At 62.0% G+C, this 56,440-nt stretch carries 52 protein-coding genes, 4 tRNA genes and 1 pseudogene (2 of these 57 running past the window's edge); 36 read left to right on the forward strand and 21 right to left on the reverse strand.

The window, feature by feature from the left end; translation table 11 throughout:
* The 9 genes from PspS04_RS08275 to PspS04_RS08315 form a co-directional block, all read left to right on the forward strand.
* A protein-coding gene (locus tag PspS04_RS08275) for a 3-hydroxyacyl-CoA dehydrogenase NAD-binding domain-containing protein (protein ID WP_095167707.1) crosses the window boundary here: on the forward strand, positions 1-1,912 show its 3' portion. Its footprint begins 233 nt before the window's first position; 1,912 of the gene's 2,145 nt are visible here — the last part of the coding sequence; its start codon lies off the left edge, out of view; it ends in the stop codon at positions 1,910-1,912.
* Between the two features lie 96 nt (positions 1,913-2,008).
* A complete protein-coding gene (locus tag PspS04_RS08280) occupies positions 2,009-2,737 on the forward strand; it encodes an amidotransferase (RefSeq protein ID WP_095167709.1) in 729 nt (242 codons plus the stop codon).
* Positions 2,738-3,226: 489 nt separating this feature from the next.
* Entirely contained in the window at positions 3,227-3,943 is a 717-nt protein-coding gene (locus tag PspS04_RS08285) for an MgtC/SapB family protein (RefSeq protein ID WP_095167711.1), read from the forward strand.
* Positions 3,944-4,025: 82 nt separating this feature from the next.
* Entirely contained in the window at positions 4,026-4,652 is a 627-nt protein-coding gene (locus tag PspS04_RS08290; protein WP_095167712.1) for a response regulator transcription factor, read from the forward strand.
* 9 nt (positions 4,653-4,661) lie between these two features.
* Complete coding sequence (locus PspS04_RS08295) at positions 4,662-8,288, forward strand: transporter substrate-binding domain-containing protein (RefSeq protein WP_159994535.1); 3,627 nt, start codon at positions 4,662-4,664, stop codon at positions 8,286-8,288.
* 141 nt (positions 8,289-8,429) lie between these two features.
* A complete protein-coding gene (locus tag PspS04_RS08300) occupies positions 8,430-9,632 on the forward strand; it encodes an EAL domain-containing response regulator (RefSeq protein WP_159994537.1) in 1,203 nt (400 codons plus the stop codon).
* A gap of 125 nt (positions 9,633-9,757) precedes the next feature.
* Positions 9,758-10,192: a response regulator gene (locus tag PspS04_RS08305; RefSeq protein WP_159994539.1), complete on the forward strand. Its 435-nt coding sequence runs from the start codon at positions 9,758-9,760 to the stop codon at positions 10,190-10,192.
* A gap of 135 nt (positions 10,193-10,327) precedes the next feature.
* Positions 10,328-10,975 (forward strand): response regulator transcription factor, encoded by a 648-nt coding sequence (locus tag PspS04_RS08310; RefSeq protein WP_159994541.1) that lies wholly within the window; start codon positions 10,328-10,330, stop codon positions 10,973-10,975.
* Between the two features lie 12 nt (positions 10,976-10,987).
* Positions 10,988-14,224 carry a transporter substrate-binding domain-containing protein gene (locus PspS04_RS08315; protein ID WP_159994543.1) on the forward strand — a complete coding sequence of 1,079 codons (3,237 nt, stop codon included), beginning with the start codon at positions 10,988-10,990 and terminating at the stop codon, positions 14,222-14,224.
* 52 nt (positions 14,225-14,276) lie between these two features.
* On the opposite strand, the gene PspS04_RS08320 is transcribed toward PspS04_RS08315, so the two are convergent.
* The gene (locus tag PspS04_RS08320; RefSeq protein WP_095167722.1) at positions 14,277-15,185 is read right to left on the reverse strand and encodes a LysR substrate-binding domain-containing protein; all 909 of its coding nucleotides are present in this window, start codon (positions 15,183-15,185) and stop codon (positions 14,277-14,279) included.
* A 104-nt stretch (positions 15,186-15,289) separates the two neighbouring features.
* On the opposite strand from PspS04_RS08320, the gene PspS04_RS08325 reads away from it, so the two are divergent.
* The 4 genes from PspS04_RS08325 (at position 15,290) to PspS04_RS08340 (ending at position 19,230) form a co-directional block, all read left to right on the forward strand.
* Complete coding sequence (locus PspS04_RS08325; protein WP_159994545.1) at positions 15,290-16,156, forward strand: pirin family protein; 867 nt, start codon at positions 15,290-15,292, stop codon at positions 16,154-16,156.
* A gap of 93 nt (positions 16,157-16,249) precedes the next feature.
* Positions 16,250-16,933: an isochorismatase family protein gene (locus PspS04_RS08330; protein ID WP_095078858.1), complete on the forward strand. Its 684-nt coding sequence runs from the start codon at positions 16,250-16,252 to the stop codon at positions 16,931-16,933.
* A 57-nt stretch (positions 16,934-16,990) separates the two neighbouring features.
* A complete protein-coding gene (ycaC, locus tag PspS04_RS08335) occupies positions 16,991-17,617 on the forward strand; it encodes an isochorismate family cysteine hydrolase YcaC (RefSeq protein WP_095167725.1) in 627 nt (208 codons plus the stop codon).
* 170 nt (positions 17,618-17,787) lie between these two features.
* Positions 17,788-19,230 carry a mechanosensitive ion channel domain-containing protein gene (locus PspS04_RS08340; RefSeq protein ID WP_159994547.1) on the forward strand — a complete coding sequence of 481 codons (1,443 nt, stop codon included), beginning with the start codon at positions 17,788-17,790 and terminating at the stop codon, positions 19,228-19,230.
* An 8-nt stretch (positions 19,231-19,238) separates the two neighbouring features.
* Here the strand turns inward: PspS04_RS08340 and PspS04_RS08345 are convergent, their stop codons facing one another.
* The 3 genes from PspS04_RS08345 to PspS04_RS08355 all read right to left on the reverse strand — a co-directional run bounded on the left by PspS04_RS08345 (position 19,239) and on the right by PspS04_RS08355 (position 20,954).
* The gene (locus PspS04_RS08345) at positions 19,239-19,634 is read right to left on the reverse strand and encodes a GFA family protein (RefSeq protein WP_095167729.1); all 396 of its coding nucleotides are present in this window, start codon (positions 19,632-19,634) and stop codon (positions 19,239-19,241) included.
* Between the two features lie 27 nt (positions 19,635-19,661).
* Complete coding sequence (locus tag PspS04_RS08350) at positions 19,662-20,051, reverse strand: VOC family protein (protein WP_159998756.1); 390 nt, start codon at positions 20,049-20,051, stop codon at positions 19,662-19,664.
* A gap of 138 nt (positions 20,052-20,189) precedes the next feature.
* On the reverse strand, positions 20,190-20,954 hold the full coding sequence (locus tag PspS04_RS08355) for an AraC family transcriptional regulator (protein WP_095167732.1): 765 nt from the start codon (positions 20,952-20,954) through the stop codon (positions 20,190-20,192).
* A gap of 98 nt (positions 20,955-21,052) precedes the next feature.
* Here PspS04_RS08355 and PspS04_RS08360 point away from each other — a divergent pair, with 98 nt between their 5' ends.
* From PspS04_RS08360 to PspS04_RS08380, 5 genes are all read left to right on the forward strand, one after another.
* Positions 21,053-22,198 (forward strand): MFS transporter, encoded by a 1,146-nt coding sequence (locus PspS04_RS08360; protein ID WP_159994549.1) that lies wholly within the window; start codon positions 21,053-21,055, stop codon positions 22,196-22,198.
* A 202-nt stretch (positions 22,199-22,400) separates the two neighbouring features.
* Entirely contained in the window at positions 22,401-22,781 is a 381-nt protein-coding gene (locus tag PspS04_RS08365; RefSeq protein WP_159994551.1) for a type 1 fimbrial protein, read from the forward strand.
* A gap of 115 nt (positions 22,782-22,896) precedes the next feature.
* Positions 22,897-23,397 (forward strand): sigma-70 family RNA polymerase sigma factor, encoded by a 501-nt coding sequence (locus PspS04_RS08370; protein ID WP_095167737.1) that lies wholly within the window; start codon positions 22,897-22,899, stop codon positions 23,395-23,397.
* A gap of 40 nt (positions 23,398-23,437) precedes the next feature.
* The gene (locus tag PspS04_RS08375; protein ID WP_159994553.1) at positions 23,438-24,412 is read left to right on the forward strand and encodes a FecR family protein; all 975 of its coding nucleotides are present in this window, start codon (positions 23,438-23,440) and stop codon (positions 24,410-24,412) included.
* 97 nt (positions 24,413-24,509) lie between these two features.
* Positions 24,510-26,960, forward strand: a complete 2,451-nt coding sequence (locus tag PspS04_RS08380; RefSeq protein WP_159994555.1) for a TonB-dependent siderophore receptor — start codon at positions 24,510-24,512, stop codon at positions 26,958-26,960.
* A gap of 63 nt (positions 26,961-27,023) precedes the next feature.
* Here PspS04_RS08380 and PspS04_RS08385 read toward each other — a convergent pair whose 3' ends face one another.
* Positions 27,024-28,175 carry an MFS transporter gene (locus PspS04_RS08385; RefSeq protein WP_159994557.1) on the reverse strand — a complete coding sequence of 384 codons (1,152 nt, stop codon included), beginning with the start codon at positions 28,173-28,175 and terminating at the stop codon, positions 27,024-27,026.
* A gap of 159 nt (positions 28,176-28,334) precedes the next feature.
* Between PspS04_RS08385 and PspS04_RS08390 the strand changes: the two genes are divergently transcribed.
* Positions 28,335-29,327 carry a diaminopimelate epimerase gene (locus tag PspS04_RS08390; RefSeq protein WP_159994559.1) on the forward strand — a complete coding sequence of 331 codons (993 nt, stop codon included), beginning with the start codon at positions 28,335-28,337 and terminating at the stop codon, positions 29,325-29,327.
* A 238-nt stretch (positions 29,328-29,565) separates the two neighbouring features.
* Here PspS04_RS08390 and codA read toward each other — a convergent pair whose 3' ends face one another.
* The 4 genes from codA to PspS04_RS08410 form a co-directional block, all read right to left on the reverse strand.
* On the reverse strand, positions 29,566-30,810 hold the full coding sequence (codA, locus tag PspS04_RS08395) for a cytosine deaminase (protein WP_159994561.1): 1,245 nt from the start codon (positions 30,808-30,810) through the stop codon (positions 29,566-29,568).
* Positions 30,811-30,823: 13 nt separating this feature from the next.
* Positions 30,824-32,095 carry a cytosine permease gene (codB, locus tag PspS04_RS08400; RefSeq protein ID WP_159994563.1) on the reverse strand — a complete coding sequence of 424 codons (1,272 nt, stop codon included), beginning with the start codon at positions 32,093-32,095 and terminating at the stop codon, positions 30,824-30,826.
* 233 nt (positions 32,096-32,328) lie between these two features.
* On the reverse strand, positions 32,329-32,685 hold the full coding sequence (queD, locus tag PspS04_RS08405; RefSeq protein ID WP_007955941.1) for a 6-carboxytetrahydropterin synthase QueD: 357 nt from the start codon (positions 32,683-32,685) through the stop codon (positions 32,329-32,331).
* Positions 32,686-32,779: 94 nt separating this feature from the next.
* Positions 32,780-33,859, reverse strand: a complete 1,080-nt coding sequence (locus PspS04_RS08410) for a patatin-like phospholipase family protein (protein WP_159994565.1) — start codon at positions 33,857-33,859, stop codon at positions 32,780-32,782.
* 166 nt (positions 33,860-34,025) lie between these two features.
* Here PspS04_RS08410 and PspS04_RS08415 point away from each other — a divergent pair, with 166 nt between their 5' ends.
* The 4 genes from PspS04_RS08415 to PspS04_RS08430 are packed head-to-tail and all read left to right on the forward strand — an operon-like array spanning position 34,026 to position 36,627.
* Positions 34,026-34,334, forward strand: a complete 309-nt coding sequence (locus tag PspS04_RS08415; RefSeq protein WP_095167752.1) for a PepSY domain-containing protein — start codon at positions 34,026-34,028, stop codon at positions 34,332-34,334.
* A complete protein-coding gene (locus tag PspS04_RS08420) occupies positions 34,334-34,645 on the forward strand; it encodes a PepSY domain-containing protein (RefSeq protein WP_095167754.1) in 312 nt (103 codons plus the stop codon). The genes PspS04_RS08415 and PspS04_RS08420 overlap by 1 nt, the downstream gene beginning before the upstream one ends.
* Before the next feature lie 3 nt (positions 34,646-34,648).
* The gene (locus PspS04_RS08425; protein WP_095167756.1) at positions 34,649-35,317 is read left to right on the forward strand and encodes a response regulator transcription factor; all 669 of its coding nucleotides are present in this window, start codon (positions 34,649-34,651) and stop codon (positions 35,315-35,317) included.
* Positions 35,314-36,627, forward strand: coding sequence for a sensor histidine kinase (locus tag PspS04_RS08430; RefSeq protein WP_095167758.1), 1,314 nt, complete (start codon positions 35,314-35,316; stop codon positions 36,625-36,627). Before PspS04_RS08425 ends, PspS04_RS08430 begins: the two co-directional genes overlap by 4 nt.
* 49 nt (positions 36,628-36,676) lie before the next feature.
* Here the strand turns inward: PspS04_RS08430 and PspS04_RS28060 are convergent, their stop codons facing one another.
* Both PspS04_RS28060 and PspS04_RS28065 read right to left on the reverse strand, forming a co-directional pair.
* Positions 36,677-37,432, reverse strand: coding sequence for a methyl-accepting chemotaxis protein (locus PspS04_RS28060; protein ID WP_371917584.1), 756 nt, complete (start codon positions 37,430-37,432; stop codon positions 36,677-36,679).
* 102 nt (positions 37,433-37,534) lie between these two features.
* Positions 37,535-39,010: pseudogene (locus PspS04_RS28065) on the reverse strand (HAMP domain-containing protein); the annotation flags it as partial.
* 47 nt (positions 39,011-39,057) lie between these two features.
* Between PspS04_RS28065 and PspS04_RS08440 the strand changes: the two are divergent.
* Complete coding sequence (locus PspS04_RS08440; RefSeq protein WP_162530224.1) at positions 39,058-40,374, forward strand: Na+/H+ antiporter family protein; 1,317 nt, start codon at positions 39,058-39,060, stop codon at positions 40,372-40,374.
* Between the two features lie 172 nt (positions 40,375-40,546).
* Here PspS04_RS08440 and trhP read toward each other — a convergent pair whose 3' ends face one another.
* Positions 40,547-41,872 carry a prephenate-dependent tRNA uridine(34) hydroxylase TrhP gene (gene trhP, locus PspS04_RS08445; protein WP_159994571.1) on the reverse strand — a complete coding sequence of 442 codons (1,326 nt, stop codon included), beginning with the start codon at positions 41,870-41,872 and terminating at the stop codon, positions 40,547-40,549.
* 156 nt (positions 41,873-42,028) lie between these two features.
* Here trhP and PspS04_RS08450 point away from each other — a divergent pair, with 156 nt between their 5' ends.
* Entirely contained in the window at positions 42,029-43,090 is a 1,062-nt protein-coding gene (locus tag PspS04_RS08450) for an AI-2E family transporter (RefSeq protein WP_159994573.1), read from the forward strand.
* Here the strand turns inward: PspS04_RS08450 and PspS04_RS08455 are convergent.
* The 3 genes from PspS04_RS08455 to PspS04_RS08465 form a co-directional block, all read right to left on the reverse strand.
* Positions 43,087-43,269, reverse strand: coding sequence for a hypothetical protein (locus tag PspS04_RS08455; protein WP_159994575.1), 183 nt, complete (start codon positions 43,267-43,269; stop codon positions 43,087-43,089). The two genes, PspS04_RS08450 and PspS04_RS08455, sit on opposite strands and share 4 nt — an antisense overlap.
* A 96-nt stretch (positions 43,270-43,365) precedes the next feature.
* Entirely contained in the window at positions 43,366-43,560 is a 195-nt protein-coding gene (locus PspS04_RS08460; RefSeq protein WP_095167768.1) for a hypothetical protein, read from the reverse strand.
* Between the two features lie 247 nt (positions 43,561-43,807).
* Positions 43,808-44,161: a hypothetical protein gene (locus PspS04_RS08465; protein ID WP_159994577.1), complete on the reverse strand. Its 354-nt coding sequence runs from the start codon at positions 44,159-44,161 to the stop codon at positions 43,808-43,810.
* 245 nt (positions 44,162-44,406) lie between these two features.
* Here PspS04_RS08465 and PspS04_RS08470 point away from each other — a divergent pair, with 245 nt between their 5' ends.
* Positions 44,407-45,225 carry a shikimate 5-dehydrogenase gene (locus tag PspS04_RS08470; protein WP_095167771.1) on the forward strand — a complete coding sequence of 273 codons (819 nt, stop codon included), beginning with the start codon at positions 44,407-44,409 and terminating at the stop codon, positions 45,223-45,225.
* A 36-nt stretch (positions 45,226-45,261) separates the two neighbouring features.
* On the opposite strand, the gene PspS04_RS08475 is transcribed toward PspS04_RS08470, so the two are convergent.
* Complete coding sequence (locus tag PspS04_RS08475; RefSeq protein ID WP_159994579.1) at positions 45,262-45,909, reverse strand: YceH family protein; 648 nt, start codon at positions 45,907-45,909, stop codon at positions 45,262-45,264.
* A 129-nt stretch (positions 45,910-46,038) separates the two neighbouring features.
* Here PspS04_RS08475 and PspS04_RS08480 point away from each other — a divergent pair, with 129 nt between their 5' ends.
* Positions 46,039-46,548: a DUF1993 domain-containing protein gene (locus PspS04_RS08480; protein ID WP_159994581.1), complete on the forward strand. Its 510-nt coding sequence runs from the start codon at positions 46,039-46,041 to the stop codon at positions 46,546-46,548.
* Between the two features lie 65 nt (positions 46,549-46,613).
* Here PspS04_RS08480 and sstT read toward each other — a convergent pair whose 3' ends face one another.
* Positions 46,614-47,846, reverse strand: a complete 1,233-nt coding sequence (gene sstT / locus PspS04_RS08485; protein ID WP_159994583.1) for a serine/threonine transporter SstT — start codon at positions 47,844-47,846, stop codon at positions 46,614-46,616.
* A gap of 301 nt (positions 47,847-48,147) precedes the next feature.
* Between sstT and PspS04_RS08490 the strand changes: the two genes are divergently transcribed.
* Positions 48,148-49,302: an MFS transporter gene (locus tag PspS04_RS08490; RefSeq protein ID WP_159994585.1), complete on the forward strand. Its 1,155-nt coding sequence runs from the start codon at positions 48,148-48,150 to the stop codon at positions 49,300-49,302.
* Between the two features lie 4 nt (positions 49,303-49,306).
* On the opposite strand, the gene nhaR is transcribed toward PspS04_RS08490, so the two are convergent.
* Positions 49,307-50,203 carry a transcriptional activator NhaR gene (gene nhaR / locus PspS04_RS08495; protein WP_095167780.1) on the reverse strand — a complete coding sequence of 299 codons (897 nt, stop codon included), beginning with the start codon at positions 50,201-50,203 and terminating at the stop codon, positions 49,307-49,309.
* Positions 50,204-50,336: 133 nt separating this feature from the next.
* On the opposite strand from nhaR, the gene PspS04_RS08500 reads away from it, so the two are divergent.
* The gene (locus tag PspS04_RS08500) at positions 50,337-50,588 is read left to right on the forward strand and encodes a hypothetical protein (protein ID WP_095167782.1); all 252 of its coding nucleotides are present in this window, start codon (positions 50,337-50,339) and stop codon (positions 50,586-50,588) included.
* Positions 50,589-50,617: 29 nt separating this feature from the next.
* Complete coding sequence (locus tag PspS04_RS08505; RefSeq protein WP_159994587.1) at positions 50,618-51,367, forward strand: TerC family protein; 750 nt, start codon at positions 50,618-50,620, stop codon at positions 51,365-51,367.
* Between the two features lie 74 nt (positions 51,368-51,441).
* Here PspS04_RS08505 and PspS04_RS08510 read toward each other — a convergent pair whose 3' ends face one another.
* Positions 51,442-51,645, reverse strand: a complete 204-nt coding sequence (locus PspS04_RS08510; RefSeq protein WP_095167786.1) for a hypothetical protein — start codon at positions 51,643-51,645, stop codon at positions 51,442-51,444.
* A gap of 175 nt (positions 51,646-51,820) precedes the next feature.
* On the opposite strand from PspS04_RS08510, the gene PspS04_RS08515 reads away from it, so the two are divergent.
* The gene (locus tag PspS04_RS08515) at positions 51,821-52,498 is read left to right on the forward strand and encodes a hypothetical protein (RefSeq protein ID WP_095167788.1); all 678 of its coding nucleotides are present in this window, start codon (positions 51,821-51,823) and stop codon (positions 52,496-52,498) included.
* A gap of 39 nt (positions 52,499-52,537) precedes the next feature.
* Here PspS04_RS08515 and pbpG read toward each other — a convergent pair whose 3' ends face one another.
* Positions 52,538-53,476 (reverse strand): D-alanyl-D-alanine endopeptidase, encoded by a 939-nt coding sequence (gene pbpG, locus PspS04_RS08520; protein WP_159994589.1) that lies wholly within the window; start codon positions 53,474-53,476, stop codon positions 52,538-52,540.
* 238 nt (positions 53,477-53,714) lie between these two features.
* Positions 53,715-54,569: a bifunctional methylenetetrahydrofolate dehydrogenase/methenyltetrahydrofolate cyclohydrolase FolD gene (gene folD / locus PspS04_RS08525; RefSeq protein ID WP_095167791.1), complete on the reverse strand. Its 855-nt coding sequence runs from the start codon at positions 54,567-54,569 to the stop codon at positions 53,715-53,717.
* Between the two features lie 276 nt (positions 54,570-54,845).
* On the opposite strand from folD, the gene PspS04_RS08530 reads away from it, so the two are divergent.
* The 5 genes from PspS04_RS08530 to tig all read left to right on the forward strand — a co-directional run.
* Positions 54,846-54,922: transfer RNA gene (locus PspS04_RS08530), tRNA-Arg, on the forward strand.
* A gap of 32 nt (positions 54,923-54,954) precedes the next feature.
* Positions 54,955-55,030, forward strand: a tRNA-His gene (locus PspS04_RS08535).
* Between the two features lie 57 nt (positions 55,031-55,087).
* A tRNA-Leu gene (locus PspS04_RS08540) sits at positions 55,088-55,172 on the forward strand.
* A 78-nt stretch (positions 55,173-55,250) separates the two neighbouring features.
* A tRNA-His gene (locus tag PspS04_RS08545) sits at positions 55,251-55,326 on the forward strand.
* Between the two features lie 404 nt (positions 55,327-55,730).
* Positions 55,731-56,440 carry the 5' portion of a trigger factor gene (tig, locus tag PspS04_RS08550; protein ID WP_095167793.1) on the forward strand. 601 nt of this gene lie beyond the right edge of the window, so 710 of the gene's 1,311 nt are visible here — the first part of the coding sequence; the start codon lies at positions 55,731-55,733; its stop codon lies beyond the right edge, outside the window.

Here is a 56,440-nt window from a genome sequence, read left to right on the forward strand (position 1 = left end):
CGAGGCCAAGGCGTTCTACGCCATGGTCCTGGAACTCAAAAGCCAGCTGCGCAGCCTGGAGACCCTGGGTAAACCAGTGGTCGCGGCGATCAATGGCGCGGCGCTGGGCGGTGGCTGGGAAATCTGCCTGGCCTGCCATTACCGGGTCGCCTTGGACCACAGTGCGGTGCAGATCGGCCTGCCAGAAGTCACCCTCGGCCTGTTGCCGGGCGGTGGCGGAGTGGTGCGCATGGTGCGCCTGCTGGGCCTGGAGAAAGCCCTGCCATACCTGCTCGAAGGCAAGAAAGTCCGCGCCCAGCAAGCATTGCAGGCCGGGCTGATCGATGAGTTGGCGCTGGATCACGCTGACATGCTGGCCAAGGCCCGCGCCTGGATCCTGGCCAATCCGGCGGCGGTGCAGCGCTGGGACGTCAAGGGTTACCAGATCCCCGGTGGCACGCCGGCCCATCCCAAGGTCGCGCAGATGCTGGCCATCGCCCCGTCGATTCTGCGCAGCAAGACCCAGGGTTGCCTGCCGGCACCGGAGAAAATCCTCTGCGCGGCCGTCGAGGGCGCCCAGGTGGATTTCGCTACGGCACAGTTGATCGAAACCCGTTACTTCACCGAGCTCACCACCGGCCAGGTGGCGAAGAACATGATTGGTACCTTCTGGTTCCAGCTCAATCAGATCAATGCCGGCGGTTCGCGGCCGGCGGGTTTTGCGCCGTACCAGACACGCAAGGTCGGGGTGCTCGGTGCGGGCATGATGGGCGCCGGCATTGCCTACGTAAGCGCGGTGGCGGGCATCGAGGTGGTGCTCAAGGACATCAACCTGGCGGCAGCCGAGAAGGGCAAGGCTCATTCGGCGACATTGCTCGAGCAGAAAGTCGCCCGCGGCCAGTTGAGCGCCGAGCAGCGCGACGCCACGCTGGCGCGGATCACGCCCACCGAGCAGGATGCCGACCTGGCCGGTTGCGACCTGGTAATCGAAGCGGTGTTCGAAGACCGCGAACTCAAGGCCCGAGTTTCGGCGGCCGCCCAGGCAGTGGTCGGTGCCGACGCGGTGATCGCCTCCAACACCTCGACCCTGCCCATCGGCGGCCTGGCCCGGGCAGTGCCGGACCAGGGCAAATTCATTGGCCTGCACTTCTTCAGCCCGGTGGAAAAAATGCCCCTGGTGGAAATCATCAAGGGTGCTCACACCAGCGATGAAACCCTGGCCCGGGGCTTCGATTTTGTCCTGCAAATCAACAAGACCCCGATTGTGGTCAACGACAGTCGGGGGTTCTTCACTTCGCGGGTATTTGGCACCTTCACCAACGAAGGCATTGCCATGCTCGGCGAGGGTATCGCCGCGCCCATGATCGAAACCGAGGCCCGCAAGGCCGGGATGCCGATTGGCCCCCTGGCGATCTCCGACGAGGTCTCCCTGAGCCTGATGAGCCACATCCGCCAGCAGACCGCCAAGGACCTGCAAGCCGAAGGCAAGCCATTACCAGAGCATCCGGCGTTTGCCGTGATCGATCTGCTGCTCAATGAGTACAAACGGGCGGGCAAGGCTGCTGGCGGTGGTTTCTACGACTACCCGGCCGGAGCGCCAAAACATCTGTGGGCGCAATTGAAAACCCGCTTCGAGCAGACGGATGGGCAGATTTCGCCACAGGATGTGCGCGATCGCCTGTTGTTCGTGCAGGCCATCGAGACCGTGCGCTGTGTGGAAGAGGGCGTGCTGATGTCGACGGCCGACGCCAACATCGGTTCGATCTTCGGTATCGGCTTTGCCCCGTGGACGGGCGGGGCACTGCAGTTCATCAACCAGTATGGGCTCAAGGATTTTGTCGCCCGTGCCCGCTACCTGGCCGAGCAGTACGGTGAGCGCTTTGCGCCGCCGGCGCTGTTGCTGGAAAAAGCAGCCAAGGGCGAGCTGTTCTGAGGCGGTGAGGGCGCATCTCGGGGCTTGCCTTGCCAGGGTGTTTCAAGGCAGGCTCTGGGGTGTCAATTATTCCCATCATCGTGTCAGGTATTTTTTATGTCGCTACGCATCTGCATTCTGGAAACCGACATCCTGCGTCCAGAACTGGTCGATCAATACCAGGGTTACGGGCAGATGTTCCAGCGCCTGTTTTCCCAGCAACCGATCGCCGCCGAGTTCACCGTGTACAACGTAATGCAGGGCGAGTATCCGAGCGATGACCTGACATTCGACGCCTACCTTGTCACCGGCAGCAAGGCCGATTCGTTCGGCACCGACCCCTGGATCGAAACCCTCAGGACTTACCTGCTGGCGCGCTATGAGCGCGGCGACAAGCTGCTGGGCGTGTGCTTCGGCCATCAACTGCTGGCACTGTTGCTGGGTGGCAAGAGCGAGCGTGCGAGCCAGGGTTGGGGCGTGGGTATCCATAACTACAAAATGGCGGCCAAGGCCCCCTGGATGAGCCCGGTGCGCGAGGAGCTGACGCTGCTGATCAGCCACCAGGACCAGGTCACCGCGCTGCCGGAGAACGCCACGGTGATTGCTTCCAGCGATTTCTGCCCCTTTGCGGCGTATCACATCAACGATCAGGTGTTGTGTTTCCAGGGGCATCCCGAGTTCATCCACGACTACTCGCGGGCGTTGCTGGACATTCGCCAGCAGTTTCTCGGCGAACAGATCTACCAGCAAGGCGTGGCCAGCCTCGACCAGGACCACCATGGCAGCACCGTAGCCGAGTGGATGATGCGGTTTGTCGCGCACAAGCCTGACGCCCAGGCGTCCTGAGTACGACGTTAGTGCGGGGGTGGTTTAGTCCCACCCTCAGCCTGAATCGGTACTGAACGGCTGGGGAATCGCCCCGCATAATCGGCCATCAAGGTTTACCCTGCGCAACGCGAGGCGTAAGCTGCGCGCGTTTTCAACCTTTACGGAGACCCACAGTGGGTACTTGTTCGAGCGACAGTCGTCGGCCGGTTACGATAACCGGCACCTTCTCGGCAAGATAACGCGCAACCCGCTTGTGCCGTTGTCTCGCCGATAAACAGCGAGCAGCGGTTTCCTCCGGTCAAGGCCAGTCCTGGCCGACGTGTGACACCCCTCTCATCGACACTGAACAGCCTGTGTTGGCCACCTTGGGTGGACCAGACCCGCTGTCGACACGCCAGTCTTTTGCCCGGCGCGTCACCCCTGTCCCGGTTGGTTTGCGGGGCAGCGCTCGGTCGTACCGGCTTGAGGGTCTTCCTGCACTTGGCAACCCAGTCAGGAAATCTACCTATGCAAGCACTCAACAACATCAATCTCGACTCACTGGTCGACACCTTGGTCAGCCTCAGCGCCGCCTTCATCCTGGGTGGACTGATCGGCTTCGAGCGCCAGTACCGCCAACGTACGGCGGGCCTGCGCACCAACGTACTGGTGGCCGTTGGCGCGGCGATATTTGTCGACATGGCCAACCGCCTGGCCGGCGCCGAGGGGGCCGTGCGGGTGGTGGCCTATGTGGTCTCCGGGATCGGCTTTCTCGGCGCCGGGGTGATCATGCGCGAGGAGGGCAATGTCCGCGGCTTGAACACCGCCGCTACCCTCTGGGCCTCGGCGGCAGTCGGCGCCTGTGCCGGCGCTGACCTGGTGCTCGAGGCGCTGCTGGGCACCTTGTTCGTGTTGGCGGCGAACACGTTGCTTCGGCCGATCGTCAATAACATCAACCGCCAGCCGCTGGATGTGGTCTCGGCCGAAGTGACCAATATCGTCTATGTCATCGCCCAACGCTCTCGGCAAAAAGCCGTGTTGGCCCTGCTCGAAGCTGAGCTGGAACGCAGCAACTACCCGGCCAGCGACGTCGACGTGCACGCCTTTGGCAGCGATGAAGTGGAGATCGAAGCGACCCTGGCCACCACCTCGGTGGACGGCGACGAACTGGACGCCCTGGTGGCGCGCTTGAGCCTGTCGCCGCTGGTGCAACAAGCCTTCTGGAGCCCGAGCACCACCGAGTGAAGGCGCCACCGCGCGCACAGGGCAGGGAATGTTGCGGCCAGACGGGATATCATGGCGTTTTGCTTGGTCTGCAGGGGTCCCCATGTACAAGGCACTGATCGTGGACGATCACCCGTTCATTCGGTCTTCAGTGAGGGTGCTGCTGGAGCAGGAACAATTTGCCGTGGTGGCCGAGGCGGGCAACGGTGCCGATGCCGTGCAACTGGCGCGCGAGCACGTGCCCGACCTGGTGTTGCTGGACATCGCCATGCCCAAGCTGGACGGCCTGGAGGTCATCAGCCGGATCAGCGCCCTGCGCCTGCCGATCAGAATTCTGGTGCTGACCTCCCAGGCCCCGCAGTTCTATGCCATGCGCTGCATGAAGGCCGGTGCTGCCGGCTACCTGTGCAAGACCGATGACGTCGGCGAACTGCGCAAGGCCATCGCCGCGGTGATGCACGGCTACACGTTTTTCCCCAACCTGGCCGACAGCTCGGTACGCCGCAGCGACGGCCAGACCAGCGAACTGGAGCTGATCCAGAGCCTGACCGACCGGGAACTGAGCATCCTCCAGCAACTGTCCAACGGCTTGAGCAACAAGCAGATCGCCGAGGCAATGCTGCTGAGCAGCAAGACCGTGAGCACCTACAAGACCCGCCTGATCGAGAAGCTCAACGTCAAGTCGGTGGTGTACCTGGCGGACTTCGCCAAACGTAACAACCTGCTGTAGATGAGGTCCATGGGAAGGTACCTGGGCGCGCTCGGCGTCGTGCTCCTGTCGCTCGCGAGCAGTCTGCTGGCGGCCGAGCCCTTGACCTACAAACTGCTGGGGCGCTCCACGGTCGAGGGTTACCAGGTCGAACTCGACGACAGCGACCGGCAGTGGTTGCACAAGCAGGGCACGCTGGTGCTCGGGGCATCGGAGCCTGAGTACCCACCGTTCGGAATCACCAGCAATGGCCGCGATTATGAAGGCATCACCGCCGACTATGCGCACCTGCTCGGGCAATTGCTGGGAGTCGAGGTCAAGGTCCGCAGCTACGGCTCGCGGGGCGAAGTGATCGCGGCACTCAAGGCGCGCCAGATCGATTTTCTTGGCACCTCCAACGGCTTCGAGGTCGCCGACCCGCAGGTGGTGCTGTCCAACGCCTATGCCGATGACCAGCCGACCCTGGTCAGCCGGATCGATGCTCCCCGGGAAGTCACCCCGGACCTGGCGGGCAAGCGCCTGGCCATGGTCTATTACTACCTGCCTCCCGACCAGGTGCAGGCCTTCTACCCCAAGGCGCAGTTGCAACTGTACCCCTCGACCCTGAGTGCGATAGGTGCGGTCGCGTTTGGCCAGGCGGATGTCTACATCGGCGACGCCATCGGCGCCAACTACCTGATTCTGAAAAACTACCTGAACAACGTTCAGTTGGTCGATTTCTCGCGCATGGAGGTCAACGATTTTTCCTTCGCCCTGGCCCGGAACAACCCGCGTTTGCTACGCCTGATCAATGCCGCATTGGCCGCTATACCCGCGGAAGAACGGCAGACCATCCTGCGGCGTTGGAATGCCGGCAGCGCCAGTCTCTCGGGGAAAAATCGCGTGCAATTCACGGCCAGCGAACAGCGCTGGATGGACGCTCACCCCCGGGTGCGGGTGGCCGTCGACAGCAGCTTTGTACCGCTGTCGTTCTACAGCAGCGAGGGTGAGTTTCGTGGGGTAACGGCTGATCTGCTGGCCAAGATCAGCCTGCGCAGCGGCTTGAAATTCGACATTCAACGAGGCTTTGCCGTGCCTGAGCTGGTCCAGCGGATCGAGTCGGGCCAGGCCGATCTGCTGGTGTCCCTGACCGCGAGTGCCGAGCGAGAAGGCAAGCTGCGCTTCACCCGTCCTTATCTCAATACCCCCTACGTGCTGGTCAGCCGCGCGACCGACAACGCGGCGGCGACCCTGGATGAACTGGATGGTCGGCGCTTGGTCCTGACCCAGGGCAGCGCCGTCAAGGACATGATTGCCGCGCGTTATCCGGGCATTCAGCTGCTCGAGGCAGACAACGCCCTGAAGGCCATGGCGATGGTGGCCAGCGGCGAAGTGGATGCTGCGGTCAGTGCGTTGATTACCGCGCGCTACATGATTTCCTGGCAGTACCGCGACCAATTGCAGATCACCAGTACCGTCGGCACGTCTGCGGCTTATATGGCCTTTGCCACCGGGCGCGAGGCGCGGGAGCTGCATTCGATCCTGGACAAGACCATGTTCAGCATCCCCCCGGAAGAAATGGACGAACTGACCAATCGCTGGCGCAGCGAGGTGGTGGTCGATGACAGTTACTGGCTGCGCTACCGTTCGACGATCATCCAGGGTTTTGCCATTGCCGGCCTGCTGTTGGTGGTGGCGCTGGTATGGATCGGCTACCTGCGCCGCCTGATTCACAAACGCGAGCAGGCCGAACAGGCGCTCGGCGATCAACTGGAGTTTATGCGCGTGTTGATCGACGGTACGCCGCACCCGATCTATGTGCGCGATCGCCAGGGTTGCCTGATGGTCTGTAACAACGCCTATTTGCAGGTGTTCGGGGTTGAGCGCGAGTCGGTCGTCGGCAAGACCGTGATCACCGGCAAGCTCAAGAGCGTGGTCGAAGCCAGGGTTTTCCACGAAGAGTATCTGCAGGTGATGGCGCAGGGGTTGCCGCGGGTGCTCGATCGGCAGTTGACCCTGTCGGCCACGGATGTGCGCACCATCTATCACTGGATGCTGCCCTACCGGGGCAGCGCCGGCCAGGTCAAAGGCATTATCGGTGGCTGGATCGACGTCAGCGAGCGCCAGCAATTGCTGGAACAGTTGCGCGAAGCCAAGGACGAGGCCGACGCGGCCAATCGGGCCAAGACCACCTTCCTCGCGACCATGAGCCACGAGATCCGCACCCCGATGAACGCGGTGATCGGCATGCTCGAGCTGGCGATGAAAAAGGCCGAGCAAGGGATCATGGACCGCTTTGCCGTCGAGGTGGCCTCAGGCGCGGCGCGAGGCCTGCTGGAGTTGATCGGCGACATCCTCGACATCTCGCGTATCGAGTCCGGGCACCTGTCGCTGGCGCCCGAGCGCGCCAATCTGCGCGCCCTGGTGGAGTCGGGTGCACGGATTTTCGAAGGACTGGCCCGTCAGAAGCAGTTGCACCTGCACCTGGAGGTGGATGCCGCCGCCAACCAGGATGTGCTGGTCGACCCGCTGCGCTTCAAGCAAATCATTTCCAACCTGCTGAGCAATGCCATCAAGTTCACTGAAAAGGGCCAGGTGCGCCTGCGGGTGCAGGTCACGCCGGGTGGTGACGGCCAGGGGCTGACGGTGCTCGTACGGGTGGAAGATTCCGGCAGCGGGATTTGCCTGGCAGACCAGCAACGCCTGTTCAGTCCCTTCAGCCAGGCCAGCAACAACCTGCAGTCGGCGCGCAGCGGCTCCGGCCTGGGCTTGATGATCAGTCGCACGCTGTGCGAGATGATGGGCGGCACGCTGCAACTGTCCAGTGTACTGGGCCAAGGCACGCAGATTGAGGTGGGCCTGCACTTGCCAGTTCTCGAACCCCTGGCTACCGCCCTTGAGGACAAGGAAGCGCCCGCGGCGCAGGGCCAGGAGCTGAATATCCTGGTGATTGATGACTACCCGGCCAATCGCCTGTTGTTGTCCCAGCAACTGACTTACCTGGGGCATCGGGTCAAGGAAGCGCAGGACGGCGCCCACGGCTTGTGTGTCTGGCGCAGTCAGCATTTCGATGTGGTCATCACCGACTGCAACATGCCACTGATGAACGGCTATGAACTGACCCAGGCGATTCGTGCCGAAGAGCGCGCCAGGGGCATTGAGCCCGGTCTGATCCTGGGCTTCACGGCCAACGCGCAGCCGGAGGAAAAAGTCCGTTGCCGCGAGGCCGGGATGGATGGCTGCCTGTTCAAGCCCATCAGCCTGCGGGACTTGAGTGCGTGCCTGGCGTCCGTGGCCCCGGATACCTTGCCCGTCCCGACCCTCGAGGAGCGTCGCGAGCCCACCGATGCCATCGACCTGGACAACCTCGAACAACTGACCCGCGGTGACCGCACGGTTATCCGCAACCTGCTCGGGGACCTGGCCAGCAGCAACGAAGAGGACATGTCGCGGCTACTGAAGTTGTTCAGCCGTCATGATGTCAACGGTTTGGCAGACCTGGCGCACCGGGTAAAGGGCGGGGCGCGGATCATCAAGGCGCAAGGGCTGATTCACTGTTGTGAGCGTCTGGAGGCGGCCTGCGAGGAGTTCGATGAGGCGCAACTGACGGCTGCGGTAGATGCATTGCAGCAGGCCATGGAGCGCCTGGGCGAAACCCTGGAACAACAGGTGGGCTGAGCGGCAAGGGGGGGCAGCGCGATTGCGAGGGCAAATGGGTAACTCTGGGAAAATTCCTACAAGTTTTAGGACGTTTCCTAATTAAGTTCAGGAAGCGGGCGGTGATAATCAGGAATCTTTTTTACGCAACGGGCCGCCCAAATGATACTGCCGATCAGGGTTCTGGTACTTGAGGATCACCCCTTTGTCCGCGCTGTAGCGGTCAAGATACTCACGCAATTGGGCTGCGAGGCGGTATTCCAGGCCAGTGATGGCGAGCAGGCGCTGGCGGTCCTGGATGAAGTAGGTGCCGTGGACATTGCCCTGTGCGACCTGTGCATGGAGGGCATGGATGGTCTGGAGTTCTTCCGTCAGGTCGGACAGTGCGGGTTGGTCGGCTCGATCATCATCAGCAGCTCGCTGTCGGCGGACCTGCGCCGCGCGGTGCGGCAGATCGTGGCGTTGTCGGGGCTCAGGCTGCTGGGGGATGTCGGTAAACCCTTGCATCCGCAGGCGCTGGGCCAGTTGCTGGAAAAACACCTGATCAGTCCCCGCGAAGAGCGAGTGCCACAGCCAGCACCGCCGCCAGTCTGTGCCAACGAAGTGCGCCACGCCCTGCACGATGGTCAGTTCCAACCCTACTACCAGCCTAAAGTCGACCTGTTGAGCGGCGCGGTCTGTGGCGTGGAAGTGCTGGTGCGCTGGAATCACCCGTTTCGTGGGCTGCTGTCGCCCGTAGCGTTCCTGCCGGAGCTTGAGCGTGCCGGCTTGCTGGATTCGCTGTTGTTCACCCAGATCGACCAGGCCCTGACCCTGCAACGCCAGGCGCGTGAGCAGGGCTTTGCGGTCAACGTTGCGTTCAACCTGCACGCCCAGCAATTGGCCAATCCACAACTGGTCCCCACCATCCGCGGCATTCTTGCGCTGCAGGGCACGCCAGGCTCGAGCCTGACCTTCGAACTGACCGAAAGCGGCCTGCTGGAAGCCCCGGCTACCAGCCTTGAGAGCCTGGTGCGCTTGCGCATGATGGGCTGCCAGCTGTCGATCGATGACTTCGGTGCCGGCTTTTCCTCGTTGCAGCGCCTGTGCCAACTGCCGTTCAACGAGATCAAGCTGGACGCCGAGTTCGTCCGCACCTTTGAGGATCAGCCGCGTTGCCGGGCAGTGATCAGCAGCACCCTGGCCCTGGGGGAGGCCTTGGGCATGTCGGTGGTGATCGAAGGGGTCGAGACCGAGCAGCAGCGCCAGCAGTTGCTTGATTTGGGCTGTACCCAGGCCCAGGGCTATCTGTTTGCCCGCCCCATGAACGGCCCCGATCTGTTGCGCTGGCTGCAGGCGTCTGCGCTCGGGCAACAAAAAACCTGATCGAGAATGGAACTGTTTCTTTAGGAATAGTCCTACAGAAACGTCGCGATGTTGCGCTTAGTCTTGCAGCCTCTTGAAAGGGCTGGTTAAAGACCGGTCGCATTGTCTTTGCAGAGTTAGTCACCATGCCAAATAAAGCCTTACGCATCCTGATCGCCGATGAGCAGCATTTTCATCGCATGAAAATCGAACGTGGCCTGAACCAGCTCGGTTACTACCGGATTGCTCCCGTGCACTCGCTCGAAGAACTGCTGATTGTGGTGGAGTACGGCTGCGAGCCCTTTGACCTGGTCATCCTCAATGCCAACCTGGCCACCGAAGGCGGGCTGGACCCGTTGGGTTTGTGCCAGGACAACCTGCAGATCCGTCATGCCTTGATCTACGATGCCGAGCAGGCCGGGCTGCCCGCCCTGTATGCCGTTGCACAGCGCAAGGTGCGGCTCCACCAGGCCCGTCTACCCGACCAGGAAACCCTGGAGAGCCTGATGCGGCGGGTCGATACACCTATTCCACTGTCCGAGCGTGGACATGGCTGGCCGCGTGACAGTTTGCGCGCCTGAATAGCCTTGAACTGGACTACCGTTCGTCGGAACTGTCAGATCTGACAGGTAGTCCGGGCGTCATCCCCCGTGCAATAGTCTTGGCGCAGCCGTAGCGCCTGCGTTGGCGCACGCCGTGTACATCAGGAACTATCCATGAGCTCACTGTTGATCATCGATGATCATCCGGTAATTCGTGCCGCTCTGAAAATGATGCTTGGAGCCCTCAAGGACGCCCGCGACCGGCCGGTCTTCACGACCATCCTGGAGGCTTCCAGCGGGATTGAGGCCCTGCAGATGATTCATCAGCACGCGCCCTCGCTGCTGGTGCTCGACCTCAATATGCCAGGGCTCAGCGGGCTGGACTTTCTCAGTCGCCTGCAGCGTGAACAGATCCCTACGCGGGCGGTGGTGTTCACCGCCAACGAACCGCGGTTTTACATGGAGCGCTGCACCCGGGTCGGTGCCATGGGCTTCGTCGAAAAAACCAACGACCTGCAGGAGCTGCGCAAAGCTGTTCAAGCGCTGCTCAGTGGCTACACCTATTTCCCCCGGCTGGATACCAGCACGGTCAATCTCAGCAGCGTGCAACTCGACGAGCAGAAGATGATCGACACGCTCTCGGACCGCGAGCTGAGCATTTTCCAGGCGCTCGCCCGTGGTGTTAGCAACAAGGAAATCGCCGAGCGCCTGCACCTGAGCCACAAGACAGTCAGCACCTACAAGACCCGCCTGATCGATAAACTCAACGTGAAATCCCTGGTCCACTTGAGGGATTTTGCCCAGCGCAATCATCTGATCTGAAGGGCCATCGACATGCGCGCCTGGCTGCTGCTGTTGACGTTGCTCAACCTGTGGTGGTCGGCGAACAGCCCTGCCGCCGGACCGCAACCCTTGCAGTTGTTGGGGCGCTCGAGTGTCGAAGGTTATCGGGTCGAGCTCGCGGCAACCGACCGGCGCTGGCTGAGGACCCAGGGCCGTTTGCGGTTGGGCGCTTCGGCGCCGGATTACCCACCTTTCGAAAACACGATCAATGGGGATAATTTCGAGGGTATCACCGCCGATTTTGCCGGGTTGATCGGCCAGTTGCTGCATATCCGGGTGGAAGTCCAACGCTACGATTCGCGTCAGGCGGTGATTGCCGCGCTCAAACGGGGCGAGGTCGATCTGCTGGGGGCGGCCAATGGTTTTGAAGCGGCCGACCCGCAGTTGGTGATGTCCCGCGCCTATGCCGAGGATGCGCCCATCCTGGTGACCCGCCGGGGCGACAATGCGCGCCTGGCCCCCGATCTGGCGAACCTGCGGGTGGCGATGCTCGACCATTACCTGCCGCCGCAGACTATCCGGGCCGCTTATCCCAAGGCGCACCTGGAGTTGTATCACTCGACCTTGAACGCAGTCGGCGCGGTGGCGTTTGGCGGAGCGGATGTGTACCTGGGAGACTCCATCAGCGCCAGCTACCTGATCAACAACCACTACCTGAGCAACGTGCAACTGGCTCAATTCGCGCGGCTGGAAGTCAACCCGTTCGGCTTTGCCCTGAGTGTCGACAACCCGCGGTTGCGGCGCATCATCGACGCCGCGCTGGCGGCGATTCCCGAGCAGGAGCGCACCAGCATCCTGCGCCGCTGGAGCGCCGGCAGCAGTTTTGGCGACAACCAACAGGTGCAGTTGAGCGCGAGCGAGCAGCGATGGCTGGAGCAACACCCCCAGGTCAAGGTTGGCTTCCTGCGCAACTTCGCACCGCTGTCGTATGAGGACGAAAATGCACAATTTGCCGGGCTCGGCGCCCAGGTCCTGGACCGTATCAGCCTGCGTACCGGGCTGAAATTCCAGGCGCTGGCGGGTGACTCCCTCGGTGGCCAGATCGCCCGGCTCCAGGCCGGCGAGCTGGACGTACTGGCCGGAATCACCCCGACCCTCGAACGCCAGGCCTTGCTGCGGTTCACTCGACCTTATCTGATCAACCCTTATGTATTGGTCTGCGCGATCGGCAACCAGCCCCCGGTCACGCTCAAGGATCTGGCGGGCAAGCGGGTGGCGGTGGTCAGCCGCAACCCGCAACGCGAGCTGATCCGCAGCCAGGCCGCCAACGTGCGCTTCATCGAGGTCGACAGTCCCGCCCAGGCGATGGCGCTGGTGGCCAGCGGCGGGGCGGAGGCGGCGTTGAATACCTTGATCAGCGCGCGCTACATCATTGCCCGGCAATACCGTGACCAGCTCCAGGTGGCCAGTACCGTGGGCGCCGAACCGGTGCACATCAGCTTTGCCACGCAGCGTGGGGCGGTTGAGTTGCAGTCGATCCTGAACAAGGCGTTGCTCAGTATTGCGCCGGAAGAAATGGACGAGTTGGCCAACCGCTGGCGCACTGGACAGCCGGTCAACGACAGCTATTGGGCGCGCTATCGCACCCCGATCATCCAAGGTTTTGTGGCCGCCAGCCTGTTGTTGCTGCTGGCGCTGGGCTGGATCACTTATCAGCGGCAGTTGATCCGCAAGCGGCAACTGTTGCTGGATCAAGTGCAGCAGGCCCGGGCCGACGCCGACGACGCCAACCGCGCCAAGAGCACCTTCCTGGCAACCATGAGCCATGAAATCCGCACGCCGATGAACGCGCTGATCGGCATGTTGGAGCTGGCGAGCAAAAGTGCCGAACAGGGGGTGACCGACCGCGTCGCGATCGAGGTCGCATCGAATGCCGCGCAGCACCTGCTGGAGCTGATTGGCGACATTCTCGACATCTCGCGGATCGAGTCCGGGCATTTGACCCTGGTGCCGGAGCGGACCAACCTGCGACTGCTGGTGACATCGTTGAGTGCAGTTTTCGAAGGCCTGGCGCGGCAGAAAAACCTGGAGTGGCAGGTGGAACTGGACGTGCACTGCCAGCGTGATGTGTTGATCGACCCGATGCGTTTCAAACAGGTTCTGTCCAATCTGTTGAGCAACGCTATCAAGTTTACCCACGCCGGCTACATTCGCCTGAGGTTGCGGGTGGTATCAGGCAACATTGCCGGGCATGTGGTGGTCAAGGTGCTGATCGAGGACAGCGGAATCGGCATCAGCACCAATGACCAACAACGCCTGTTCAGCCCCTTCGTGCAGGCAGCCCAGGGCTCGCAGCACGGGCGCAGTGGCTCGGGCCTGGGCCTGGTGATCAGCCGCTCCTTGTGCGAAATGATGGCGGGGCAACTGCACCTGAGCAGTGTGCTGGGCAGTGGTACCCGGGTCGAAGTCACCCTCGACCTACCGACGCTGCCATCCTTGAGCGAGTTGCCGCCCGGCAGCGATGTGCCGACAGCGGAACCAGGGCGTTCGTTGAATGTGCTGGTGGTGGATGACTATCCGGCCAATCGCCAGTTGCTCGCCCAACAACTGAGCCACCTGGGGCATCAGGTACAGGTCGCCAACGATGGCGCGCAAGGGCTGCAAGCCTGGCGTGACCAGGCGTTCGACGTGGTCATCAGCGACTGCCACATGCCCGCGCTCAACGGTTATGAATTGGCGGCCGCGATCCGCGACGAAGAGCGTCGCCTGGGCTTGCCTTGCTGCCTGATCCTGGGCTTTACCGCCAACGCCCAACCCGAGGAAAAGATCCGTTGCCTGGAGGCCGGGATGGATGATTGCCTGTTCAAGCCCATTGGCCTGCGCGACCTCAGTGCCGCCCTTGCGCGGGGCGCACTCAACAGCGACGGGCCGTTGTCGCCTGTGTCAGTCGGTGATGCCGCGGCTGGTATCGACCTCAGTGGGCTGCGGCTGATGAGCGGGGATGATCCAGCGATGATCGACGCTCTGCTGGTGCAATTGGCGGCCAGCAATGCCGAGGACATGGCGCGCCTGCAGGAACTGCATGCACGAGGCGATGTGCCAGGCTTGCTGGAGCTGGCTCACCGCATCAAGGGCGGGGCAAACATGGTCAGGGCTTGGCAACTGATTCACGGTTGCGAGCTGCTCGAGTCCGCCTGCCAGGAATCCGCCGGCAGTGCGGCCCTGGAGCAGGCGGTGCAAGATCTAGGGTCCGCTATGCGGCGTCTGGACCAGTCCCTCAAAGGCTGAGCCGCGCGAGTTAATCCCAGTCCGGAGCAATGCCTTTGGGCCAGCCTTGCTCCTACGCGATGTCGCTGTGGCTGAATTCTTCTCCCAGGAAGTCGATCAGGGCGCGCACCGATGGCAACAAACCGCGACGCGACGGGAAGATCGCATGGACAATCCCGCACTTGGGCGCCCAGCCCGGCACCAGTTCGATCAGGCGCCCGGCGGCCAGGTCGTCGCGCACCACCACGGCCGGCAGATGAGCAATTCCCAGGCCTTGCAGGACGGCCGTGCGCAGGGCGATCAAGTCGTCGGTTACCAGGCGCGGATGATGGCGGATCAGCGCAGTGGCGCCTTCCGGGCCGAACAGCTCCCACTGGTATTCCCGTTGCGCCGCGCCCCAGTGCAGGCTGGGCAGTCCGCTCAGGTCGGCGGGCAGGGCGGGCGCCGACAAGCGCTGGGCAAACGCCGGGCTGCCCACCAGCACCTGGGTGCTGTTGCCTAGCACTTTCATCACCAGGTCGGTGTTTTCCAAGGGCGGAAAACGCACGCGCAGGGCGATATCAAAGCCCTCGTGGATCAAGTCGACGCGGCGGTTGGTGCTCTCGATGAACAACTCCACCAACGGGTACTTGAGCATGTAGCGCGTCAGCATCGGCCCGACCCAGGAGTTGAGCAGCGCGGTCGGGCAACTGATGCGCACCAGGCCCTGGGGTTCGGAGCGATTGCGCTCGATCAGTTCGGCGGCGCTTTCCGCTTCCACGCGCATCGCCAGGCAGCGCTGGTAATAGGCCTGGCCGATTTCGGTGAGCGAGCAATGCCGGCTGGAGCGGTGGATCAGGCGCACGCCCAGGCGCTCTTCGAGCTGGGCGATACGCCGGCTGAGCTTGGATTTCGGCATGTCCAAGGCACGCCCGGCCGCGGCAAATCCGCCGTGTTCAACCACCTCGGTGAAGTAATACAGGGTGTTCAGGTCTTCCACTATCGTTCCTCAAATAGAACGCTAAGAGCGATTTTTGCAGTCTATCCCATCAAAGGTGGCGGATTTAAGCTTTGTCCATGTTCTGACTCAACCCATTCGGAGGCACCATGAAAAACATCATCGGTATCTACACCAGCCCAAAAACGCACTGGGTGGGCGATGGTTTCCCGGTTCGCACACTGTTTTCCTACGACAACCTGGGCAAGCACATCAGCCCATTCCTGCTGCTCGATCATGCCGGTCCTGCGCAATTTACCCCCACCAATGCCCGGCGCGGCGTTGGCCAGCACCCGCACCGCGGTTTTGAAACCGTGACCATCGTCTACGACGGCGAAGTGGAGCACCGCGACTCCACCGGCAGCGGCGGCAAGATCGGACCTAGCGACGTGCAATGGATGACCGCGGCCTCCGGGATCCTGCACGAGGAGTACCACTCCGAGGCGTTCGCCAAGAAGGGCGGCACCCTGGAGATGGTCCAGCTGTGGGTCAACTTGCCCGCCAAGGACAAAATGGCCGAGGCCGGCTACCAGACGATCCTCGATGCAGACATCCCGAGCATCGCCCTGAAGAACAAGGCCGGCAGTCTGCGTCTGATTGCCGGTGAGTTCGACGGTCACAAGGGGCCGGCGCGCACGTTCACCCCGATCGACGTCTGGGACATCCGCCTGAATGCCGGCAAGGTGCTCAACCTGGACCTGCACGAAGGTCGCAACACCGCCCTGGTGGTGCTGCGCGGCACGGTTCAGGTCAACGGCCAGGAACTGGTGCGTCAAGGGCAGTTGGCGCTGTTCGAACGCAATGGCGACCAACTTAGCCTGGAAGCCAACGGCGATGCCGTGGTGCTGCTGCTCAGCGGTGAGCCGATCGACGAGCCGATCGTCGGTCACGGTCCGTTCGTAATGAACAGCGAGCAGGAGATTCACCAGGCGTTCGCCGACTTCCAGTCCGGACGCTTCGGCCAGATGCAGGGTTAAGCAGTACCGGTTCAACCACCCGCTCTACACAGGATGCGTAGGCCGGTTCCTGGGCCAGGGATGGCTGTTGCCCAAACGAAAGAGGAAACGCACATGAGCACCCACAACGCGGCCAACTTCAACGGCCTGAAACCGACCATCGACCCCAACGACAGCGCGCTGCTGTTGATCGACCACCAAAGTGGCCTGTTCCAGATCGTCAAGGACATGGACGTGCCGCAACTGCGTGCCAACGCCATTGCCCTGGCCAAGGCGGCGACCTTGTTGAAGATGCCGGTGATCACCACTGCCTCGGTACCTCAGGGGCCGAACGGGCCGCTGATTCCGGAAATTCATCAAGAGGCACCGCACGCCCGGTACGTGGCGCGCAAAGGTGAAATCAACGCCTGGGACAATCCTGAATTTCGCGCGGCGGTCGAAGCTACCGGCAAGAAAACCCTGGTCATCGCGGGCACCTTGACCAGCGTCTGCCTGGCGTTCCCGTCGATCGCGGCGGTGCATGAAGGCTACAAGGTGTTTGCGGTGGTCGACGCTTCCGGTAACCACTCGAAACTGGCCACTGATCTGACCATTGCTCGCTTGGCGCAAGCAGGGGTGGTGCCGATCGACATCATGGCTACGCTATCTGAGCTGCAAGGCTCGTGGAACCGTCCAGATGCCGAGCAGTGGGCGGCTGTCTACGCCCAGGCCATGCCGCATTATCAATTGCTGATCGAGAGCTACATCAAGGCTCAACAAGTGGCGAACGAACACGAAGTGCTGGACTCCCAGCGCTAACCGGGTACCCCCACGCCGACATTCACTCGGCATCGATAACACGCGAGGACTACTGCAATGACTACTTCTTACAAGCGTCTGGACAAGGATAACGCCGCCGTTCTGTTGGTGGATCACCAGGCAGGCCTGCTGTCGCTGGTGCGCGACATCGACCCCGATCGTTTCAAGAACAACGTGCTGGCCCTGGCCGACCTGGCCAAGTACTTCAAGCTGCCGACCATCCTGACCACCAGCTTTGAAACCGGCCCCAACGGTCCGCTGGTGCCCGAGCTCAAGGCACTGTTCCCGGATGCGCCGTACATTGCCCGTCCTGGCCAGATCAACGCCTGGGACAACGAAGACTTCGTCAAGGCAATCAAGGCCACTGGCAAGAAGCAACTGATCATCGCCGGTGTGGTGACTGAAGTCTGTGTGGCGTTCCCGGCTCTCTCGGCCCTGGCCGAAGGTTTTGAGGTGTTCGTGGTGACGGACGCATCCGGCACCTTCAACGAATTGACCCGGCAATCGGCCTGGGATCGCATGTCGTCCTCAGGCGCCCAACTGATGACCTGGTTCGGCCTGGCGTGCGAGCTGCATCGCGACTGGCGCAACGATGTGGAAGGGCTGGGCACCTTGTTCTCCAACCACATCCCGGACTACCGCAACCTGATGACCAGCTACAACACCCTGACCAACAGCAAGTAACCTTGCCCGGGTGGCGTACCCCGATTCCGTACGCCATCCCTCACCCCCTGTAGGAGCACGCTTGCTCCTACAGGTTTTTCTGCGGTCGCTTCTTTGCCTGCCCTCAATAGCTCCTACACTGTGCCCAATCCGTGCAGTCGTCACGGCATTGGCTTGGCTGGAGTGGTTCGATGCTGTCCTTTTTTACTGATCATCCGCTGATCTGCGCCTTGGCCCTGATTCTTCTCGACATGCTGTTGTGGCGGTTGCTCAGCGCCAGTAGCAGCTATTGGAAGCTGTTGGTGCGGGTGCTGATTTTCTCGCTGTTCAGCATGGTGCTGTTCAACGAAGGCCTGAACCCGCTGCAGACCGCGCCCTGGCCGGACAATGTGCCGTTGCACCTGGCGGCGACCGGCCTGCAGATCGGCTGGTGGCTGTTCGCTGCGAGAACCCTGACGGTGCTGATCGGCGCGCTGATGATGCAGCGCGTCGGGCATACCGGGCGATTGTTGCAGGACCTGCTGGGCGCGGTGATTTTCCTGATTGCGGTGATTGCCGCCCTGGCCTATGTCCTCGACCTGCCGGTCAAGGGCGTGCTGGCCACCTCCGGGGCGGTGGCGATCATTGTCGGCCTGGCGCTGCAAAGTACCCTCAGTGATGTGTTCTCGGGGATCGTGCTCAACACCACCAAACCCTATCAACTCGATGACTGGATCTCCATCGACGGCATGGAAGGCCGGGTCATCGACATCGATTGGCGTGCCACGCGCCTGCAGACCTCCCAGGGCAGCATGGCGGTGATTCCCAACTCACTGGCGGCCAAGGCCAAGATCATCAACTTCAGTCGGCCGAGCGACATTTTCGGCATTGCGGTCAGCGTGCAGGTCAGCCCCCATGCCCGCCCGCAAACAGTGATCGAAGCATTGGAGCGGGCGATGCAGGGTTGCCGGCAGTTACTCGCGAAACCTGCCCCCAGCGTGGCCTTGAAAAGTGTCAGCAGCAGCGGCGTGGAGTACGAGATCAGCGCTTTTGTCAGCTCCATGCTGCACAAGCGTGAAGCGCGCAATGCGCTGTTCGACCTGGCCTTCCGGCACTTGCAGGCTTCGGGTGTGAGTCTTTTGTCCAGCGCGGAAAACCAGGCACCAGAAGGCTACTCGAGGCCGCGGGCACTGCTGGAAAGCTCGAGCATATTCTCCACCCTGCGCCCGGACGAAAAAGACACCTTCAGCCAGAACATGCAGCTCGTAACCTTGCGTGCCGGCGAGATGATCCTGCCCGCGGGCGAGGTCAGCGATCATTTGTTCATCATCGAATCGGGCGTGGTCTCGGTGAGCCTCACTCGCGACGGCAGCCCGTTCGAAGCCGGGCGCATGGGGCCGGGGGAAGTGATTGGCGAAGCCGGCATCCTCTCCGATGCCTCGCTGCCGGCGGACTTTTCGGCCAAGACCTTCTGCACCCTGTACCGCATCGAGAAGGCCTACCTCAAACCCTGCCTCGACGCCCGCCATGACATCAGCGAAGCAATCCAAGCTTTGCTCGACTACCGCCTGCACAGCGCCCAGGCCCTGAGCCAGGAAGTGCCCAAGGTACTGGCGAAGAAAGGTTTTCTACAGTGGTTGCGTCGTCGCGGGTAGCCACCTTGTCAGTGGCCTTGAGTCGGGTCGTTGATCTTCCACCAGGCAGGGCAGCCATCGGTAAATGAGTGAGCCGTAGGGGCAAGCGCTGGCTGATCGGCCTGATCAAAACCGCCGAGTAACAGGGCGACAGTCGGGGCGTCGTCGAGCGCGCCGATGGAGCTGCCGCAGCGGGCGCAGAATGCCCGGCTGGAATAGTCCGATGAGCGGAAAGTGGCGGGCAGGCCACCGGGACCCGTCCAGGTGACATTGGCGCGGGGGAACTCGACCCAGGTCGCGGTCAGCGCTCCGCTGTGCTGCTGGCAGTTCCTGCACGAACAAGTGTGGGGATTGTCCGCAGGACCCATGGCCGTGTAGCGAATCCAGCCACACAGGCACCCGCCTTGATAACTGATGTTGGGCATGCGCACGCTCCGAGGTGAGGGTAGGCGTCAGGCAATCGGCGAGCAGAGTTCCACCAGCGTGCCGTCCGGGCAGCGCACGTAGGACACGGTTTGTCCCCAGGGTTTGTGCACCGGCACGGCGATTTCCCGGGCGCCGGCCTGCAATGCACGAGCATGGGCCGCCAGCACGTCGTCGGTGACCAGGGCGACTTCCATGCCCAGTGGTTTGGCGCTGGCGTGGGCCGAGACGTGGCCAGCGCTGAAATTCATCCCGGCCAGTTCATCGGCGGCGAAGGCCAGGGCGGTCTCGCCGGTTTCCAGCTCGCCGTAGGTGCCCGACTCATGGATGAATCGTGTGGCCAGGCCGAAGGCCGAGGAGAAGAACTCGAGGGACGCGCGAACGTCGGGGACGTAGATGATCAGGTAGCCGAACTTCATCGGTGAACACTCCTTGTTGTCGTGCCGGTTGAAGCGCGAATCTAGCATGTTGCTCTGCGGGCCTGCGAGGTTCTTGCTGACGCCGTAGCGCTGCGGCAGGTCGCTGCCGGTATTTGCCGTTCTAGTGTGCAACTCCCGTTATCGGAAGTAGACGCCGGGTGTCGTGCCGGTCATGGCTTTGAAAAATGCGATGAACGCGCTGTCGCTGGCAAACCCCAACTCGAAGGCGCTGTAGCTGATGTTGCGACCGGTGGCGAGCAATTCGATGGCGCGCATCAGACGCCACTGTTGGCGCCATTGCTGATAGCCCATGCCCGTTTCCCGCTGGAATATCCGTCCAATGGTTTTGCTACTGGCACCCACTCTTGTGGCCAATACGTCTAACTGTGGCGGCAGGTCCTCGAGCGTGGTCAGCAAGGGCGCCAAACGATGATCCCAAGGCAGGGGCAATAGCATCGGCTGGAGGCTGGCCTCACGGATTTCACCCAGACACAATTGCAGCAGATGCATGAACTTGCCCTGTTGCCAGTCGGTATCGAACGGGGCCATGGCAATCGGTTCCAGCACCGCCTGCAGCAACGGGCTGACCTCGATCACGCAGACCTTGCGGGGTAACGATGCAGACAGCTGCGCAGTCAGGTAAACGGATCGGTAATCGACGCTGTGTTGCATGACTGCGCGATGGCTGACCCTTGGCGGGATCCATGCCGCGCGCGATGGGGGCAACAGGCACAGCTGTCCGGCCAGGGTGATCCGGGTGCAGCCCTGGCGGGTGAACAACAACTGCCCGCGTTCGTGCTCATGCAGGCCTGAGTCATGGTTGCCCAGGCAGGCTGCAATGCCAATGACCTCGGCGGGATATACGTCCGGGTCGAAAGATGCCTGGGCTTCAAGCCATGCCATACATTGTCCGATCTTAGTGGTTTTTTGTCCTGATCAAGATAATACGTCAACAACGCTACTTTAAAATCACCACCATTCCTTTAGGTGAGTGAGCCGTCATGGACACCAGTAATTTGCTACGCCTGGCCATTGCCCTGTTGATGTTTGGGCAGGTCGCACAAACCCTCTACAGTCCGGCGTTAACCGATATCGGACAAGTATTTCGGGTGACGCCTGCCGTCGCCGCCCAACTTCTATCAGTGTACTTTCTGGCATTCGCCGCCGGCGTGGTGGTGTGGGGGCGAGCCTGTGACCAGATCGGGCGACGACCCACGATGCTCGCGGGCCTGGCAGTGTATGCCGTCGCCTCGGTCATGGCCCTGGTGGCCAGCACCTTCAGTGTTCTGCTGGCGGTGCAAGCACTGGCAGCCTTCGGTGCTGCGGTCGGTTCGGTGGGGACACAAACAGTGTTGCGGGACCTTTTCGAGGGGGCGGCGTTGGCGCGCGTGTTCTCCCTGGTCGGCATGGCCCTGGCAATCAGTCCGGCGCTGGGTCTCTTTGCCGGTATGACGCTGGTTAGCGAATTTGGCTATCGAGGTGTGCAGGTTTGTCTTTTGGTGTTGGCATTGGCCCTGGTCGCCTGGTGTGCCTGGACTTTGCCCGAGACGCGACCTGAGCGCCGTTGCGCACCCCCCCTGTTCGCAACCTTGTGGCTGATGCTCAAGGACATCGCGATCTGGCGTTCAGCATTGTTGGTGGCGGTATTCAACATTGCGCTTTTGAGCTACTACAGCCTCGCGCCCTTCGAGTTTCAACGCCTGGGACTGAGTCCGGAACTGTTTGGCTATAGCGGAGTGATTCTTGCCCTTGGATCGGGACTGGGGGCGGTGTTGAACACGCAGTTGCTCAAACGCTCAGTTAAGGGACCACGCCTGATCGCGATGGCTGGGATGGTGGCGTTGCTGGGGGCTATAGGGGTACAAGGACTGCACGCCAGTGTCTGGTTCCTAGCGCCGATGTTGTTGGTGGTTATGGCGTTTGGCATGGCGATCCCCAATATCCTGGGTTCAGCACTGGCGGCTTATCGCGATCGCTTGGGGACTGCCGGCGCCTTGTTTGGCTTGATGTATTACATGTTGATAGGCAGTGGCCTGATGCTCGCGGGTTGGAGTCAGAACCTGGGCGGCACGCTGCTGGCCTGCGCTGGGGTGGCGGTACTGTTGAGCTGGCAGGCCCAGCCGCTTGACCTGATCTACGACCGATAGCAGCTGTTTTTACTGGTTCGTGGGGGGATAGAAGCTGGAAGCGCGCGAATGATCGTGATTGTCATATTTGCCGTGGACCTGGCTGACAAGCACCGTGAAATCCTCCTCCCGACCCTCCACAAAAAACCGCTGTGGCTTTAAAAACTCAAGATTCCAGCCAGACTTGCCGATGCAGTCCTTAACCCCCTAAGGAGTGTTGACCATGAACGGCAAGCAGCTATTGCTCGGAATCAGTTTGTACGCTGTATTCAATGGCTCGTGTGTGGCGGCCAGCGCGCCTTTGCAGGGCGTTATCCACTTTCAGGGTGCGATTGTCGAACCCGCCTGCACCTCGAGCACGGGCGCGGGTGCCGTAGTGGCGTTGACGGGGTGCCCGGCGCAGAGCCGGGGTGCGACTATCGAGGCACGACGGGTGATGCCAGTGAGTCATGTCACGGCGCGTGACGCTTCGGCGGTCAAGGCCAAGTTGCTGTCCGATACTGGGCGGGACAGTCGGTATTTCGATCAGCAGTATCAGTTAGTGGACGAAACCGGCAAGCCGCTACGCTCGGGTAATTACCTGATCACCCTGATCATGCCTTGAGAGCGGGTACAACGAATGCAGGCAAGGGTTGAGAGGATGAGTGGTCTGGGCGGTGCATTGCCGGCATTAATAGGAAGCATTACTATTCACGCCCTCGCCACCACAGCGCACCGTGATGACCCCCAAGCTGCCCCGCAGACCCGGATTTTTCGAGCACTACGAAGAGTTGGTCGGAACCTGGACGCGCCGGTTGAGAAATCGCCAGCAAGCCGAGGACCTGGCCCACGACACCTTCGTGCGGGTGCTGGAATCCGACTCGAGCCAGGTGCAGCAGCCGCGGGCCTATTTGCACCAGACTGCGCGCAACATCGCGGTGGATGGTTATCGGCGTGAGGACCGGCGGGGCGCCATGGAGTCCGAGGCGCTGGATCCTCGTGGGTCGTCGAGCGATGACCCGGAGCACTACATGCACGCGATCCAGCTGGCAGACTGCATCGAGCGGGCGCTGTCCGAGTTGCCCGCCAACTGTCGCAAGGTGTTCATCTGGCAGAAGCTCGAAGGGCTGACCCAGGCGGAAATCGCCGAACGCCTGGGACTGTCTAAAAACATGGTGGAAAAGTATATGATCCGCACCCTGCGGCATCTACGTGAGCGCCTCGACGGGGCTGCGCCATGAACAGCCAGCCATTTCCAGCCACCGCCCGACAGGACCTTGCATGATGGATAACCATGATTGCGCGTGCGGACAGACCACGGTTCGCGACGAGGCGGCGCTGTGGTTTTCCCGTGTGCAGGATGCACCGCTGAACCCAGGCGACCAGCAACGGTTCAACGCCTGGCTGGCGCAACACCCACAGCACCGCGACGAATATCAACTGCTGCAAGGCCTGTGGCGTGCCACCGAGCTGGTGCCCAAGGCGCGCTTGCAAGCCCTGTGCGCAACCCCACCCACGCAGCTCAAGCGCCGACCACTGCTGCAGTATGCGGTGGCAGCCAGTGTGCTGGTGGTGGCGGTGGGTTTCGGCCTGTTCAATGGCCTGGGTGGTCCGGCCAGTTACCGTGCAGAGTTTTCCACCGTCTTGGGCGAGCGACGCCAGGTGAGCTTGCCGGACGGCTCGCTGATCGAGCTGAACAGTCGCAGCCAGGTCCGGGTGAATTTCCAGGGCGACCAGCGGCGCATCGAACTGACCCAGGGCGAGGCCATGTTCAACGTCGCGCACGACAGCAGCCGGCCCTTTGTGGTGGCGGCGGGCACGGGCAAGGTGACGGTCACGGGCACTCGCTTCGATGTACGCCGCGACGCTCAGGAAACGCGGGTGGTGGTGGAGCAGGGCAGGGTCAAGGTGCAGGGGCACGACAGTGAATTCGTCAGCCTCTCGGCGGGACTGGCAACCCGGGTTGACGCTCAGGGTCGGGTCGCCCCGGCCCGGGCGGTCGATGCCCAGGCGCTGACCGCCTGGCGCAGCGGCAAGCTGGTGTTCAACGATGCCAGCCTCAGTGAAGTGGCAGCAGAAGTCTCGCGCTATCGGCAGCGGCCGTTGACCGTGGGCAGCGCAGCGGTGGGCAATCTACGCCTGAGCAGCGTGTTCAAGACTGACAACACCGAGGCCTTGCTCAAGGCCTTGCCGAGCATCCTGCCGGTGGCGATCCGGACCCGCGATGACGGCAGCCAGGAAATAATTGCGCGATAGATTCAGGTTTTTTTCGAGTTCTTCGTCTTCTTGTCCAACTGCAACTGGTTTGCATTAACAGCCGCACCTATTTGCGATCAACAGGACAAGGTTCGACGTGAAAAACCCCCGCGCGAAAAACAACAAACCCGCCACGCTTTCTTCCCGTTGGCTGCCCCTGGCGCTGGCACTGGCCGTCAATGCGGGCCTGCCGCTGGCGTATGCCGAGGCGGCTGGCGGCAATATCCAGATTCAAGCGCAACCCTTGGGGACGGCCCTCAGCCAACTGGGTCAGCAGACCTCCCTGCAGGTGTTTTTCGATCCGCAACTGGTGGCCGGCAAGCAGGCGCCGGCGGTGGACGGCAACTTGTCGCCGGAGCAAGCCTTGCGCCAGTTGCTGCAGGGCAGCGGCCTGGAGTATTCGATCGACCAGGGTTCGGTGACCCTGAGCCCGGCCGCCACTTCGACATCCGCAGCGGGTCCGCTGGAACTGGGGGTGACCGACATCACGGTGGTCGGCGACTGGCTGGCTGACGCCAATGCGGCGGTGGTGCAGAACCACCCTGGTGCACGCACGGTGATCCGTCGTGAGGCCATGGTCGAGCAGGGTGCGATGACCGTCGGCGACGTGCTCAAGCGCGTACCCGGGGTGCAGGTCCAGGACGCCAACGGCACGGGCGGCAGTGACATCTCCCTGAACGTCGGCGTGCGCGGTCTGACCTCGCGCCTGTCACCGCGCTCCACGGTGTTGATCGACGGTGTCCCGGCCGCCTTCGCCCCTTACGGCCAGCCGCAATTGTCGATGGCGCCGATCTCTTCCGGCAACCTCGACAGCATCGACGTGGTACGGGGCGCAGGGTCGGTTCGTTATGGCCCGCAGAACGTCGGCGGGGTGATCAACTTCGTCACCCGGGCCATCCCGGAGAAAGCCACCGGGGAAATCGGCAGCACCCTGGAAACCTCCCAGCGCGGTGGCTGGAAGCACATCGACACGGCGTTTCTCGGCGGCACCGCGGACAACGGCATGGGCGTGGCACTGTTGTACTCCGGGGTCAACGGCAACGGCTATCGGCAGAGCAATAACGACAACGACATCGACGACGTGATCCTCAAGACTCACTGGGCGCCCACCGATGTCGACGATTTTTCGCTGAACTTCCACTACTACGACGCCAAGGCTGACATGCCCGGCGGGCTGACCCAGCAACAGTACGACGAAGATCCCTACCAGTCGGTGCGCGACCACGACAACTTCGCCGGTCGGCGCAAGGACGTGTCCTTCAAGTGGGCGCGGCTGATCGGCGATCGTACCCAGGCCGAAGTGCTGACCTACTACTCCGACAGTTTTCGCGGCAGCACCATCGCCGCCCGCGACCAGAAAACCCTGAGTTCCTACCCGCGCACCTACTACACCTTCGGCATCGAGCCACGGGTGTCCCATGTGTTCGATGTCGGTCCGACTTCCCAGGAAGTCAGCGTCGGTTATCGCTACCTCAAGGAGGGCATGCACGAACAGGCCAGCCGCCTGGCGCTGGTGAACAACCAGCCGGTGCAGACCCCGACCTCCGACGGCCACGTGTACCAGGACCGCACCGGCGGCACCGAAGCCAACGCGTTCTACGTCGACAACAAAATTGATGTCGGCAACTGGACCGTGACCCCGGGCATTCGTTTTGAAGACATCCGCACCGAGTGGCACGACCGCCCGGTGCTCGATACGTCGGGCAAACCGGTGCAGGAGAAACGCCGCAGCATCGACAGCCATGAACCGCTGCCGGCCTTGAGCGTGATGTATCACCTGTCCGATGCCTGGAAGCTGTTCGCCAACTACGAAACCTCGTTCGGCTCCTTGCAGTATTTCCAGCTGGGCCAGGGCGGTTCGGGTGACGAGACCGCCAGCGGCCTGAATCCGGAGAAAGCCAAGACCTACGAAATCGGTACGCGCTACAACGATGATGTGTGGGGCGCTGAAGTGACGCTGTTCTACATCGACTTCGACGAAGAGCTGCAATACATCAGCAACGATGCCGGCTGGACCAACCTGGGCGCCACCACCCACCAGGGCATTGAAGCCTCGGTGCACTACGACATGGCCGCGCTCGACCCACGGCTCGATGGCCTGACCGCCAATGCCGGGGTCACCTACACCCGCGCCGTGTATGAAGGCGAGATCCCCGGCTTCAAGGGCCGTGACCTGCCGTTCTACTCCCGGCAGGTAGCCACCGTCGGCCTGCGTTACGACGTCAACCGCTGGACCTACAACGTCGATGCGTTCGCCCAGTCCAAGCAGCACTCACCGGGCACTGCGGTGAATGCCGATGGCAGTTTCAGCGGCGACTACATCACCGAAGGCACTGCCGACGGACAGTACGGCGACATCCCGGGTTATGTGACCTGGAACGTGCGTGGCGGCTATGACTTTGGCGCGCAACTGTCGAACCTGAAGCTCGGCGCCGGGGTGAAAAACCTCTTCGACAAGCAGTACTTCACCCGCTCCAGCGACAACAATGCGGGGATGTACGTGGGTGCGCCAAGGACCTTCTTCGTCCAGGCCAGCGTTGGTTTCTGATAGGCCGCAGTGCTTTCATCGCGAGCAGGCTCGCTCCCACAAACGAGCCAGCTCGCGATGCTGTCACACCTTCAACACTTTCCCGCCAATGGCCACTGCCACCAGCAACAGCGCCATCAAGCCAAAGGCAAAACTCAGGCTGCTGGCGTGGGCGACAAAACCGATCACTGCGGGCCCGGCGAGGATGCCGGCATAACCCAGGGTGGTGATAGCCGGCACGGCAATGCTTTCGGGCATCACCGTCTGTTTGCCGACCGCGGTGTACAGCACCGGCACGATGTTCGAACAGCCCACGCCCAGTAGCGCATAGCCCACCAGGGCCGCTTCCCAGCTCGGGGCAAAGGTCGCCAGGAACAAGCCCGCGGCGGCGGTCAGGCCACCGAACACGATCACCCGGGTAGCGCCCAGTCGGCGGACAATCCGGTCGCCGGTCAGGCGTCCGATGGTCATGGTCAGGGCGAACGCCGCATACCCCAATCCCGCATACGCCGTGTCGATCCCACGCTCCTGGGCGAGGAATACCGCGCTCCAGTCCAGTGCCGCGCCTTCAGCCAGGAACACGATGAAGCACATGCCACCGATGAACAGCACGATCCCGTGGGGCACCGCAAACGCCGGCCCGGTGCTTTCGCTGCCGTAGGTCAGCAGATGGGGCGCGGCCTTGAACAGGGCCGCCAGCAGCATCAGGATCACCACGGCCATCGCCCCCAGCGGAGAAATGCCCAGGCCCAGCAGGGCGCTGACCCCCGCCGCGCCGACAATCCCACCGAGGCTGAACATGCCATGAAAACCCGACATCATGGTCTTGCCGCTGGCGCGCTCGACAATCACCGCCTGCAGGTTGGTCGTCGAGTCCACCGTACCCAGACCGGCACCGAACAGGAACAGCGCGCCAATCAGCAGGGGCACCGTGGACACCGTCGCCAGCAACGGCAGCGCCAGGCAGATCAGCAGCGTGCCACCGGTCAGTACGCGCCGACAGCCAAAGCGCGTCGCCAGCACGCCGGCCAGCGGCATCGCCAGGATCGAGCCGACCCCCAGGCTCAGTAGCAGCAGGCCGAGGGTGCCTTCATCCAACCCGGCCCGTGCCTTGGCGTAGGGCACCAGCGGCGCCCACGCGGCAATGCCAAAGCCGGCGATGAAGAATGCGATGCGGGTCGACATCTGCTCGAGGCGCCCAGGGATTACCTGGGCGGGTGACGTGATGGCGGTCATGGAAAATCCTTGGTCTTTCAATGGAAGCGACAAACAGGGGCACATCCTTGCACATCAGTGACCGTCAGACGACCTCGGGGTTCGTCACCAGGTGGTTCGTTGATCCGAGGAAATCGCCTACAGTGGGCAATCACTCCAGACTCAACCCAGGATCTGTTCATGACCTCGTTGTTTGATGCACGCGGGAACATCTATGCGGTGGTCAGCCCCCAGCAATTGCGCGAACTGGGGATCGACCTGCCTGACACCGCCGCCGAGGCGGCGCAACAACGAATGGCCTGGACTTCACGGGCGATCCTGGCCTGCTGCAGTTGGGCGCCGGGCACGCGGCCAGACGGGGCCAAGGCGCATCGCAGCGATGGTTTGCTGGTCGGCCCATTTCAACAGGCCGCGCCCTTTGACCTGTTGATCGTCAACACCGACGGGACCCTGGCCGAGCGCAGTGGTAATGGCTTGACCATCTTCGCCCAGGCGCTGACCGAGCAGGGCTTGATGCTGGCCGAGGGCTGCAGTCTGCTCAAGGTCCATCATGACCAGGGCAACGCCCGGTCGCCCGTGCAAACCTCGGTACACGCGGCCGAAGTCGAGGCTGTGCAAGGGTTTTGGCTGGACCTGGGCAAACCTCAGTTCGGCCCGCCGGCGGTGGCGGCTCAGGGAGTGTCAGCGGCGCAGTTGAATCAGCGACCATTGAGCCATGTGCCACAGCTGGCCCGGGTCAATCCTCAGTGGCAACACAGTCAATTCGTGCGCATCGGCAACCCCCATTGCGTGACGTTGGTGACCCAGGCGGACGGGCTGCCGAGCAACCTGCAGATGGCCGCTCCCGGCCTGGCGGACGACCTGACTCGCATTGCATTCGCCCCACCCAGCGGCGGGGGGCAGCCCTGTGCCGCCGGGGTCAATCTGCAATGGGCAATGCGCGAATCGGCCAACCGCCTCAGTGCCCGGGTGTTCGAACGTGGCGAAGGCCCGACCGCGTCCTCGGGCACCAGCGCCAGCGCGGTAGCCTGTGCCGCGTGGAGTGTCGGCTGGGTGACCGCGGGCACGGTGGCGGTGGTGATGCCCGGCGGCACGGCCCCAGTGTTGCTCGAAGAGCAGGACGGTGAGTTGAACCGGGTCAGCTTGTTCGGGACGGCGCGCTTGATCCGGTGAATTCAGATCCGCCATCGCGAGCAAGCTCGCACAAGGGTTAAGGCTGCCCACAAATCCCGCATACACCCAGCAAACCTTTGTAGGAGCGAGCCTGCTCGCGAAGAACCTGAGGGCGACGCGTTGTTTCAGGCAGCACGCGTTATCGTTGACGACCATCGCGAGCAGGCTCGCACAGGGTGATTTTTGCCATGCCTGGCCCCTTGTGGGAGCGAGCTTGCTCGCGATGAGGCCGATCGGATCAAGCCGAGCCAAACATCTCGACCACTGGCATCTGGCGTTTCATCAACACCTTGCCGCCGCGGATCGAGTACAGCGGCAGTCCCTGGCTGCGGATCACTTCGTAGTCACTGTCGGCCGAGAGGATCAGCAGGTTGGCTGGCCGCCCCGGTTCCAGCCCGTAGCGGTCGCCCAGGGCCATGGCCTTGGCGCTGTTGTCGGTCACCAGGTCCAGCGAGCTTTGCAGGTTGCGGTAGCCGAGCATGTGGCAGATGTGCAGGCCGGCTTCCAGGACCCGCAAGATGTTGCCATTGCCCAGTGGGTACCACGGGTCGACGATCGAGTCCTGGCCAAAACACACGTTCATGCCGGCTTCGAGCAACTCGTTGACCCGGGTCACGCCCCGGCGTTTCGGGAAATTGTCGAAGCGCCCTTGCAAGTGAATGCTCTCGGTCGGGCAGGAGACAAAACTGATCCCCGAGTGCCCCAGCAGGCGAAACAGCTTGGCGCAGTAAGCGTTGTCGTAGGAGCCCATGGCTGTGGTGTGGCTGGCGGTCACCCGCGCACCCATGTCGCGGCTGCGAGCTTCTTCGGCCAGCACTTCGAGAAAGCGCGAGTGCGGGTCGTCGGTTTCGTCGCAATGCACGTCTACCAGGCAGCCGGTGCGCTCGGCCAGGTCCATCAGGAATTTCACCGAGCTGACACCCTGGTCGCGGGTGTATTCAAAATGCGGAATGCCCCCCACCACGTCGGCGCCCAGGCGAATCGCTTCCTCCATCAGCTCGCGGCCATTGCGGTAGGACTCGATGCCTTCCTGGGGGAAGGCGACGATCTGCAGGTCGATCAGGTGCCGGCTCTCTTCGCGCACTTCGAGCATGGCCTTGAGCGCGGTCAGTTGCGGGTCGGTGACATCGACGTGGGTGCGCACATGCTGGATGCCATGGGCGGCGAGGGTGTCGATGGTCTTTTTCGCCCGGGTCTTGGTGTCTTCCTGGGTAATGGTCGCTTTACGCTCGCCCCAGCATTCGATGCCTTCGAACAGCGTGCCGCTCATGTTCCAGCGCGGCTCACCGGCGGTCAGCGTGGCGTCGAGGTGAATGTGCGGCTCGACGAAAGGCGGCACCACCAGGTTGCCACCCGCGTCGAGGTCGTCGGGGCCCAGGGTCGGTGCCTCGGTCTGGCGGGCGATCCCGCTGATCAGGCCGTTTTCCAGGTGCAGCTCATGCAGGCCTTCACGGTTGCGCAGGCGGGCGTTGATGATGTGCATCAGGCGAATCCCTTTATAGATCTGGTAGTGCTGCGCTGGAGTTACGGGTCCCCAGGACGCAGGTCAATGCCACATACGTTAGCGCGGCAGCGCCGATCCCTACCAGCGGCGCGACCCACGGCGAGCCGAACGCGGCGACGGTGCCGACTGCATAGGCGCCGAGTCCGGCCCAGTTGAAGGCTGGCAGCCGGGCATCGGCCAGGCGCGGATAGTGGCCACGATAACGGTAGAAGAAGTCCGCCATGATCACTCCACCAATCGGCGGAATCACCGTGCCCAACAGGATCAGGTACGGGACCAGCATGTCGTACATGCCCAGCAGCGCCAGCAGAGTGCCGATCACGGCGCCGGCCAGGGTCACGGTTTTGCGCCGCCGGGTGCGCAGCAGGTTGCAGCCGGCCACGGCGAAGTTGTAGATGGTGTTGTCCTGGGTGCTCCAGATGTTGAGCAGCAGCATGGCCATCGCAGCGATGGCGAACCCTTGCAACAGCAGGACCTCGACCACATCCGGTTGCTGATAGACGATGGCCCCATAGGCACCGATCAGGACCATCAGGCCGTTGCCAAGGAAAAACCCGATCAGGCTCGCCAGCACCGCGACCCGGGCGGAACGGGAAAAGCGGGTCCAGTTGGTGGCCTGGGTCGCACCGCTGACAAAGGTGCCGAACACCAGGGTGATGGCGGTCGACCAGTCCATGTGGCTGCTCGGCACCACTGCCAGCAGCGCGTCGAGGCCACCGATCTGCAGCGTGGAAACCCACATCGACAGCATCAGCAGCAGCATCATCGCCGGCACCGCGATGTAGGAGAGGATTTCCAGGCCGCGATAGCCGACATAGGCCGTGGCGCAGAACACCAGGCCGAACAGCACCATCAGCCCCAGCACCGTACCGTCGCTCAACTGCAAATATTTGCCCAGCACCACGGCAGCCGTGGCCGTGCCCCAGGCATACCAGCCAATCTGGGTGAAACCGAGGATCAGGTCGCTGAGCTTGCTGCCCAGTTCACCAAAGCAGAAACGTCCCATCAGCACCGAGTTGAGGCCGCTCTTGAAGGCGATGTAGCCCAGGCCTGCGGCATACATGCCCAGCAGCAGGTTGCCGAGGACAATCACCGTCATCATTTCGGCAAAACTGAATGCCACCCCGAGTTTGCCGCCGGCAAACATGGTCGCCGTAAAAAAAGTGAAGCCCAGCAGCACCATGGCAGTCGACATCAGGCCCTTGCGGGCATGCATCGGCACCTCACTGAGAGGGTAGTCATTGCCCGGATCGTTCTGCGTCATATGGCGTTCCTTGCGAGAGAGGAGGACGCGGGGGTGTTGCAGTGCTCATGCCAAAGCCGGTGATGGCCCTATTACTTATAGTCGAGCGCGGGTATTTGGCCCAAGGCGGGCTCGAAAGCGGTGCACCTGACCAAACACCGGACCCAAGTGGGAGCGAGTTTTCAGTCACAAGGAGCGCCAAACTACAGGCATAAAAAAACCACCGGGGACGGTGGTATTTTCGACTGCCTGGCTCACTCGCCGCGATAGATGCAACCGCTGGTGCAGGTCTCGTGGATGCGTATTGCACTGAGTTCCGGCAGCAGCGGCTTGAGTTCATTCCAGATGAACTTGGCCAGCACTTCACTGGTCGGGTTTTCCAGGCCAGGGATGTCGTTCAGGTAGTTGTGGTCCAGGCGCTCGTACAGCGGCTTGAAGATCGCCTTGATTTCCGAGAAGTCACGGATCCAGCCAGTGTGCGGGTCGAGGTCACCGCTCAGGTGGATCGCCACTTTGAACGAGTGACCGTGCAGGCGCCCGCACTTGTGGCCGTCCGGAACGTGGGGCAGGCGGTGGGCGGACTCGAAGGTGAATTCTTTGAAAATTTCCACAGTGGTTTGAGCTCTGTCAGGTGGCTATCGCCCGCGGCGATGGGGCAGGCCGCGAGTTTAACAGCTTGAAATAACGCTTGCGGGAAAACACTGACTAAAGGGTCAGCAAGTGCTCGCCCAGGCGGCCGTTGGCGGCCAGTTCGAGGAACTCGTCGCCCAGGCGCTGGCTTTCCTGCATGGTGGTGCGCCAGTATTTCTGGCGGCCGGGGGCATCATCCATGAATCGCTTGAAGTCGTTGCGGTCCGGGAGTTTGCCGTAGGGCAGGCGGGCCAGGTAGTCCTTGGACGGTGCCAGCAACAGTACATCCTGCAAGCGCTGGGGGCAGGCGCGACGCCAGGGTAGGGTCTTGTCGAACCAGCCAGGAATTACCCGGTCGGTAAAGTGCGGATAAAGCACGATGTCGTCGCCGCTGTAGGGCAAATCGAGGTGGTAGTCCAGCAGGCCACCGTCGCGAAAGGTCCCGGCTCCGGCCCCCGGCAGGTCACGCACGCCCTCCATGACCATCGGGATCGAACCCGACGCGAGCAAGGCCTGGCGCAAGTTGCTGGCATTCAACGCGACATAACGCGAAGGGAAGTCGTGCAGGGCATTGAGCGGCGGCGCGAGGCGCGGATCATGGATGATCAGCCGTTCGAAATGTCGCGACAAGCGTGCGCGTCCCCGCAGGTTGTCGGCGATCACCGACGACAGCCCCAGGCCGAGGCGGCCGCGGTGATCGTCCGCCAGCAGGCCGTGGCTCTTGACCACCATGATGTTCAAACGGTAATGGGGGTTGTCGAGGATCCGCGCATCGCGGCCGTCGAGCAGTTCATCGAGCATGCGCCGCGAGCTCTGGCTGATCTGCGCCATGCTTACGCCTTTGCTGAAATGCTGTTCGGTGTAGAGCTGGCCCAGGCGCTGGATACCTTCGGCGGCGTCCGGCAAGCAAGCACTGGCGAAGCGCCAGGAACCCACCGAGGCGCCAATCAGCGAGCGCTCACGGGGCGCGGCCGGCAACCACTCGCCGAACAGCGCCAGGTCCAGGCCCTGGATGCCCAGGGCTTTGGGCCCACCGGCGGCACCGGGCAGCGTGCCCACGTGCATCGCGTTCAGGCCCTGTTGCCGAATCCGCGTGAAAGCCCGCGGTCCGGCCTTGAGGGTCAGGGCCGGGAATTTGATATGGATAGCGCTCATACAGCTCTCGCTTAGTGCAGCCAGGCTTGCGGGGCATCCTGGGGACGCCATCGCCGGCAAGCCGCGCTCCTGCTGGGTTGGTGTACGTCGTCCATCAATGATGGCGATTCAGTTTGAATTAAGTTGCTGCCGTTAGTCTGGGCCCATACCGATCTGGAGACCGCCCATGAAAACCCTGACCACCCTGTTCACCGCCAGCCTGATCGCCCTGACGGCCAGCCTGGCCCACGCCCGTGACTTGGGACCGGATGAGGCCCTGAGGTTGCGTGACGCTGGTACCATTGTGTCTTTCGAGAAGCTCAATGCCAGCGCACTGGCCAAACACCCCGGCGCGACCATTACTGAAACCGAACTGGAAGAAGAGTACGGCAAGTACATCTACCAGATCGAGTTGCGTGATCAACAAGGCATTCAGTGGGACCTGGAATTGGACGCTGTCAGCGGGCAGCTACTCAAGGATCATCAGGATACGTAATGAAGGTTAATCTGCGCGCTTATGGGCTCGGTGCCCTGGCGCTACTGGCGGTCTGCTCACTGGCAGTGGCCCGCGATCTCGATCAGGACGAAGCCCTGCGCCTGCGCCAGCAAGGGGTGATCCTGCCGCTGGAGCAACTGCTGCAGCAGGCGCTGGACCGCTACCCTGGCGCCAAGCTCCTGGAAGCGGAGCTGGAAGAGAAGCATGACGTCTACATTTATGAAGTCGAACTGCTGACCCCGCAGGGCGTGGTGCGTGAGCTGGACCTGGACGCCAGGACCGGCCGTTTACTCAAAGACAAGGAAGATTGATCGATGCGTTTGCTTCTGGTGGAAGACCACGTGCCGCTGGCCGACGAGTTGTTGGCCGGACTCAATCGCCAGGGTTACGCGGTGGACTGGCTGGCCGATGGACGCGATGCCGTGTACCAGGGCAGCAGCGAGCCCTATGACCTGATCGTCCTCGACCTCGGCTTGCCGGGCCTGCCGGGTCTGGAAGTGCTCAGCCAATGGCGCGCGGGTGGCCTGGCCACGCCGGTGCTGGTGCTGACCGCGCGCGACTCCTGGGCCGAACGCATCGAGGGGCTCAAGGCGGGCGCCGACGACTACCTGACCAAACCTTTTCACCCCGAAGAGCTGCACCTGCGGATTCAGGCGCTGCTGCGCCGTTCCCACGGGCAGGCCAATCAGCCGACGCTCAAGTCCGCCGGCCTGCACCTGGACGAAGGCCGGCAGTGCGTGGTGCGCGATGGCGCCGATATCCAGCTGACCGCCGCCGAGTTCCGCCTGTTGCGCTACTTCATGCTGCACCCGCAGCAGATCCTGTCCAAAAGCCACCTGGCCGAACACCTCTACGACGGTGAAACCGAGCGCGACTCCAATGTCCTCGAAGTCCACGTCAACCACCTGCGGCGCAAGCTGGGGCGCAGCGTGATCGAAACCCGTCGAGGCCAGGGCTACCTGTTCGGTGGGCAGGCGCAGTGAGGTCGATCCAGCGGCGCTTGAGCCTGGGCCTGATCAGCGTGTTGCTGATCGTCGGCCTGGTGCTGGTGCAGACCAGCCTGTGGTTGTTCGAACAGGGGCTGCAACGTTACCTCGAAGCGGGCCTGCGCAACGACAGTGAAAACCTGCTGGTGGCCCTGGTGCGCGGCCCGCAAGGCGTGCAACTGGACGAGCGCCGCCTGTCGCCGGCTTATCAGCGGCCGTTCTCCGGGCATTATTTTCGCATCGACTTTGCCGACACCCACTGGCGTTCGCGTTCGTTGTGGGACCAGGAACTGCCGTTGCTCGAGCAGCCGGGCCTGCACAGCAACCTGCAATTAGGGCCTGAGGGTCAACAGCTGCTGGTGTTGCGTTCGGACTACCGGCGCCTGGGCCAGTCGATCTCCATCAGCGTGGCCCAGGACTACACCCCGGTGCAGGAGAGCTTCCGGCGCATGCGTCAGATCGGCCTCGGCCTCGGCCTGGCCTGCCTGCTGCTGATTCTGCTGTTGCAGCGGATCACCGTGCGCCGCGCCCTGCGCCCGCTGGAAAGCGCGCGGGAGCAGATCGCCCAATTGCAACAGGGGCAACGCTCGCAACTGGACGCCCAGGTCCCCGAAGAACTGGAACCCCTGGTGGCGCAGATCAACCATCTGCTGGCGCACACCGAAGACAGCCTCAAGCGCTCGCGCAATGCCCTGGGCAACCTCGGCCATGCGCTGAAGACCCCGTTGGCGGTGTTGCTGAGCCTGGCTTCCAGCGACAAGCTGGATGCCCATCCCGAGCTGCGTAAAGTCCTGCAAACGCAACTGGAGCAGGTGCAGCAGCGCTTGAACCGTGAACTGAACCGTGCGCGACTGGCCGGTGACGCCTTGCCCGGCGCGTTGTTTGATTGCGATGCCGAGCTGCCGGGGTTACTGGCTACCTTGAACATGATTCACGGCGAACACCTGGACCTCAGTTACGTCGCGCCGGCCGGTCTGCACCTGCCGTGGGATCGCGAGGACTTGCTGGAATTGCTCGGCAACTTGCTGGACAACGCCTGCAAATGGGCCGACGCCGAGGTGCGCCTGAGCGTGGCGCAGGCGCCCGAGGGCTTTGTGCTGGCGGTCGAAGACGATGGCCCGGGGATTCCCGAAGCCCAGCGCGACCAGGTATTCAGCCGGGGTACACGCCTGGATGAACAGACCAACGGGCATGGCCTGGGCTTGGGCATCGTGCGCGATATCGTCGAGGCGTGGGGCGGGATATTGCGCTTGGAAGAAAGCCAGTGGGGCGGATTGCGGGTAGTGATCGAGTTACCCAGGATCTGATAGCCGATCAGGCCAGTGGGGCGTGTCTGCTCGCCCCACTGGCGCTGGATTACACCCGGAACTGATCCATCAGGCTCTGCTGCTGGTTTGCCAGAGTGTTGAGCGACTGGCTGACCCGGGCCGATTCATTGGCCTGGCCCGACAGCGACTCGGTCACGTCGCGGATGGTTGCCACGTTGTTATTGATCTCTTCGGCCACCGCGCTCTGTTCTTCGGCGGCACTGGCAATCTGCAGGTTCATGTCGGTAATCACCGTCACCGCGTCGCCGATCTGGCGCAGTGCGGTCACGGCCTGGCCAACCTGCTCGACGCTGCCCTGGGCCTGGCGGTGGCTGTTGCCCATGGCGCCGACCACTTGCTGGGTGCCACTTTGCAGTTGCTCGATCACCTGGCGGGTTTCCTCCACCGACTCTTGCGTGCGGCGGGCGAGGTTGCGCACCTCGTCGGCCACCACCGCAAAACCGCGCCCGGCTTCCCCGGCGCGCGCGGCCTCAATGGCGGCGTTGAGCGCCAGCAGGTTGGTCTGCTCGGCGATGGCGCGAATCACTTCCAGCACCGAACCGATTTTCTCGCTGTTGGCCGCCAGGCCTTCGACCTGGACCATGGCCGTGCTCATGTCGGCGGCCAGGCTGTCGATGCTGGCGGTGGTGCGGTCGATCACGGTCAGGCCCTGGCGGGTTGCCTGGTCCGCGTCGCGCGCCGCTTGTGCCGCCTGCGCTGCACTGCGGGCGACGTCCTGGGCGGTGGCGCTCATTTCGTGGGAGGCGGTGGCCACCTGATCGACCTGGCGATACTGCTGCTCCATCCCGGCGCTGGTCTGGGTGGCGATGGCCGAGGACTGGTCGGCGGTGCTGCGGGCGTCCTGCACCGAACGTTTGACCTCGGCGATGATCGGTTGCAGCTTGTCGAGGAAGCGGTTGAACCAACCGGCCAGTTGCCCGAGTTCGTCCTGCTTGTCGTAGGCCAGGCGCCGGGTCAAGTCGCCTTCGCCGCTGGCGATGTCTTCGAGCATCTGGGCCACGCCGAGAATCGGCCGGGTCACGCTGCGGGCCATCAGCCAGACCAGCAGCAGGCCGATGACCGCGGCTATCAGGCCCAGGCCCAACTCGATCAGGGTGCCGGTGGTGTTGGTGGCGTCGAGTTCGGCCTGCAGGGCTTGCGCCGGGCCGACCACGACCTGTTGCGGCACGTCGAGCAACACCCCCCAGGCCTTGCCGCCGGGAATCGGTTCGAACGGCGAGAGCACCTTGAGTTGCTGCTGGCTACGCAGGCTCTGGGTCTGGTTACTGGTGCCCAGCATGCGCAGCAGTTCGCTGCCGTCCTGGTCCACCGTGCCCAGGCGCTGGCTGAGTTTGCTGGCGTCCGGGCTGTAGCCGGCGAGCAGGCCGACGGGGCTGAGGATGCTGACGCTCGTCTGGCCGTCGTAGAGTTCGCGGCTCGCCTGCTGGCTGACGGCCTGCAGGCTGTTGAGGTTGATGTCCACTGACAGCGAGGCGATGACTTTGCCATCCGCCAGCAAGGGGAAGACGATGCTGGTCATCAGCACGTTCTGGCCATCGATCACATAGAAGTAGGGTTCGATCACGCAGGGCTTGAGGGTTGCGCGCGGGCAAGTGAACCAGGCATTGGCCGGTTCGCCGCTGGGGCCGGTGCTGGTGTCGGCCATGTCGCTTTCGGGCAGCGCCATCGAGTTCAACTTGCCGGCGGTCGGCTGCGACCAGTACAGGGCAAAGCGGCCCTTGTCGTTGCTGCCCAGTTCTTCCTGGCCGGCAAACAACTCGTCCTTGCCATCCAGGGCGTTGGCTTCGAATACCAGCGACAGTCCGAGTAGTTGCGGGTTGGCCTGCAGCGCCGACTTGACCTGGCGGGTCAGGTCTTCGCGCAGGTCGAAGGCGTCGAGGAAACGTTTCTCGGCCTGTTCGCGCAGGAACAGCACCTGGCGCGAGAAGCCATGGCCATATTGATAGGCGTCCATGAACTGCTGGCGAATCCCCAGCGCCTGGACTTCGCCCTGGGCTTCGATGCGCGACTGGGCCGCTTCATTGAGCATGCTCATGCTCGACGCCTTGACCAGTTCGGAACTGTGCTCCATGCGATACAGCGACAGGCCCACCAGCAAGGTCACGATGCCGGCCAGGCACAGCCCGGCCAGCAGGGTGATTTTCCATTGAATCGACAGCTGTCTGAGTGACATGGAGGCGCCCTTAATCGATAAATATCCAAGACCTGGACCTGTAACGGCCTCATCAGCGCTTTCTTGAGTCCTGTACCAACTGCCGCGTAGTTTTTGACAAGCGCGGCGGGCTGCGGCACAGTGCGCGCCCTCTAATAAAACCTCTATTCCATCCGGTGTCGGCCCTTGCAGCTGGCAGGCCGGACTCATCCCGTTTGCGCCGCGTTCGGCGGCGACTGTGCCTTGAGGTAACGATGATTAATGCAGTAATTGCCGCGGTCGGCATCATGCTGGTACTCAGCCTGTCCCGCGTGCATGTGGTGATCGCGCTGATCATTGGCGCTCTGGTGGGTGGCCTGACCGGCGGCCTGGGTATGCAAGCGACGCTCAAGGCCTTCAACAGTGGCTTGGGCGGCGGCGCGACCGTGGCGTTGTCCTACGCCTTGCTCGGCGCCTTTGCGGTGGCGATTGCCAAGTCTGGCCTGGCCCATGCCCTGGCAGACAAGGCCCTGGCCCTGGTGGATCGGCAGGACGCCAATGGCGGCGGCCAGGTCAAGTGGTTACTGATCGGTTTGCTCTGGGTGGTGGCGATCGCCTCGCAGAACATCCTGCCGATTCACATTGCCTTTATCCCGCTGCTGGTGCCACCGCTGCTGTATGTGCTGACCAAGTTGCAACTGGATCGCCGCTTGATCGCCTGCGTCATGACCTTCGGCTTGATCACGCCGTACATGTTCCTGCCGGTGGGGTTCGGCAATATCTTCCTTAATGAGATTCTGCTGGCCAACGTGGCCAAGAGCGGCGTCGACATCAGTGGCGTCAACGTCACCCACGCCATGGGTATTCCGGCGTTGGGCATGGTGTTCGGGTTGTTGCTGGCGTTTGTCAGCTACCGCAAGAAACGCGTGTATGACCTGGAGAAAATCGAGCGGGTCGAGCAGGTGGCAGTCCAGTACAACCCGCTGACCTTGATGGTGGCAGGGCTGGCGATTGCCGCCGCCTTCATCATCCAGTTGCTGCTGGATTCGATGATTATCGGCGCTTTGGCCGGGTTCCTGATTTTCTCGGTATCGGGGGTGGTGCGCTGGCGCGAGACCGACGATCTGTTCACCGAAGGCATGAAGATGATGGCGATGATTGGTTTCATCATGATCGCCGCCTCTGGGTTCGCCGAGGTCATGAAGGCCACCGGCGAGGTGCAGACCCTGGTTGAGACGTCGGCGGCGTGGATCGGCCACAGCAAGGGCGTCGGTGCGTTGCTGATGCTGCTGGTCGGGCTGCTGGTGACCATGGGCATCGGCTCGTCCTTTTCCACGGTGCCGATCCTGGCGGCGATCTTCGTGCCGCTGTGCGTGCAACTGGGCTTCAGTCCGTTGGCCATCGTCTGCATCGTCGGCACTGCCGGCGCCTTGGGTGACGCCGGTTCACCAGCCTCGGACTCGACCCTGGGCCCAACCTCGGGCCTGAACATCGACGGCCAGCATCACCATATCTGGGACACCGTGGTCCCGACGTTCCTGCACTACAACCTGCCGTTGCTGGCGTTTGGTTGGGTGGCGGCGATGGTGTTGTAACCCGGCAGTCAAGCTTGTTGCAGGGGCGGCGCTCGCTTGCGGCGCCCGCTTGCGGTGCTTGTATTCATCCTGGATGGGCGCGTTATCGTTGACGTTCTTCGCGAGCAAGCTCGCTCCTACAAGGGGGCTTGGGTGTGTGCCTAGAGGGATTGTGTAGGCGCGAGGGCCACGATCAGCCCTTGTTCACGTCTCGCATCAACAGCCCATATTGCAAGTCCACCGCATCCGGAATCGGCAGGTAGACGATGTGGCCGTCCCCCGGTGCCACTTCCAGCGGCTCGCCCTTGGCGTTCTGCAACTGCTGCAGATCGAAGTGGAAATTGCCTTTGGGGGTCATCAGCTCCATGTGGTCGCCCAGGGCAAAGCGGTTTTTCACCTTGACCTCGGCCAGGCGCTCACGGCGCTCGCCGGTCAGCTCGCCGACGAACTGCTGGCGGTCGCAGACCGAACTGCCGTTCTGGTAGTTCTGGTATTCGTCATGGACGTGGCGGCGCAGGAAACCCTCGGTGTAGCCGCGCTGGGCCAGGGATTCCAGGTCAGTCATCAGGCTGCGGTCGAACGGGCGGCCGGCGACGGCGTCGTCGATTGCTCGGCGGTAGACCTGGGTGGTGCGCGCGCAATAGAAGTGCGACTTGGTCCGGCCTTCGATCTTCAGCGAATGCACGCCCATGTGCGTCAGACGCTCCACGTGCTGCACGGCACGCAGGTCCTTGGCGTTCATGATGTAGGTGCCGTGCTCATCTTCAAAGGCCGGCAGCAGTTCGTCCGGGCGATTGGCTTCCTGCAACAGGAACACCTGGTCGGTCGGTGTGCCGAGGCCCAGGGTCGGTTGCGGCGCAAACTGCTGGACGATCTGGCCCACGTGGTTTTCCGTCGCCGGCTGGGCTGCGTACTTCCAGCGGCAGGCGTTGGTGCAGGATCCCTGGTTGGCATCGCGCTTGTTCATGTAGCCCGACAGCAGGCAGCGCCCGGAATAGGCCATGCACAGTGCGCCGTGGACAAACACTTCCAGCTCCATGGCCGGTACCTGCTGGCGGATCTCGGCGATTTCCTCCAGGGATAACTCGCGCGAGAGGATGATCCGGCTCAGCCCTTGCTGTTGCCAGAACTCGACACTGGCCCAGTTGACGGTATTGGCTTGCACCGAGAGGTGGATCGGCATCTGCGGGAAATGCCGGCGCACCAGCATGATCAAGCCCGGGTCGGACATGATCAGCGCGTCCGGGGCCATGGCAATCACCGGTTCGAGGTCCTTGAGAAAGGTCTTGAGCTTGGCGTTGTGCGGGGCGATGTTGATCACCACGTAAAAGCGCTTGCCCTGGGCCTGGGCCTCGCTGATCCCGAGGGCCAGGTTGGCGTGATCGAACTCATTGTTGCGCACCCGCAGGCTGTAGCGCGGCTGGCCGGCATACACCGCATCGGCACCATAGGCGAAGGCATAACGCATGTTTTTCAGGGTGCCGGCAGGGGCAAGCAGTTCGGGCGTGGCGAGAGTCATGGCAGCGTCGATCGCAAAAGGGCGCGAGGGTAGGGCAGGTGCGCCGGACGTTTATTGATCTGGATCTATGCTCGATGAAGAAATCACGGCACTCGCGCGTTACGTGGCTGACTAACCTGTAAGGCGCAGTCGGCGTTTTTCAGACATGGATCGGACATGAACCACTCCTCGATACAGAACAAATCCCTGATGGTCCTGCTGGTCCTGGTCACCCTGGCGTTTATCTGGATTCTCCTGCCGTTCTACGGTGCGGTGTTCTGGGCGGTGATCCTGGGCATCGTGTTTGCCCCGTTGCAGCATCGGCTGCAATTGAAGTTTGGCTGGCAACGCAACCTGGTCTCGCTGTTTACCCTTAGCGTGTGCCTGGTGATCGCGATCTTGCCGGTGATCATCATTAGCGCCTTGCTGGTGCAGGAGGGAGCCACGCTCTACAAGAACATCGAGAGCGGCGAACTGGACATTGCCGGCTACCTGGCGCAGTTCAAACACAGCCTGCCGCCGTACTTCCAGCACCTGCTGGATCGTTTCGGCATGGGCGACTTGAGTGGCTTGCGGGAAAAAATCGTCAAGGGGGCGATGCAGGGCAGCGAGTTTTTTGCCACCCAGGCGTTCAGCTTCGGTCAGGGCACGTTCGAGTTCCTGGTGAGTTTTTTCATCATGCTGTACCTGCTGTTCTTCTTTTTACGCGACGGCCCGGAGCTGGCGCGCAAGCTGCGCACGGCAGTGCCTTTGGAAGAGCATCAAAAACGCCGCCTGCAGCTCAAGTTCAACCGCGTGGTGCGGGCCACGGTCAAAGGCAACCTGCTGGTGGCCGTCACGCAGGGCGCGCTGGGTGGGCTGATCTTCTGGTTCCTGGACATTCCCAGTGCGCTGCTCTGGGCGGTGTTGATGGCGTTTCTGTCGCTGTTGCCGGCGGTGGGGGCGGGGATTGTCTGGGCGCCCGTCGCAGCCTGGTTCCTGCTCAGTGGTGCGGTCTGGCAGGGGGTGGTCCTGGGGTTGTACGGGGTGTTCGTGATCGGCCTGGTGGATAACGTGTTGCGCCCGATCCTGGTAGGCAAGGACACCAAGATGCCGGATTACCTGATCCTGATCTCGACCCTGGGCGGCCTGGCGGTTTTCGGGCTCAATGGTTTTGTCATTGGTCCGTTGATCGCCGCACTGTTCATCTCCAGCTGGGCGCTGTACGTCGAAACCAAGCCGCGGGTGCAGTTGCCTTAAGCGCTCAGGGTAAAACTGCCGATGCGTTGCGACAGGGCCTGGGCGGCGGGCAGCGAGGTCAGCGGGCCACTGATGGTCTCGCCGTCCTGCACCACATACCAACAGGCGAGCAATCCCAGCTCTCTGAGGGGCGCGGGGACGGCGCTACCAATCACGGACATGATCTGAACCTTGGGCATAAGTACCTCCATCAATCGATGGAGCTACCTTACCGGCGCGCTGATTCCTGGGACAATCAACGCGCTCGATAGTGGACATTGACGGCGTTGGGGCGGTCAGTCGACGACCTGGTCGAGCATGTTCATGACTTCGTGTTCATTGAGCAGGCCTTTGCGCACCAGGTTCTCGGCCAGTAGCGAAAGAAACTTGGCACTGCGATGGCCCTCAAGGTGCTTGAGTTCGGTCAGTGCGCTATAGACCTTGCTGGAGGTGCAGAGTCCGACAATGCGGTGCGGGTTTTGCGTGGGCATAGAGGGTCGTCCTTGTTTTTATTAACCGTTTGTGACGGACAGAATAGAGATTGCGGTCCTGTCATGACATAAATATGACACCTGGGCGACGCAAGCCAGGCTATTCGTCGGATCCATCATGCGCCATCTTGCCGCAGGCATTGTCCCGGCAGCGACCTTGGCGAGATTTATTCAGACATGCAATCGGCTGCAAAACGGCAACAGGCCCCGCAGCGATGCGAGGCCTGGGGTTTTTATCGGCCAGCGCTTACCAGCGTGGACCGTAGTAGCGGGGCGGGCCGTAATAACCATGGGGCGGGCCGTAGTACACCGGTGCCGGGCGGTAGTAGACCGGTTGTTGCACATACACCGGCTGCGGCTGGTAGTAGACCGGCGGCGGTTGCTGGATGTACACCGGTTGCGGCTGGAGGTAGACCGGTTGCTGGACATACACGGGGCGTTGCGAGTTGGCGATCACCGAGCCTGCGACCACGGCACCGACAACCGCGCCGACTGCCGCCGGCGCACCCCATCCGTAGTAACCACCACCGTGGGCCTGGGCCTGTCCTGCGACAGCGAAGGCTCCGATCAGCAAGGCAATTGCAGGGAGTTTACGGAGCATGATGGTTCCTCGTTGTGTCTCCCCGGCGCCTGGTTCTGCGATAGAGCCAGCAAGTGTCGCGGGGATATCTCTCAGACAGCGTTTTTTGGCGATTTCACGAGGCGCCTGGGTAAATTTTGTGTAAGGTCTGTAGCGCCGTCCGGACCCGGCTACGCCAACAGGGCCGGGCACCTTGTCATGATTGATCAACGTTTGCGGGCTGGCTAATCCCGTTGGTCTGAAAGTGCTTAGCGAAGGAGTTCCACATGCTGATGAACCCGAACAAAGACACCCAACTGTGCATGTCGTTGTCGGGGCGCCCCGGAAATTTCGGCCTGCGTTTCCACAACCATCTGTACGAGCAACTGGGCCTGAACTTCTACTACAAAGCGTTCAGCAGCCAGGACCTGCCGGGGGCGGTGGCGGGGATTCGCGCCCTGGGTATCCGCGGTTGTGGGGTGTCAATGCCGTTCAAGGAAGCCTGCATCGCCCTGGTCGATGAGCTGGACGCATCGGCGGCGGCCATCGCCTCGATCAACACCATCGTCAACACCAACGGTCATCTCAAGGCCTACAACACCGACTACATCGCGATCGCGCAATTACTCAAGAGCCACGCCGTGCCGCAGGCTTCAAGCTTCGCCTTGCGCGGCAGCGGTGGCATGGCCAAGGCGGTTGCCAGTGCCCTGCGCGATGGCGGCTACAGCAACGGCCTGATCGTGGCCCGCAATGCAAGTGCCGGACGCGCCCTGGCCGACTCGCTGGGGTATCGCTGGCAAGCGGAACTGGGCGAGGAGCGCCCGCAGATGCTGATCAACGTCACGCCCATTGGCATGGCCGGTGGCAGCGAGGCCGAGCAACTGGCGTTCCCGGCCGAGGTGATCGATCAGGCGCAGATCGTCTTCGATGTGGTGGCGATTCCCTCGCAAACTCCGCTGATCGTGCAGGCCCAGGCGGCTGGCAAGCAGGTGATCACCGGCCTTGAAGTCATCGCCATCCAGGCGCTGGAGCAGTTTGTGTTGTACACCGGCGTGCGCCCCAGCGAGGCGCAATTCCAGCAAGCGGTGGCGTTTGCCCGCGCCTGATCAGGCGGCGGGGCAGGGTAGACGGGCCTGGCAGGGTTACTCGAGTCGGGCCAGGCGCTCTTCAAGCGCGGCAATTCGCGCTTCCAGCTCTTCAATGCGCTCCAGTGACACACCGCTGACGCTGCCGCGCTCCACCGGGTTCTGGCGCGCCGCGAGGATCGCTTCGATATCCGCCGGGTCGCCCAAGGCGTGCATGTAGCGGTCTTCACGCTGGCCCGCCTGGCGCGGGATGAGCAGCGCCAGGCCACGGGCGATCAGGCGTTCCAGTTGATGCACGACTTGCTCGGCATCTTCGAAGTCGTGCATGCGGCCGCTGCGGGTCAGCAGTTCGTTGACCGTCTGCGGACCTCTTAAAAACAACAGCCCGGTCAGGATCACCTGCGCCGGCACCAACTCCAGCGCCTTGTCCAGGCGATGCTCCCAGCGATCGGCGCGGCTGCCCATCACCAATCGGGTAAAACCGCGCCCTTCAAGTGCGCGCAGGCTTTGCCCGACCTGACCCTGGCTCAGGTTCATCACCGGTTCGCGGCTGGTTTTCTGGTTGCAGGCGATAACCACGGCATTGAGGGTCAGCGGGTAGGTTTCCGGGCTGGTGGCCTGCTTCTCGATCAAGCAACCGAGGATGCGCAGCTCGGTGCTGCTCAGGCGCAAGTCTTCGGTGGAGGTCTCTTGTTCTGTGCTCATCGCGCTTTCCCTATGCAGTCGAAGCCGTCTAGCCTAATCCTTGCACAGTAAAAGACAAGCCGCACGGCGCCTCAGGCATGGCTATAATCGCGCCATCCTTCACAGCCCCCACTCTCCAGCGAGACTGCCATGACTATTTCTCTGTACGCTGCATCCGTTCCGGTCTTCAAGCAAATGCTCAACGCCCTAAGCGATGTGCTGAACAAGGCCGAGGCCCATGCCACGGCCAAGAACATCGACCCTAATGCCCTGCTGCAGGCGCGCCTGTTCCCGGACATGTTCCCGCTGGTGCGTCAGGTGCAGATCGCCGTCGATTTCGCCAAGGGCGTTTCGGCCCGCCTGGCTGAAGTCGAGCTGCCGAAGTACGACGACAGCGAAGTGACCTTCGCCGAGCTGCAGGCGTTGATCGCCAAGGTCCTGGCCTTCATCGACGGCATCCAGCCTGCGCAGATCGATGGCAAGGAAGGTATCGAGATCGTTACCCGTCCAGGCACGCCTAAAGAGAAGCGCTTCAGCGGCCAGTCCTACCTGCTGACCTACGGCCTGCCGCAGTTCTTCTTCCACGTCACCACCACCTACGCGATCCTGCGTCACAACGGTGTGGAAGTCGGCAAGCGCGATTACATGGGCGCGTTCTAAACCCCAGCGCTACAAAAAAGCCCGCCCCGGTGTGAACCTGGGCGGGCTTTTTGTTGCGGCGGATTTTACACGGTCTGCTCGCTGTTGGTTTCCTCGGCCATACAGGCCGCAGCGGTGAAGAGCACGTCGGTGGAGGAGTTCAGCGCGGTTTCCGCCGAGTCCTGCAATACGCCGATGATGAAACCGACCGCTACCACTTGCATGGCGATTTCGCTGGGGATGCCGAACAGGCTGCAGGCCAGGGGAATCAGCAGCAGCGAGCCGCCGGCGACACCCGAGGCGCCACAGGCGCAAATGGCCGCGACAATGCTCAGCAGGATGGCAGTGGGGATGTCCACGGCAATGCCCAGGGTGTGCACAGCCGCCAGGGTCAGCACGGTGATGGTGATTGCCGCGCCGGCCATGTTGATGGTGGCGCCCAGCGGGATGGAGACCGAGTAGGTGTCTTCATGCAGGCCCAGGCGCTTGCTCAACTCCAGGTTGACTGGAATGTTGGCCGCCGAGCTGCGGGTAAAGAAGGCGGTGATCCCGCTTTCGCGCAGGCAGGTCAATACCAGCGGGTAAGGGTTGCGGCGCAGTTTCCAGTAGACGATGGCTGGGTTCATCACCAGTGCCACGAACAGCATGCAGCCTAGCAGCACGGCCAGCAGGTGCAGGTAGCCGACCAGCGCGCCGAAGCCCGAGGTGGCCAGGGTCGAGGCCACCAGGCCAAAAATCCCCAGCGGCGCAAATCGGATCACCAGGCGCACGATCAGGGTCACCCCGTTGGACAGGTCGCCCAGCACGGTGCGGGTGGTTTCGCCGGCGTGGCGGATAGCCACGCCCATGCCAATGGCCCAGGCCAGGATGCCGATGAAGTTGGCGTTCATCAGAGCGCTGACCGGGTTGTCGACCACGCTCAGCAGCAGGCTTTGCAGGACCTCGGTGATCCCGCCGGGGGCGGTGATCGCCACATCATGGGTCGCCAGTACCAGGTTCGACGGGAACAGGGTGCTGGCCACCACCGCAACCACGGCCGCGGCAAAGGTGCCCAGCAGGTAGAGGAAGAGGATCGGGCGGATGTGGGTTTCCTGGCCGTGCTTGTGGTTGGCAATCGAGGCCATGACCAGCACGAACACCAGGATTGGGGCGACGGCCTTGAGCGCCGAGACAAACACCTTGCCGATGAACGCGGTGGACTTCGCCGCATCAGGCGCAAGCAGGGCCAGGGCAATCCCGGCGATCAGGCCGATGACAATCTGGGTGACCAGGCTGGTGCGTTTGAGTCTTTGCAAAAGAGTAGGCGGGGCAGCAGTCATAGCGGTATCTCTGATTTTTTTAGGGTGCCGTGAATCCATGTGGGGCCACCAGCAACAAACGGGCAGGCTGGCGGAACCGGCAGGCAACGCGAACTGTCCAGTCTTTCGCGGGCGCGGACTTTAGCACAGCGTAGGCCGTATCCCGCAGACCTGTGACGATCTGACGCCAGCCTGGAAGGCGGTTCTGCACGTGTTGCTGCGGTACGGGGACGCATTCTGTTAAGATTCGCCATCCTTTTTTTCATCTCTGTGCAGTGGGCCCTCGGGCTATCGCTGGCGTTGTCGTTTTCTGGAGTTTTCCATGCTGTTGCCCATCCTGCTGTTGTCAGCCGCCGGATTTACCGTGCTGACCACGGAATTTGTCATTGTCGGGCTGTTGCCCTCGATTGCCCGCGACCTTGAGGTCAGCGTTTCCCAGGCGGGGCTGCTGGTGACCCTGTTCGCATTTACCGTCGCCGCCTTTGGTCCGTTCCTGACCGCGTACTGCGCGCGGTTCGAGCGTCGTCGACTGTTTATCAGCGTGCTGATTCTGTTCGGCCTGGCCAATACCCTGGCGGCCTTGGCGCCCAACATCGGGGTGATGGCCCTGGCACGGCTGATACCGGCCCTGGGGTTGCCGGTGTTCTGGGCGCTGGCCAGCGAAACGGCGGTGGACATTGTCGGGCCGCAGTACGCCGGCCGGGCGATTGCCAAGATCGGCTTCGGGATCGTCTGCGCCACGGTGTTCGGCATCCCCGTGGGCACGCTGATCTCGGATGCATTTGGCTGGCGCAGTGCGTTCGCTATCCTCGCGGTGATTGCCTTCGCCAAGGCCTTGCTGCTGTTTATCTACCTGCCCCGCACCGATCTGCACCAGCAACAGGTGAGCTTGCGCGCGCAGTTCAAGATCCTGCGCAGCCCGTTGATGCAAGGCCATGTGCTGTTGTCGATCCTGGTGTTCAGCGGCATGTTCACTGCCTACACCTACCTGGCGGATATTCTTGAGCGCCTGGCCGGCTTCAACGGCACGCTGGTGGGCTGGTGCCTGATGGGCTTCGGTGCAGTCGGCCTGATCGGCAATTCGCTGGGTGGGCGCATGGTCGACCGCCATCCGTTGATCGCGTCCATGGTGTTTTGTGGCTTCATGGTCGGCGGCATGGTGGCACTGGTGCCGAGTATCCACTCGACACTCGGGCTGGCGGCGGCGATGGGCGTGTGGGGCGTGACCCAGGCGGCGTTGTTCCTGGTCAGCCATGTGCGCCTGATGAAGGCCGCACCCCAGGCCCCAGCCTTCGCTGCGTCACTGAACATCGCCGGGGCCAACCTGGGGATCGGCCTGGGTGCGCTGGTGGGCGGGCGGGTGATCGACACTCTGGGCCTGGGTAGCCTGGGCTTTGCCGCGGCCGGGTTCATTATGTTGTCGATCGTGCTGGCCCTGCTGCTGATGAAGTTCAAGGCGCCGGTGGCCTGCGCCTGAAGCCCTAGAGACTGGTGAACAGCTCGCGCCCCCCTTCGGTGATGGCGACGATGCCCGGGTGCTTGACCTTGCGCTCCACTGAAATGGCGTAAAACGACTCCGTCACCGCATCGGTCTGGCCGATCAACTGCACGCCGTACTGGCGCCGGACCTCATCGGCGATCACGCTGGGGCCGATAAAAATCCCGCTGCCGGATTGACCAAACGCCTGCATCAGGGCGCTGTCATCAAACTCGCCGACAATCCGCGGCTGGATTTTCTGCTCGGCGAACCAGCGTTGCAAACGACTGCGCACCACGGTTTCCTGGCCGGGAATCAGCAACGGGGCGCCGTGCAGGCAATGGGGGAAGTCGCTGCCGTAGCGTTGCGCCAGCTCCCGGGTGGCAAAAAAACTGATGCCACATTCACCGAGTTTCTGGCTGTAGCCCTTGATGTCCAGGTGCGAGGGCATGGGGCTGTCGGAAATCACCAGGTCCAGGCGCTGGATCGCCAGGTCGGCCAGCAGACGCTCCAGCTTGTCCTCACGGCAAGTGATGCGCAGCGGCTCGGTCAACTCCATGGTGGGCGCGATCAGGCGATAGACGATGGACTTGGGCACTACGTCCGCGACGCCGACTCGAAACACGATCTGCTGTTCATTGGGCTGGGCCCGCAGCAGGGCTTCCAGTTCACCTCCCAACTGAAACATCTGCTCGGCGTAGGGCAGGGCCTGGCGGCCGGCCTCGGTCAACTCCAGTTGACGCCCGACCCGGCGAAACAGCTCGATGCCATAGGTCTGTTCGAGCAGGCTGATCTGGCCGCTGATGGTCTGTGGCGTGAGGTTCAGTTGCTCGCACGCACGCACGATGCTGCCGGTCTTGGCCACGACCCAGAAGTAATGCAATTGCCGATAATTGAGCATGACGAGCGCCGATTCGTAAAAACCGAAGTATAGACGCTAAAAATACGAATTTTCCTGAAGTGTCAGTCTCCTTAGAATGCCTCGCTATCGACGGGCCGCTGTTACGGCCGTCTCTGTTCTAACGAGGAAAACCATGAAGACCTTCAAGACCCTGACGGCAGCGTCCGTACTGGCCGTTTCCGCACTGCTGTTGACGGGCTGTGACCAGGCTGAAAAAAGTGCCCAGCAATTGATGGGCAAGGCGGCCGAGTCGGCCAAGCTGGCGATCGACGAGACCCACAAGGCGGCGGAACAGGCGCTGAGCGATGCCACCGGCAATATCATCGGCAAAAAAGACAGCCCGGCCGATAGCGATAAAGAACAAAGTTCGTCGCAGGAAATCTAATCCGTTTAACACCGAGTCAGGACTGACCCATGGAATACCTTTTACAACTTGCTGCAAGCCCCACTGCCTGGGTCGCCCTGGCTACCCTGATCGTCATGGAAATCGTACTCGGCATCGATAACCTGATCTTCATCTCGATCCTGACCAACAAACTGCCCGAGCAACATCGGGCCAAGGCGCGCCGAATCGGTATCAGCATGGCCTTGGTGCTGCGCCTGGGTCTGTTGAGCACCATCGCCTTCATCGTGCAGTTGACTGCGCCGGTGATCGAGGTGCTAGGCCACGCGTTCTCCTGGAAAGACATGATCCTGATCGCCGGTGGCCTGTTCCTGTTGTGGAAGGCCACCACGGAAATCCACCACAGCATGGACCCGGCGCCGGATGATCCGACGTCGAAAACCTCGGGTGTGACCTTGGGTTTTGCCGCGGCTATCGGCCAGATCCTGATGCTCGACCTGGTGTTCTCTATCGACAGCATCATCACCGCCGTCGGCATGACCGAGCATTTGCCGATCATGATCATCGCGGTGCTGGTGTCGGTGTTGGTGATGTTGTTGGCGGCTGAGCCTCTGGCCAAGTTCATCAATGACAACCCGACCGTGGTAATGCTGGCCCTGGGCTTCCTGATCATGATCGGCATGACCCTGATCGCCGAAGGTTTTGGCGCCCACGTACCAAAAGGCTACGTCTATGCGGCAATGGCGTTCTCGGCGGCAATCGAGGTGCTGAACATGCTGTCGCGTAAAGCTCGGCAGAAGAAGCTGGCCCAACAGGCGTAACGTCTGAAGGCAACAATCAACGGTCGTCTGCACCCAGGGTACAGGCGGCCGTTTTGTTTTATGGGGGGGAGCGCTCAATGGGCAGAGGCGTGGGGTTGCTCGGGTTTGTGCTCTGGCGTCGGGGTTTGCGGCGCACGGTAGGCGTGGTGATGCCGGCGGGTTATGCGCAATACGCCCCACAGCATGGCCGCCGCTACGGCTAGCCAGCCAATGATCAGCAGCGCAACGGTGGTGATCAGGCTCATCAGTGCCTCCTCTTTGCCCTGCATCGGGCACATGCTTCTCGCAGGTGTCAGTCTAGCCGCTGTGATGTTGCAGGCTATTGACCAATGGTCGTGAGTCACCAACCAGTTTGCTCTATCAGCCGCAGCCGACTGCCGTTTAAGGCTATACCGCTGCTATGATCAGGGGCGAAGCCGGGACGCTGACGCCTGGCACCTGAACAAGTGAGTGATGATGTTGCCGGTACTTCCTCGATTTCGCTTTGCCTTGCTGGCTACCGCCTGCGTCTTGAGCCTGGCCGGGTGTGCCGGGAGTGTGCAGCCGGAAATCAAACGCCTGCCCGAGCGTGTCGAGCTCAGTGGCCGCTTCTATCGGGGCGACGCCTATCAGGGCGGCCCGCAGACCCTGGCCAGCCTGCTGTCGCAGCAGGGCGTGACGATTACCCCGGGATTGCTGGAAAAACCCTTGCGATTGCCCGGCGCCGAGGCGCAGTTGCAGCACAATATGCAGAAACTGGCCCGTGAATACGGGATGGTGGTCTATCCGCTGGACAGCAACCTGCCGGCACTGTTGACCCAGGTGGCCGCGGGTTACCCGGTGTGGCTGCGCTACACCGAGGGTTCGGCATTCTGGAAAGAGCCGCGGTATGCCTTGCTTGCCGGCTACAACCAACAGAAACAAACGGTGTTGCTGCGCTCAGGCCTGGAAAAGCGCCTGTTGATGGACTTCAAGTCCTTTGAGTCGGCTTTCCAAAGTGCAGGTGGCTGGGCGGTGCTGGTACAGGCACCGACGCAGATACCGGCCAAGGTTGATCGCCAGCGCTGGCTGCAGGCGGCCAATGAGCTCAGCCAGGCAGGGCGCGAAGAGGCGGCTGCCCAAGCGACCCAGGCATTGAATAGCCAAAAATGAAATACGGCGCCCTTGGGCGCCGTTTTACTGTGGGGCGGATCAATCCGCCGTTTGTGCCACACCGCTCTGGCGGCTCTTGAGGTTCTTGTCGGCCTTGTACTGCAAGGCTACTGCAGGTACCGCGCTGCTCTTGCCGGTTTCGACCCATTGGCGGATCCGGCTGGCGTCGGCGAAGTGCGTGTACTTGCCGAAGGCATCGAGGATCACCAGCGAAACCGGGCGACCACCCATTCGGGTAATCAGTACCAGGCAATGGCCGGCCTGGTTGGTAAACCCGGTCTTGGTCAGCTGGATGTCCCAATTATCCTTGCGCACCAGGTGATCGGTGTTGTGAAAGCCCAGGGTGTAGTTGGGCTTGCGGAACGCCACGGTTTTTTCCTTGGTGGTGCTCAATTCGCTCAGTAGTGGGTACTTGCGTGCCGCCTGCACCAGTTTGCTCAGGTCGCGGGCGGTGGAGACGTTGCTGGTCGACAGGCCGGTGGGCTCGACATAGTGGGTGCTGGTCATGCCCAGCGCCTTGGCCTTGGCGTTCATGGCTGCGATAAAGGCCACATAGCCGCCCGGGTAGTGGTGAGCCAGGCTCGCGGCGGCGCGGTTTTCCGAGGACATCAGGGTAATCAGCAGCATTTCCCTGCGTGGCAGCTCACTACCAATCTTGACCCGCGAGAACACGCCTTTCATTTCCGGGGTGTCGCTGATCGACACGGAAATGTATTCCTCCATGTTCTGTTTGGCTTCCAGCACCACCAGGCCGGTCATCAACTTGGTGACCGAGGCGATGGGTACCACTACGTCCGGGTTGCTGGCGTAGATCAGCTTGTTGGTCTGCAGGTCGATCAGCATCGCGCTGCCGGAGGCAATATGCAGTTTCGAGGTGTCGCGAGGTACTGCGGTGGTTTCTGCCGCGTTGACGCTCGGCGTCAAGACGGTGCCTGAAAATGCCAAAAAGAGACTCAGGATAGAAAGACGGATTTTCACGCGAGTGGACTCGATAAATGTGGGTATGCCGTTGTGCAACGGGCTTTTTCCAGAAAAACGTTACATTTTATGAGCGTAGCTGAGGAACTGTCGAATGTTCTTCGCTGAGCAGCGCAAAGCCCTTGTTTTCGAGTAAAAAACAGGGCTTTTCGACGAGTAGCCGCTGGCGGTACCCATAAACGACAAACCCCGCCAAAGGGCGGGGTTTGCATTTTGAAACACCAGCTCGAGCCCAGAGTTACCCGTGCAGGGTTTCCGCGGCATACAGGGTGTTTTCCAGCAGGCAGGCACGGGTCATCGGGCCGACGCCGCCTGGCACCGGGGTGATCCAGCCAGCGCGGGGCAGGGCGGTTTCGTAGATCACGTCGCCGACCAGCTTGCCGTCGTCCTGGCGGTTGATGCCGACGTCGATCACGATCGCCCCTTCCTTGATCCACTCGCCCTTGACCAGGCCCGGCTTGCCGGCGGCCACTACCACCAGGTCGGCGCGGCCGACGTGGCCGGCCAGGTCCTTGGTGAAGCGGTGGGTCACGGTCACGGTGCAGCCGGCCAGCAGCAGTTCCATCGCCATCGGGCGACCGACAATGTTGGATGCGCCGACAATCACCGCGTCCATCCCGTAGAGATCGGCCCCAGTGCTTTCCAGCAGGGTCATGATGCCTTTAGGAGTGCACGGGCGCAGCAGGGGGATGCGCTGGGCCAGGCGGCCGACGTTGTAAGGGTGGAAACCGTCGACGTCTTTGTCCGGGCGAATGCGCTCCAGCAGTTTGGAGGCGTCCAGGTGTTCCGGCAGGGGCAGTTGCAGCAGTACGCCGTCGATGTTCGGGTCTTCATTGAGACGGTCGATCAGGTCGGTCAGGGCTTGCTGGGTGGTGTCAGCGGGCAGGTCGTAGGCTTGGGAGAGGAAGCCGACCTCTTCACAGTCTTTACGCTTGTGCGAGACATAAACTTGAGAGGCGGGATCGCTGCCGACCAGGATCACCGCGAGGCCTGGCGTGCGCAGACCTTGCTGGCGACGCTCGGCAACACGTTTGGCGATCTGCTGGCGCAGGCTGGCGGCGATTGATTTGCCGTCGATTAGTTGTGCAGTCATTGCGCGTGATTAACCATCGAGAGGGGGAAGAAAAGAGAGCGCATTCTCGCATGCCAGGACGTGAGGGCAAAGGCGCTTGGTCTGCAAATTCCCCTAAGCCCTTTAATTAAATGAATTTTTCTCAAAAATCATTTGACGACCTGTAGGTGGCTCTATACTATTCGTCGCACTTGTCGGGCACAGCCTAGCACTGGTTAGGAAGGTCGAGCGGAATCAACATTCTGCAAGACTGGAAAGCACTTAGTTTGTAGTCCTCCAAGAGTACAGATTAATAAGGCGCCCGTAGCTCAGCTGGATAGAGCATCCGCCTTCTAAGCGGATGGTCGCAGGTTCGAGTCCTGCCGGGTGCGCCATTAGGCAGCTTTGGCACAAGTAACGCGATATGGTGGGCGTAGCTCAGTTGGTAGAGCACGGGATTGTGACTCCCGTTGTCGTGGGTTCGATCCCCATCGTCCACCCCATATTTCGAAAGGCGCCCGATTAACAGTCTGGCGCCTTTGCTTTAAAGGCTTCAACTCGCGGATGTGGTGGAATTGGTAGACACACTGGATTTAGGTTCCAGCGCCGCGAGGCGTAAGAGTTCGAGTCTCTTCATCCGCACCAAATAAAGCTTCATTCATGTCGGTTGGCATGGGCGGGGTTCAACGAAGAAGTGATTTGGCTTCTTTGTTACGCAATATGGTGGGCGTAGCTCAGTTGGTAGAGCACGGGATTGTGACTCCCGTTGTCGTGGGTTCGATCCCCATCGTCCACCCCATATTTCGAAAGGCGCCAGATTTAACAGTCTGGCGCCTTTTTTGTTTTTGCTGGCTAGAAAGTTCAGCGGCTGCAGGTACTGGGCCGCAGTGGCAGGGCGTTTCGTCGTATTTGTGTTTCTCGATGATGCTGCGCTGCCCGCTGTTCCTGCTCGCAGGATCGGCTGTCGGGGTCATGCCCAGTCGCCTCTTCTATATAAAGGAAGGGTTGGCGCAGAGCCCTGGCGTGATTGGCTGTATTTGCCATGGGGGCGAGGTGCTTTGGTGTATCCGCCCTTATAAATTGCCTGCTGCTTTTTTACCCGTTCTCAGTAGGGTGACTTCTTGAGTTTGACCCACTAGAATGCATGCCCTTGATTCTGGGGTCGGAAACGGCCGGCTAACGTCTGTGCAACGAGGAATATCCATGCAAGTTTCTGTTGAAAATACTTCTGCTCTTGAGCGCCGCATGAGCGTCACCGTGCCGGCTGAGCGCATCGAGACTCAGGTCAACAAGCGTCTGCAGCAGACTGCCCAAAAGGCCAAGATTGCTGGCTTCCGTCCAGGCAAAGTGCCAATGAGCGAAATCAAGCGCCGTTTCGGTGCTGATGCTCGCCAGGAAGCTGTAGGCGACGTGATCCAGTCCTCCTTCTACGAAGCTGTGGTTGAGCAGAAGCTGAACCCGGCAGGTTCGCCATCGATCGAGCCAAAATCGCTCGAAGCTGGCAAGGACCTGGAATACGTTGCTGTGTTCGAAGTGTTCCCTGAGTTCACCGTTGCCGGTTTCGAATCCATCGCAGTCGAGCGCCTGAGCGCTGACGTGGCGGACGCTGATCTGGACAAGATGCTGGACATCCTGCGCAAGCAGAACGTGCGTTACGAAGCAGTCGATCGCGCTGCCCAGAACGATGACCAACTGAACATCGATTTCGTTGGCAAGGTTGACGGCGAAGTGTTTGCCGGTGGTTCCGCCAAGGGTACTCAGCTGGTGCTGGGCTCTGGCCGCATGATCCCGGGCTTCGAAGAAGGCCTGGTAGGCGCCAAGGCGGGCGAAGAGCGCGTTCTGAACCTGACCTTCCCGGAAAACTACCAGAACCTGGACCTGGCTAACAAAGCAGCCGAGTTCACCGTGACCGT

This window comes from Pseudomonas sp. S04, assembly GCF_009834545.1.
GTDB lineage: Bacteria > Pseudomonadota > Gammaproteobacteria > Pseudomonadales > Pseudomonadaceae > Aquipseudomonas.

Coding starts and splice junctions, on each gene's coding strand:
- PspS04_RS08500 (WP_095167782.1), top strand. CDS start 50,337: ATGAAGACCTTCAAGACCCTGACGGCAGCGTCCGTACTGGCCGTTTCC.
- PspS04_RS08370 (WP_095167737.1), top strand. CDS start 22,897: ATGACCCCCAAGCTGCCCCGCAGACCCGGATTTTTCGAGCACTACGAA.
- PspS04_RS08355 (WP_095167732.1), bottom strand. CDS start 20,954: ATGGCATGGCTTGAAGCCCAGGCATCTTTCGACCCGGACGTATATCCC.
- PspS04_RS08475 (WP_159994579.1), bottom strand. CDS start 45,909: ATGAGCACAGAACAAGAGACCTCCACCGAAGACTTGCGCCTGAGCAGC.
- PspS04_RS08305 (WP_159994539.1), top strand. CDS start 9,758: ATGCCAAATAAAGCCTTACGCATCCTGATCGCCGATGAGCAGCATTTT.
- ycaC (WP_095167725.1), top strand. CDS start 16,991: ATGACTACTTCTTACAAGCGTCTGGACAAGGATAACGCCGCCGTTCTG.
- PspS04_RS08300 (WP_159994537.1), top strand. CDS start 8,430: ATGATACTGCCGATCAGGGTTCTGGTACTTGAGGATCACCCCTTTGTC.
- PspS04_RS08365 (WP_159994551.1), top strand. CDS start 22,401: ATGAACGGCAAGCAGCTATTGCTCGGAATCAGTTTGTACGCTGTATTC.
- PspS04_RS08345 (WP_095167729.1), bottom strand. CDS start 19,634: ATGCCCAACATCAGTTATCAAGGCGGGTGCCTGTGTGGCTGGATTCGC.
- nhaR (WP_095167780.1), bottom strand. CDS start 50,203: ATGCTCAATTATCGGCAATTGCATTACTTCTGGGTCGTGGCCAAGACC.
- PspS04_RS08310 (WP_159994541.1), top strand. CDS start 10,328: ATGAGCTCACTGTTGATCATCGATGATCATCCGGTAATTCGTGCCGCT.
- trhP (WP_159994571.1), bottom strand. CDS start 41,872: ATGACTCTCGCCACGCCCGAACTGCTTGCCCCTGCCGGCACCCTGAAA.
- PspS04_RS08410 (WP_159994565.1), bottom strand. CDS start 33,859: ATGAGCGCTATCCATATCAAATTCCCGGCCCTGACCCTCAAGGCCGGA.
- PspS04_RS28060 (WP_371917584.1), bottom strand. CDS start 37,432: ATGGAGCAGCAGTATCGCCAGGTCGATCAGGTGGCCACCGCCTCCCAC.
- PspS04_RS08390 (WP_159994559.1), top strand. CDS start 28,335: ATGACCTCGTTGTTTGATGCACGCGGGAACATCTATGCGGTGGTCAGC.
- PspS04_RS08350 (WP_159998756.1), bottom strand. CDS start 20,051: ATGAAGTTCGGCTACCTGATCATCTACGTCCCCGACGTTCGCGCGTCC.
- PspS04_RS08425 (WP_095167756.1), top strand. CDS start 34,649: ATGCGTTTGCTTCTGGTGGAAGACCACGTGCCGCTGGCCGACGAGTTG.
- PspS04_RS08285 (WP_095167711.1), top strand. CDS start 3,227: ATGCAAGCACTCAACAACATCAATCTCGACTCACTGGTCGACACCTTG.
- PspS04_RS08505 (WP_159994587.1), top strand. CDS start 50,618: ATGGAATACCTTTTACAACTTGCTGCAAGCCCCACTGCCTGGGTCGCC.
- PspS04_RS08385 (WP_159994557.1), bottom strand. CDS start 28,175: ATGACCGCCATCACGTCACCCGCCCAGGTAATCCCTGGGCGCCTCGAG.
- PspS04_RS08295 (WP_159994535.1), top strand. CDS start 4,662: ATGGGAAGGTACCTGGGCGCGCTCGGCGTCGTGCTCCTGTCGCTCGCG.
- folD (WP_095167791.1), bottom strand. CDS start 54,569: ATGACTGCACAACTAATCGACGGCAAATCAATCGCCGCCAGCCTGCGC.
- PspS04_RS08375 (WP_159994553.1), top strand. CDS start 23,438: ATGATGGATAACCATGATTGCGCGTGCGGACAGACCACGGTTCGCGAC.
- PspS04_RS08315 (WP_159994543.1), top strand. CDS start 10,988: ATGCGCGCCTGGCTGCTGCTGTTGACGTTGCTCAACCTGTGGTGGTCG.
- PspS04_RS08360 (WP_159994549.1), top strand. CDS start 21,053: ATGGACACCAGTAATTTGCTACGCCTGGCCATTGCCCTGTTGATGTTT.
- PspS04_RS08415 (WP_095167752.1), top strand. CDS start 34,026: ATGAAAACCCTGACCACCCTGTTCACCGCCAGCCTGATCGCCCTGACG.
- PspS04_RS08460 (WP_095167768.1), bottom strand. CDS start 43,560: ATGCCCACGCAAAACCCGCACCGCATTGTCGGACTCTGCACCTCCAGC.
- PspS04_RS08490 (WP_159994585.1), top strand. CDS start 48,148: ATGCTGTTGCCCATCCTGCTGTTGTCAGCCGCCGGATTTACCGTGCTG.
- PspS04_RS08455 (WP_159994575.1), bottom strand. CDS start 43,269: ATGCCCAAGGTTCAGATCATGTCCGTGATTGGTAGCGCCGTCCCCGCG.
- PspS04_RS08290 (WP_095167712.1), top strand. CDS start 4,026: ATGTACAAGGCACTGATCGTGGACGATCACCCGTTCATTCGGTCTTCA.
- PspS04_RS08510 (WP_095167786.1), bottom strand. CDS start 51,645: ATGTGCCCGATGCAGGGCAAAGAGGAGGCACTGATGAGCCTGATCACC.
- PspS04_RS08480 (WP_159994581.1), top strand. CDS start 46,039: ATGACTATTTCTCTGTACGCTGCATCCGTTCCGGTCTTCAAGCAAATG.
- PspS04_RS08470 (WP_095167771.1), top strand. CDS start 44,407: ATGCTGATGAACCCGAACAAAGACACCCAACTGTGCATGTCGTTGTCG.
- PspS04_RS08515 (WP_095167788.1), top strand. CDS start 51,821: ATGATGTTGCCGGTACTTCCTCGATTTCGCTTTGCCTTGCTGGCTACC.
- PspS04_RS08330 (WP_095078858.1), top strand. CDS start 16,250: ATGAGCACCCACAACGCGGCCAACTTCAACGGCCTGAAACCGACCATC.
- PspS04_RS08325 (WP_159994545.1), top strand. CDS start 15,290: ATGAAAAACATCATCGGTATCTACACCAGCCCAAAAACGCACTGGGTG.
- PspS04_RS08420 (WP_095167754.1), top strand. CDS start 34,334: ATGAAGGTTAATCTGCGCGCTTATGGGCTCGGTGCCCTGGCGCTACTG.
- PspS04_RS08340 (WP_159994547.1), top strand. CDS start 17,788: ATGCTGTCCTTTTTTACTGATCATCCGCTGATCTGCGCCTTGGCCCTG.
- codA (WP_159994561.1), bottom strand. CDS start 30,810: ATGCACATCATCAACGCCCGCCTGCGCAACCGTGAAGGCCTGCATGAG.
- PspS04_RS08450 (WP_159994573.1), top strand. CDS start 42,029: ATGAACCACTCCTCGATACAGAACAAATCCCTGATGGTCCTGCTGGTC.
- sstT (WP_159994583.1), bottom strand. CDS start 47,846: ATGACTGCTGCCCCGCCTACTCTTTTGCAAAGACTCAAACGCACCAGC.
- codB (WP_159994563.1), bottom strand. CDS start 32,095: ATGACGCAGAACGATCCGGGCAATGACTACCCTCTCAGTGAGGTGCCG.
- PspS04_RS08280 (WP_095167709.1), top strand. CDS start 2,009: ATGTCGCTACGCATCTGCATTCTGGAAACCGACATCCTGCGTCCAGAA.
- PspS04_RS08465 (WP_159994577.1), bottom strand. CDS start 44,161: ATGCTCCGTAAACTCCCTGCAATTGCCTTGCTGATCGGAGCCTTCGCT.